This is a genomic window from Collimonas antrihumi, from assembly GCF_018304965.1.
Classification (GTDB): Bacteria; Pseudomonadota; Gammaproteobacteria; order Burkholderiales; family Burkholderiaceae_D; genus Collimonas; species Collimonas antrihumi.
The window spans coordinates 1-56255 of the sequence record NZ_JAGQED010000010.1 but is presented as its reverse complement, the minus strand read 5'-3'; the positions used below and the strand labels follow the sequence as shown (position 1 = coordinate 56255).

General features: G+C 56.9%; 53 protein-coding genes, 3 tRNA genes and 1 riboswitch (1 of these 57 running past the window's edge). Of the genes, 28 read left to right on the top strand and 28 right to left on the bottom strand.

The features are described from left to right. The 4 genes from KHU29_RS11050 to gcl all read right to left on the bottom strand — a co-directional run. On the bottom strand, positions 1-1082 hold the 5' portion of the coding sequence (locus KHU29_RS11050; RefSeq protein ID WP_211452858.1) for a glycerate kinase type-2 family protein. The gene continues 205 nt to the left of window position 1, outside the view; only the first 1082 of its 1287 coding nucleotides appear in the window; it begins with the start codon at positions 1080-1082; the stop codon falls past the left edge of the window. Between the two features lie 206 nt (positions 1083-1288). Next, positions 1289-2176: a 2-hydroxy-3-oxopropionate reductase gene (locus tag KHU29_RS11045; RefSeq protein ID WP_211452857.1), complete on the bottom strand. Its 888-nt coding sequence runs from the start codon at positions 2174-2176 to the stop codon at positions 1289-1291. A gap of 37 nt (positions 2177-2213) precedes the next feature. After that, complete coding sequence (hyi, locus tag KHU29_RS11040) at positions 2214-2993, bottom strand: hydroxypyruvate isomerase (RefSeq protein ID WP_211452856.1); 780 nt, start codon at positions 2991-2993, stop codon at positions 2214-2216. Positions 2994-3011: 18 nt separating this feature from the next. Further along, positions 3012-4787: a glyoxylate carboligase gene (gene gcl / locus KHU29_RS11035; RefSeq protein WP_211452855.1), complete on the bottom strand. Its 1776-nt coding sequence runs from the start codon at positions 4785-4787 to the stop codon at positions 3012-3014. Positions 4788-5072: 285 nt separating this feature from the next. Between gcl and KHU29_RS11030 the strand changes: the two genes are divergently transcribed. The 3 genes from KHU29_RS11030 (at position 5073) to KHU29_RS11020 (ending at position 7178) form a co-directional block, all read left to right on the top strand. Then, on the top strand, positions 5073-5981 hold the full coding sequence (locus KHU29_RS11030; protein ID WP_211452854.1) for a LysR family transcriptional regulator: 909 nt from the start codon (positions 5073-5075) through the stop codon (positions 5979-5981). Between the two features lie 208 nt (positions 5982-6189). Beyond that, complete coding sequence (locus KHU29_RS11025) at positions 6190-6726, top strand: glycine zipper 2TM domain-containing protein (protein WP_211452853.1); 537 nt, start codon at positions 6190-6192, stop codon at positions 6724-6726. Between the two features lie 143 nt (positions 6727-6869). Further along, the gene (locus KHU29_RS11020; RefSeq protein ID WP_211452852.1) at positions 6870-7178 is read left to right on the top strand and encodes a hypothetical protein; all 309 of its coding nucleotides are present in this window, start codon (positions 6870-6872) and stop codon (positions 7176-7178) included. A gap of 197 nt (positions 7179-7375) precedes the next feature. Here KHU29_RS11020 and KHU29_RS11015 read toward each other — a convergent pair. The 4 genes from KHU29_RS11015 to gltX form a co-directional block, all read right to left on the bottom strand. Continuing rightward, positions 7376-7451 (bottom strand) — tRNA-Glu (locus KHU29_RS11015). Between the two features lie 166 nt (positions 7452-7617). After that, positions 7618-7693 (bottom strand) — tRNA-Glu (locus KHU29_RS11010). 52 nt (positions 7694-7745) lie between these two features. After that, positions 7746-7821: transfer RNA gene (locus KHU29_RS11005), tRNA-Ala, on the bottom strand. A 71-nt stretch (positions 7822-7892) separates the two neighbouring features. Beyond that, positions 7893-9347 carry a glutamate--tRNA ligase gene (gene gltX, locus KHU29_RS11000; protein WP_211452851.1) on the bottom strand — a complete coding sequence of 485 codons (1455 nt, stop codon included), beginning with the start codon at positions 9345-9347 and terminating at the stop codon, positions 7893-7895. Between the two features lie 185 nt (positions 9348-9532). Here gltX and KHU29_RS10995 point away from each other — a divergent pair, with 185 nt between their 5' ends. Next, positions 9533-9871: a cupin domain-containing protein gene (locus KHU29_RS10995; RefSeq protein ID WP_211452850.1), complete on the top strand. Its 339-nt coding sequence runs from the start codon at positions 9533-9535 to the stop codon at positions 9869-9871. Positions 9872-9885: 14 nt separating this feature from the next. Here the strand turns inward: KHU29_RS10995 and apbC are convergent, their stop codons facing one another. After that, positions 9886-10974, bottom strand: coding sequence for an iron-sulfur cluster carrier protein ApbC (gene apbC, locus KHU29_RS10990; RefSeq protein WP_211452849.1), 1089 nt, complete (start codon positions 10972-10974; stop codon positions 9886-9888). Between the two features lie 262 nt (positions 10975-11236). Between apbC and metG the strand changes: the two genes are divergently transcribed. Together metG and KHU29_RS10980 are read left to right on the top strand one after the other, a co-directional pair. Then, positions 11237-13342: a methionine--tRNA ligase gene (metG, locus tag KHU29_RS10985; protein ID WP_211452848.1), complete on the top strand. Its 2106-nt coding sequence runs from the start codon at positions 11237-11239 to the stop codon at positions 13340-13342. Positions 13343-13360: 18 nt separating this feature from the next. Further along, complete coding sequence (locus KHU29_RS10980) at positions 13361-13840, top strand: GNAT family N-acetyltransferase (RefSeq protein WP_211452847.1); 480 nt, start codon at positions 13361-13363, stop codon at positions 13838-13840. Between the two features lie 7 nt (positions 13841-13847). Here KHU29_RS10980 and bamE read toward each other — a convergent pair whose 3' ends face one another. Beyond that, the gene (gene bamE, locus KHU29_RS10975; protein ID WP_211452846.1) at positions 13848-14366 is read right to left on the bottom strand and encodes an outer membrane protein assembly factor BamE domain-containing protein; all 519 of its coding nucleotides are present in this window, start codon (positions 14364-14366) and stop codon (positions 13848-13850) included. A gap of 153 nt (positions 14367-14519) precedes the next feature. Here bamE and KHU29_RS10970 point away from each other — a divergent pair, with 153 nt between their 5' ends. The 4 genes from KHU29_RS10970 to KHU29_RS10955 all read left to right on the top strand — a co-directional run bounded on the left by KHU29_RS10970 (position 14520) and on the right by KHU29_RS10955 (position 17522). Continuing rightward, complete coding sequence (locus KHU29_RS10970) at positions 14520-14729, top strand: DUF3460 family protein (protein WP_211452845.1); 210 nt, start codon at positions 14520-14522, stop codon at positions 14727-14729. Between the two features lie 33 nt (positions 14730-14762). Further along, on the top strand, positions 14763-15626 hold the full coding sequence (locus tag KHU29_RS10965; protein WP_211452844.1) for a segregation and condensation protein A: 864 nt from the start codon (positions 14763-14765) through the stop codon (positions 15624-15626). A gap of 124 nt (positions 15627-15750) precedes the next feature. Next, positions 15751-16590 carry a pantoate--beta-alanine ligase gene (panC, locus tag KHU29_RS10960; RefSeq protein WP_211452843.1) on the top strand — a complete coding sequence of 280 codons (840 nt, stop codon included), beginning with the start codon at positions 15751-15753 and terminating at the stop codon, positions 16588-16590. Between the two features lie 77 nt (positions 16591-16667). Beyond that, positions 16668-17522, top strand: coding sequence for a cobalamin-binding protein (locus KHU29_RS10955; RefSeq protein ID WP_211452932.1), 855 nt, complete (start codon positions 16668-16670; stop codon positions 17520-17522). Between the two features lie 33 nt (positions 17523-17555). On the opposite strand, the gene KHU29_RS10950 is transcribed toward KHU29_RS10955, so the two are convergent. The 5 genes from KHU29_RS10950 to KHU29_RS10930 form a co-directional block, all read right to left on the bottom strand. Then, entirely contained in the window at positions 17556-18341 is a 786-nt protein-coding gene (locus KHU29_RS10950; protein WP_211452842.1) for an ABC transporter ATP-binding protein, read from the bottom strand. Positions 18342-18351: 10 nt separating this feature from the next. Further along, positions 18352-19338: a FecCD family ABC transporter permease gene (locus KHU29_RS10945; RefSeq protein WP_246541847.1), complete on the bottom strand. Its 987-nt coding sequence runs from the start codon at positions 19336-19338 to the stop codon at positions 18352-18354. A gap of 152 nt (positions 19339-19490) precedes the next feature. Beyond that, positions 19491-21380 carry a TonB-dependent receptor plug domain-containing protein gene (locus KHU29_RS10940; RefSeq protein WP_211452841.1) on the bottom strand — a complete coding sequence of 630 codons (1890 nt, stop codon included), beginning with the start codon at positions 21378-21380 and terminating at the stop codon, positions 19491-19493. Between the two features lie 85 nt (positions 21381-21465). Beyond that, a riboswitch (cobalamin riboswitch) is annotated at positions 21466-21751 on the bottom strand. Positions 21752-21794: 43 nt separating this feature from the next. Continuing rightward, positions 21795-23003, bottom strand: a complete 1209-nt coding sequence (locus tag KHU29_RS10935; RefSeq protein ID WP_246541845.1) for an HPP family protein — start codon at positions 23001-23003, stop codon at positions 21795-21797. A gap of 1 nt (position 23004) precedes the next feature. Continuing rightward, the gene (locus KHU29_RS10930) at positions 23005-24174 is read right to left on the bottom strand and encodes an ABC transporter substrate-binding protein (RefSeq protein WP_425514469.1); all 1170 of its coding nucleotides are present in this window, start codon (positions 24172-24174) and stop codon (positions 23005-23007) included. A 338-nt stretch (positions 24175-24512) separates the two neighbouring features. On the opposite strand from KHU29_RS10930, the gene KHU29_RS10925 reads away from it, so the two are divergent. The 8 genes from KHU29_RS10925 (at position 24513) to KHU29_RS10890 (ending at position 33855) form a co-directional block, all read left to right on the top strand. Next, positions 24513-25265, top strand: coding sequence for a FadR/GntR family transcriptional regulator (locus KHU29_RS10925; protein WP_211452840.1), 753 nt, complete (start codon positions 24513-24515; stop codon positions 25263-25265). 13 nt (positions 25266-25278) lie between these two features. After that, on the top strand, positions 25279-26196 hold the full coding sequence (gene ltnD, locus KHU29_RS10920) for an L-threonate dehydrogenase (RefSeq protein WP_211452839.1): 918 nt from the start codon (positions 25279-25281) through the stop codon (positions 26194-26196). Between the two features lie 3 nt (positions 26197-26199). Next, positions 26200-27531 carry a 3-oxo-tetronate kinase gene (gene otnK, locus KHU29_RS10915; RefSeq protein ID WP_211452838.1) on the top strand — a complete coding sequence of 444 codons (1332 nt, stop codon included), beginning with the start codon at positions 26200-26202 and terminating at the stop codon, positions 27529-27531. Continuing rightward, positions 27528-28211 carry a 3-oxo-tetronate 4-phosphate decarboxylase gene (gene otnC, locus KHU29_RS10910; RefSeq protein WP_211452837.1) on the top strand — a complete coding sequence of 228 codons (684 nt, stop codon included), beginning with the start codon at positions 27528-27530 and terminating at the stop codon, positions 28209-28211. The genes otnK and otnC overlap by 4 nt, the downstream gene beginning before the upstream one ends. Positions 28212-28263: 52 nt before the next feature. Beyond that, positions 28264-29598, top strand: coding sequence for an MFS transporter (locus tag KHU29_RS10905; protein ID WP_246541843.1), 1335 nt, complete (start codon positions 28264-28266; stop codon positions 29596-29598). Positions 29599-29663: 65 nt separating this feature from the next. After that, positions 29664-30452, top strand: a complete 789-nt coding sequence (otnI, locus tag KHU29_RS10900) for a 2-oxo-tetronate isomerase (RefSeq protein WP_211452836.1) — start codon at positions 29664-29666, stop codon at positions 30450-30452. A 35-nt stretch (positions 30453-30487) separates the two neighbouring features. Further along, complete coding sequence (gene denD / locus KHU29_RS10895; RefSeq protein WP_211452835.1) at positions 30488-31465, top strand: D-erythronate dehydrogenase; 978 nt, start codon at positions 30488-30490, stop codon at positions 31463-31465. Between the two features lie 143 nt (positions 31466-31608). After that, a complete protein-coding gene (locus KHU29_RS10890) occupies positions 31609-33855 on the top strand; it encodes a mechanosensitive ion channel family protein (RefSeq protein WP_211452834.1) in 2247 nt (748 codons plus the stop codon). Between the two features lie 125 nt (positions 33856-33980). On the opposite strand, the gene KHU29_RS10885 is transcribed toward KHU29_RS10890, so the two are convergent. The 3 genes from KHU29_RS10885 to KHU29_RS10875 form a co-directional block, all read right to left on the bottom strand. Then, positions 33981-34628, bottom strand: coding sequence for a class I SAM-dependent methyltransferase (locus KHU29_RS10885; protein ID WP_211452833.1), 648 nt, complete (start codon positions 34626-34628; stop codon positions 33981-33983). A 16-nt stretch (positions 34629-34644) separates the two neighbouring features. Continuing rightward, a complete protein-coding gene (locus KHU29_RS10880) occupies positions 34645-36021 on the bottom strand; it encodes a chloride channel protein (protein ID WP_211452832.1) in 1377 nt (458 codons plus the stop codon). A 117-nt stretch (positions 36022-36138) separates the two neighbouring features. Continuing rightward, the gene (locus KHU29_RS10875; RefSeq protein WP_211452831.1) at positions 36139-37140 is read right to left on the bottom strand and encodes a J domain-containing protein; all 1002 of its coding nucleotides are present in this window, start codon (positions 37138-37140) and stop codon (positions 36139-36141) included. A gap of 170 nt (positions 37141-37310) precedes the next feature. Here KHU29_RS10875 and KHU29_RS10870 point away from each other — a divergent pair, with 170 nt between their 5' ends. Further along, entirely contained in the window at positions 37311-38906 is a 1596-nt protein-coding gene (locus KHU29_RS10870) for an MDR family MFS transporter (RefSeq protein ID WP_211452830.1), read from the top strand. Positions 38907-39266: 360 nt separating this feature from the next. On the opposite strand, the gene KHU29_RS10865 is transcribed toward KHU29_RS10870, so the two are convergent. Next, positions 39267-40208, bottom strand: a complete 942-nt coding sequence (locus KHU29_RS10865) for a CysB family HTH-type transcriptional regulator (RefSeq protein WP_092353805.1) — start codon at positions 40206-40208, stop codon at positions 39267-39269. A gap of 254 nt (positions 40209-40462) precedes the next feature. Here KHU29_RS10865 and KHU29_RS10860 point away from each other — a divergent pair, with 254 nt between their 5' ends. The 7 genes from KHU29_RS10860 (at position 40463) to cobA (ending at position 47484) form a co-directional block, all read left to right on the top strand. Continuing rightward, positions 40463-41236 carry a sulfite exporter TauE/SafE family protein gene (locus tag KHU29_RS10860; protein ID WP_211452829.1) on the top strand — a complete coding sequence of 258 codons (774 nt, stop codon included), beginning with the start codon at positions 40463-40465 and terminating at the stop codon, positions 41234-41236. 101 nt (positions 41237-41337) lie between these two features. Continuing rightward, the gene (locus tag KHU29_RS10855; protein ID WP_211452828.1) at positions 41338-43035 is read left to right on the top strand and encodes a nitrite/sulfite reductase; all 1698 of its coding nucleotides are present in this window, start codon (positions 41338-41340) and stop codon (positions 43033-43035) included. After that, positions 43019-43552: a DUF934 domain-containing protein gene (locus KHU29_RS10850; protein ID WP_211452827.1), complete on the top strand. Its 534-nt coding sequence runs from the start codon at positions 43019-43021 to the stop codon at positions 43550-43552. The genes KHU29_RS10855 and KHU29_RS10850 overlap by 17 nt, the downstream gene beginning before the upstream one ends. 2 nt (positions 43553-43554) lie before the next feature. After that, entirely contained in the window at positions 43555-44307 is a 753-nt protein-coding gene (locus KHU29_RS10845) for a phosphoadenylyl-sulfate reductase (RefSeq protein ID WP_211452826.1), read from the top strand. A gap of 60 nt (positions 44308-44367) precedes the next feature. Further along, positions 44368-45303, top strand: coding sequence for a sulfate adenylyltransferase subunit CysD (cysD, locus tag KHU29_RS10840; protein WP_092416019.1), 936 nt, complete (start codon positions 44368-44370; stop codon positions 45301-45303). Continuing rightward, positions 45303-46649 carry a sulfate adenylyltransferase subunit 1 gene (locus KHU29_RS10835; RefSeq protein ID WP_211452825.1) on the top strand — a complete coding sequence of 449 codons (1347 nt, stop codon included), beginning with the start codon at positions 45303-45305 and terminating at the stop codon, positions 46647-46649. The genes cysD and KHU29_RS10835 overlap by 1 nt, the downstream gene beginning before the upstream one ends. Before the next feature lie 40 nt (positions 46650-46689). Beyond that, positions 46690-47484: a uroporphyrinogen-III C-methyltransferase gene (gene cobA / locus KHU29_RS10830; RefSeq protein ID WP_211452824.1), complete on the top strand. Its 795-nt coding sequence runs from the start codon at positions 46690-46692 to the stop codon at positions 47482-47484. 21 nt (positions 47485-47505) lie between these two features. On the opposite strand, the gene KHU29_RS10825 is transcribed toward cobA, so the two are convergent. The 4 genes from KHU29_RS10825 to KHU29_RS10810 form a co-directional block, all read right to left on the bottom strand. Further along, positions 47506-47682 (bottom strand): hypothetical protein, encoded by a 177-nt coding sequence (locus KHU29_RS10825; protein WP_211452823.1) that lies wholly within the window; start codon positions 47680-47682, stop codon positions 47506-47508. Positions 47683-47885: 203 nt separating this feature from the next. After that, the gene (locus tag KHU29_RS10820; RefSeq protein WP_211452822.1) at positions 47886-48083 is read right to left on the bottom strand and encodes a hypothetical protein; all 198 of its coding nucleotides are present in this window, start codon (positions 48081-48083) and stop codon (positions 47886-47888) included. A 260-nt stretch (positions 48084-48343) separates the two neighbouring features. Continuing rightward, on the bottom strand, positions 48344-48928 hold the full coding sequence (locus KHU29_RS10815; RefSeq protein WP_211452821.1) for a hypothetical protein: 585 nt from the start codon (positions 48926-48928) through the stop codon (positions 48344-48346). Between the two features lie 338 nt (positions 48929-49266). Beyond that, the gene (locus KHU29_RS10810; protein ID WP_211452820.1) at positions 49267-49494 is read right to left on the bottom strand and encodes a DUF3563 family protein; all 228 of its coding nucleotides are present in this window, start codon (positions 49492-49494) and stop codon (positions 49267-49269) included. A 131-nt stretch (positions 49495-49625) separates the two neighbouring features. Here KHU29_RS10810 and KHU29_RS10805 point away from each other — a divergent pair, with 131 nt between their 5' ends. Then, positions 49626-50537, top strand: a complete 912-nt coding sequence (locus tag KHU29_RS10805) for a LysR substrate-binding domain-containing protein (protein ID WP_211452819.1) — start codon at positions 49626-49628, stop codon at positions 50535-50537. On the opposite strand, the gene KHU29_RS10800 is transcribed toward KHU29_RS10805, so the two are convergent. The 3 genes from KHU29_RS10800 to lptF form a co-directional block, all read right to left on the bottom strand. Then, positions 50518-50955, bottom strand: coding sequence for a sirohydrochlorin chelatase (locus tag KHU29_RS10800; protein WP_246541840.1), 438 nt, complete (start codon positions 50953-50955; stop codon positions 50518-50520). The two genes, KHU29_RS10805 and KHU29_RS10800, sit on opposite strands and share 20 nt — an antisense overlap. A gap of 76 nt (positions 50956-51031) precedes the next feature. Further along, positions 51032-52165 carry an LPS export ABC transporter permease LptG gene (gene lptG, locus KHU29_RS10795; RefSeq protein WP_211452818.1) on the bottom strand — a complete coding sequence of 378 codons (1134 nt, stop codon included), beginning with the start codon at positions 52163-52165 and terminating at the stop codon, positions 51032-51034. Further along, the gene (gene lptF / locus KHU29_RS10790) at positions 52162-53325 is read right to left on the bottom strand and encodes an LPS export ABC transporter permease LptF (protein ID WP_211452817.1); all 1164 of its coding nucleotides are present in this window, start codon (positions 53323-53325) and stop codon (positions 52162-52164) included. The genes lptG and lptF overlap by 4 nt, the downstream gene beginning before the upstream one ends. A 37-nt stretch (positions 53326-53362) precedes the next feature. Between lptF and KHU29_RS10785 the strand changes: the two genes are divergently transcribed. Beyond that, positions 53363-54874 carry a leucyl aminopeptidase gene (locus tag KHU29_RS10785; RefSeq protein WP_211452816.1) on the top strand — a complete coding sequence of 504 codons (1512 nt, stop codon included), beginning with the start codon at positions 53363-53365 and terminating at the stop codon, positions 54872-54874. Positions 54875-55160: 286 nt separating this feature from the next. On the opposite strand, the gene KHU29_RS10780 is transcribed toward KHU29_RS10785, so the two are convergent. Continuing rightward, positions 55161-55814: a hypothetical protein gene (locus KHU29_RS10780; RefSeq protein ID WP_211452815.1), complete on the bottom strand. Its 654-nt coding sequence runs from the start codon at positions 55812-55814 to the stop codon at positions 55161-55163. A 16-nt stretch (positions 55815-55830) separates the two neighbouring features. Further along, the gene (locus tag KHU29_RS10775; protein ID WP_211452814.1) at positions 55831-56109 is read right to left on the bottom strand and encodes a PAAR domain-containing protein; all 279 of its coding nucleotides are present in this window, start codon (positions 56107-56109) and stop codon (positions 55831-55833) included. Positions 56110-56255: the final 146 nt, after the last annotated feature.

Below are 56255 nucleotides of genomic sequence, written 5' to 3'. Positions count from 1 at the left end.
GTATCGCAGGCAATCGCGTGGATATCGGGGAAGCCGTCCAGGGCGTTCGCCAGGCTCAGCAGGAATTCTGCATTGCGGCCGCCGCGCCCTTTGCCGCGCACGGTGACCGTGGTTTCACCGCCGGAAATGACGACGCATGGTTTGCTGAATGGCTGTCCGCGGCGTGCGATCTGCCGCGCCAGCGCCGCATGCGCCAGGCCGATATCGCGTGCTTCGCCTTCCATTTCGTCGGACAGGATATACGGTGTCAAGCCGGCAGCGACAGCGGTGGCGGCAGCGGCTTCCAAAGCGTCTTGCGCGGTGGCGATCACATAGTGCTGGTTACGTTCCAGGCGCGGATCGCCAGGCTTGGGAGTTTCGCCTGCGCCGGATTCGAGATGCTTGCGAATTGCCTCAGGTGTGTCGATATTGTATTTGCGTAGCACTGCAAGGGCTTCGGCACATGTAGTTGCATCAGGCAAGGTTGGGCCGCTGGCGATGATGCCGGGGTCGTCGCCCGGGATATCGGAAATCATCAGCGTTACGACCCGCGCCGGGGCGCAGGCCAGCGCCAGCCGGCCGCCCTTGATGGCGGACAGATGCTTGCGCACGCAGTTCATTTCAAAAATATTGGCGCCGCTTTTCAGCAAGGCTTTGTTGATGGCTTGTTTCTGTTCGAGGGTAATACCTTCAGCCGGCAATGCCAGCAAGGCCGATCCGCCGCCGGAAATCAGGCACAGCACCAGATCGTCTGCGGTCACGCCTTGAACCAGTTCCAACATGCGTGCCGCCGCCTTGCGCCCGGCTTCGTCCGGCACCGGATGGGAAGCCTCCACGACTTCGATCCGTTTACAGTCGGCGCCGTGAGCGTAACGCGTCACTACCAAACCTGAGATTTCGCCTTGCCAATGATCCTCTACCGCCTTGGCCATCGCCGCGGCGCCTTTACCGGCGCCGATCACCAGGGTGCGTCCCTTGCCTGACGGCGCCGGGATCTTGGCTAGATATTCTGGCAGGCATTTGGCGGCGCTGACGGCGTCGACCGCGGCCTGGTACATGTCGAGGAGAAGCTGGCGGGGTTTTATGCTGTTGGCGGTAGTCATGCCGTATACCTTGAAAAATGCGCTTGATATTTGCGCTTGATATATGAAGCGGAGTGTCTCTAAAAATTTTTACTTATTTTGATGTCGCAGCTGCAGTCGTAGGGTGGGCAGGTTGTTTTGCCCACGCGGTGCCGAATAAGCATGCAGGCGCAGAGAATTCACGCGTGGGCACAAGGTGCCCACCCTATGGCGACATCTTACACCTCTTACACCTTCGCGATTTCGTGGTTCGACATGATTTCAATCGCACGGCACAGCGCCGAGTGATCGAGGCCGCTCAAGCCATTGGCCGCGCAGGAATTCATCAGTTCTTGCGCTACCGCGGTGTTCGGCAACGATACGCCCAACGCCTTGGCACCTTGCAAGGCCAGGTTCAAATCCTTCTGATGCAGTTCGATGCGGAAGCCTGGATTGAAAGTCCGTTTTACCATGCGTTCACCATGCACTTCCAGAATCCGCGATGCCGCAAAGCCGCCCATCAAAGCCTGGCGTACACGCGCTGGATCGGCGCCTGCCTTGGAGGCAAACAGCAACGCTTCAGCTACCGCCTGGATGTTCAGCGCAACGATGATCTGGTTCGCCACTTTGGTGGTTTGACCGTCGCCATTGCCGCCCACCAGGGTAATGTTCTTACCCATCAGTTCGAACAAAGCCTTGGCATCGTTGAATGCGCCTTCGGAACCGCCAACCATGATAGTCAGCGATGCTGCCTTGGCGCCGACTTCGCCACCGGAGACCGGCGCGTCCAGGTATTCGCAACCCAGGGCGTTGATCTTCTTGGCGAAACCTTTGGTCGCGATCGGCGAGATCGAGCTCATGTCGATCACGATCTTGCCGGCCGTCAGGCCTTCGGCAACGCCCTTTTCAGCGAACAGCACTGCTTCAACGTGCGGGGTGTCCGGCACCATGATGATGATGATGTCAGCGCGCTTGGCCACTTCAGCACCGGAAGTACAGACGGTTGCACCGCCGTCGATCAGCGCTGCAGGTGGATTCTTCTGGTCATGCAGATACAGTTTGTGGCCGCCGCGCTGCAGGTTTTCCGCCATTGGCGCGCCCATGATGCCGAGTCCGATAAAGCCAACTTTTGCCATGATTATTTCTCCGTAATTTTAAAAATGTCTAAATCTGTCAAACGCCATGTGCAGCGCGCCAGCCCAAACCTTCGACGGTGCCGGCCTTCGGCTTGTATTCGCAGCCGATCCAGCCGTCGTAGCCGATTTCGTCGAGGAACTTGAACAGATAGTGATAATTGATTTCACCTGTGCCCGGTTCAAAACGCCCCGGATTGTCCGCCAGCTGCACATGCTTGATCTGCGACAGGTTGGCCTTGATAGTGTTAGCCAGTTCGCCTTCCATGCGCTGCATGTGATAGATGTCGTATTGCACAAACAGGTTGCTGGAACCTGTGGCCTTGATCAACTCCAGCGCCTGATGCGTCCCGGTCAGGAAGAAACCTGGAATATCGAAGCTGTTGATCGGTTCGATCAGCAAGCGGATGCCTGCAGCCTGCAGCTTGTCGGCAGCAAATTTCAGATTACCGACCACGGTGGCACGCGCCAGCTCGGCGCTGACGCCGGCAGGGACGATGCCGACCAGGCAGTTCAGCTGCTTGACGTTCAACACCTTGGCGTAACGGATCGCATCGTCGACGCCTTGCTGGAATTCACTGACGCGATCCGGGTGGCAAGCGATACCGCGCTCGCCGGCTTCCCAGTTACCCGCAGGCAGATTGTGCAAGACCAGCTCAAGGCCGTTAGTGCTCAATTTGTCGGCCAGTTGCTCGGCCCGGAACGCATACGGGAACAGGAATTCGACTCCCTTGAACCCGGCCTTGGCTGCAGCATCGAAGCGGTCCAGGAACGGCAGCTCGGTGAACAGCATGGTCAGGTTAGCGGCTAGTTTTGTCATGTCGTCTCTCCTGAAAAATCAGTCCAGCAAGGATACGGCGGTCGGCGCGTGGCTGCGTTCTGTTGCCAGCTCTTCGAACTCGTTGATGTTGTCGATCTCGGTGCCCATGGAAACGTTGGTGACACGCTCCAGGATGATTTCCACCACCACCGGCACGCGGAATTCCTTCATCCAGCGCTTGGCTTGTGCGAATGCATCCTGGATACCGTTTGGATCTGTCACGCGGATTGCCTTGCAACCCAAACCTTCAACCACAGCGATGTGGTCGACGCCGTAGCCATTGAGTTCCGGCGCATTGATGTTTTCAAATGCCAGCTGAACGCAATAGTCCATCTCGAAACCGCGTTGCGCCTGACGGATCAGGCCGAGGTAGGAGTTGTTCACCACAACGTGCACGTAAGGCAGGTTGAACTGCGCGCCTACTGCCAATTCTTCGATCATGAACTGGAAGTCGTAATCGCCGGAAATCGCCACCACTTCGCGCTTCGGATCAGCGACGCAAACACCCAGCGCTGCCGGAATAGTCCAGCCCAAAGGACCGGCCTGGCCGCAGTTGATCCAGTGACGAGCGTGGTACACGTGCAAGAACTGCGCAGCGGCGATTTGCGACAAGCCGATGGTGCTGACGTAGCAAGTATCGCGGCCGAAAGCTTTGTTCATTTCTTCGTAGACGCGTTGCGGCTTGACCGGCACGTTCTCGAAATGGGTGCGACGCTGCATGGTGCGCTTGCGCTCCTGGCACTCGCCCAACCAGGCCGAACGGTCTGGCAACTTGCCGGCGGCTTTCAATTCTTTCGCGATTTCGACGAACAAGGTCAATGCTGCCTTGGCGTCCGACACGATGCCGTAGTCCGGACCGAACACACGGCCGATCTGGGTCGGTTCGATATCGACGTGGACGAACTTGCGGCCCTTGGTAAATACTTCCACCGAACCGGTGTGGCGGTTAGCCCAACGATTGCCAATACCGAGCACGAAGTCGGATGCCAGCATGGTGGCGTTGCCGTAACGGTGGCTGGTTTGCAAACCGACCATGCCGGCCATTTGCGGGTGATCGTCAGGGATTGCGCCCCAGGCCATCAAAGTCGGGATCACCGGTACGCCGGTCAACTCCGCGAATTCTACGGCCAGATCAGCAGCGTCAGCATTGATCACGCCGCCGCCGATAGTCAGCAATGGACGCTCTGCTTCATTCAGCATGGTCAAGGCTTTTTCGATCTGTGCGCGCGATGCCGTCGGCTTATAGACGGACAAAGGCTCGTAAGTGTCCGGATCGAATTCGATTTCAGCCATTTGCACGTCGAAAGGCATGTCGATCAAGACCGGGCCTGGACGGCCGGAACGCATGATGTGGAAAGCTTGCTGGAATACGCGTGGCAACAAGGCCGGCTCACGTACCGTGACAGCCCATTTGGTGACTGGCTTGGCGATGGATTCGATATCGACCGCCTGGAAGTCTTCCTTGTACAGACGAGCGCGCGGCGCCTGGCCGGTAATGCACAAGATCGGGATCGAATCAGCCTGCGCCGAGTACAGGCCGGTGATCATGTCGGTGCCGGCCGGGCCGGAAGTACCGATACAGATACCGATATTGCCTGGATTAGCGCGAGTGTAGCCTTCAGCCATGTGCGATGCGCCTTCAACGTGGCGCGCCAGCACGTGCTTGATCCCGCCATGCCGTTTCATTGCAGAGTAGAACGGGTTAATTGCGGCACCCGGCACGCCAAAGGCTTGCACACAGCCCTCTTTTGCCAATACGTGCATTACTGCGTCAACTGCCTTCATCTTTGCCATGTTGCCTCCGAGTTACTAAATGTGAATTATTGCCAATACGTCATTGCCACTGCCTGCGGCCGCCCTCGCCGGCTCTTGTCTTTCCTTTTCGCTTGTTACGCTACGGATCAAGAGATAGCCCGAGACTGCCGAGTGGATGAAGCACATGCTATAACCAAACATATTGTTTGATAAGAACACAAACAATCGCTTTATTCGATACGTCAAGTATGGAATACTATAAAAGTGGCATAATGCAAATAACCAAGACGCGCCATTCAGTTGAATAAATAAGCAGGAAGAGACATGGACAAACTCAAACAGATCGAAGCATTCGTCAGCGTGGTCGAGAAAGGCAGCCTGGCGGGCGCGGCGCTGGAGCAAAACATCACGCCCGTGATGCTGGGACGGCGTATCGACGCGTTGGAAAAACGGCTGGGCACCAAGCTTATGCACCGCACCACCCGCCACCTGACACTGACTGAGCAAGGCACGGTATTCCTCGACCATTGCCGCAAACTGTTAACCGAACTGGATATCGCCGAGAAGATCATCTCGGAAGGCCGGCACAAGGCCACCGGCCATCTGGTGGTATCGGCGCCGGCGGCATTCGGCCGCAAACACGTGGCGCCGCATGCCCCCGCCTTCATCGCCACCAATCCTGAAGTACAGATTTCATTCAACCTGACCGACCGCGTGGTCGACCTGGTGCGCGAGGGCTATGACATCAGTATCCGTATCGGCGGCTCCATCGATCCGAATTTCGTTGCGGTCAAGCTGGCCAGCAACCGCCGCGTGGTGTGCGGCACGCCGGAATACTTTCATCGCAACGGCATTCCCAAAACACTGGAAGACATCGCCAGCCACAATTGCCTGTCCTTCAACCTGCAAGGCGGCCAGCAACGCGGCTGGTATTTCCAGCAAGGCGGCAAACCGGTGATCATAAAGACTGCCGGCAACCTGGATTGCAACGATGGGGAATTGCTGCATCGCTGGGTCAGTGAAGGCTTGGGGCTGGGATGGCGCTCGACCTGGGAGATCGAATCGCAACTGGCATCGGGTGAATTGCTGACAGTGCTGGACGAGTTTGCTCTGCCGCACTACGACATCATGGCGGTCTATCCGCAACAGCGCCATTTGCCGGCCAAAGTGCGCTTCTTTATCGATCGCTTGAAATCGATCTATGCGCAACCGGATTATTGGAGCAAGGGCTGAAAAATTCAGGTCGACGGGTAAAAATTTGATTTCCTTGATGCAATCCGGAAACCGATTTCCCCCTGAACTGTCCAATCTGGTCAACCGAGCCAGTCTCGACATCGTTTTAGTGTGGTGCAACGCACATACGTGAGACTACGAAGTACTACACTGAATACTCCAACTCAGATTCACTCAGATTCACTCATCTTCATATAACGAGGCAGTTATGATCATCCGCAGAACATCCAAACAAGCCATGCTGGCTGCAGTCATCGGCGGCGCGCTGCTGCTCGGCGGCTGCGCTGCGCCGTATGGCGCGCAGGGCTATGGCAACCAGGGATATGGCAATCAAGGCTACGCTAATCAGGGTTATGTCAATCCCCCGCAACAGACTTACCCGGCCTACCAACAAGGCTACCAACAACAAAATAACAGCAACTACGGCGTGGTCGACGCCATTGACGTAGTCAACACACCGAGCCAAGGCATAGGCGGCGCGGTCGTCGGCGGCGTACTGGGCGGCGTAGTCGGCCATCAGGTCGGTCACGGCAGCGGCAATACCCTGGCCACTATCGCCGGTGTCGTCGGCGGTGCGGTAGTTGGTAATCAGCTTGAGGCCCGCAACAGTCCCGGCTCCACTTCGTACAATGTGCGCGTGCGCATGAATAACAACGCCTACCAGACCATCAGCGTCAGCAATCCGGGCGATCTGCGGGTTGGCGACCGGGTACGGGTTGATAACGGCCAGATTTCACGCTACTGATAAAGCGGCGCAAATGGTAACTGAAGCGTAATTGAAGCCTGGCGGCCGCTGGGTTCTTGCCGATCAGAATGGGCGAAGCTGTGTACTTGATTAGTCCGTATGCATCCGGCATCTTGCCGGATGCAATAAAACAAGGAGGCATCATGAAAATGCAACTGAAACCGCTATGGCTGGCACTCTTTATCGCAGCTAACGCTTTTGCGCTACATGTCAACGCTGCTGAAGAAAACGTAGAACACAGGGACCCGCCGCGCTGGAAGGTTGAAGACCGGACACCGCAAGCGCGTTTCCAGACCATGAAGAAAGAAAATACCAATGCCTATGCGCAGGCATTGAATGATTGCCGTGCAATGCGCGGGCATGAAGCCAGCGACTGCAAGAAGGAAGCCCGCATGAATTTTGACAGAGACATGCAAAGCGCACGCGAAATGACGTCGCGCGGCCACAAATAAGAATCAGGATTCGCAAAATAAAAAAAGCCCGCTTGCGCGGGCTTTCTTTTTTGGCGTCCCCAGGGGGATTCGCCTACATGCCGCAGGCCGCTGAATCGCTTGCACGCGATTCCCTTCTCATCCCCCGCGTAAGCCGCGCAGGCGGCTTACTTGTGGCCACCAAAACAAAAAGCCCGCTTGCGCGGGCTTTTCTTTTTTGGCGTCCCCAGGGGGATTCGAACCCCCGTACTCACCGTGAAAGGGTGATGTCCTAGGCCTCTAGACGATGGGGACAGTGATCTGTCCGTACTGCTGACCTTTTACTACCTTACCTACTCTTACTACTTACAGAAACAATAAAGGCCGCAATAGGCGGCCTTATTGATTGTATCGAATCTGCCTGATATCGAAAATCTGCGATCGATTTTTGATCACTTACCTGTCGATACCAAGATAATTCTGGCGTCCCCAGGGGGATTCGAACCCCCGTACTCACCGTGAAAGGGTGATGTCCTAGGCCTCTAGACGATGGGGACAATAATCTGTCCGTACTACGCTTTCTACCTGCTACTGCTTCCAACTATTCGCTGGTGGAGGTAAGCGGGATCGAACCGCTGACCTCTTGCATGCCATGCAAGCGCTCTCCCAGCTGAGCTATACCCCCGTTTGCAGAAGCGAGATTATAGCAAGCTTATTTAGAGCTTGTAAATCCCGATTTGCAGATTTATTGCAAAATCACATCAGATAGGGCTGCAAACGTGCGATCACTGTGTCCCGGCCCAACAATTCGAGCACAGCATCGATTGCCGGCGTCTGCAATTGCCCTGTCAGCATCAAACGCAATGGCATCGCGATCTGCGGCATCTTCAGCGTGTGCGCAGCCAATACTTCCTTGATCATCGGCGCCAGGCTTTCCTTGTTCCACCCGACCGTTGCGCAACGTGCGGCGAAATCGGCCAATGCCGGCTTGACCGCATCGGTAAAGTGTTGCGTCAACAGAGCAGCATCCGGCACCGGCTTGCGATAGAACAGCATCGCCGCCACCCCGATTTCATTGACGGTATTGGCACGTTCTTTCAACAGGCCGATCACCTTTGGCAAATCAGGCGCATTGTTGAAATCGGCGCCGTCCTGTTCCATCAGTGGCTTGACCATCGTCGCCAGACGCGCATTGTCGGCCAGCTTGATGTAATGATTGTTGATCCACGCCAATTTCTCCGGATTGAATTGCGCCGGCGATTTCGACAGGTGATCGAGATCGAACCACGCGCAAAACTGTTCCATGCTGAAAATCTCGTCGTCGCCATGGCTCCAGCCGAGGCGCGCCAGGTAGTTCAGCATCGCTTCCGGCAAATAACCTTGCGCCGGATAATCCATCACGCTGACCGCGCCGTGGCGCTTCGACAGTTTTTCGCCGTCGGCGCCCAGGATCATTGGCACGTGCCCATACAACGGCAAGGTCGCCCCCAAAGCCGTCAGGATATTGATCTGGCGCGGTGTGTTGTTGACATGATCGTCGCCGCGGATGACGTGGGTGATTTCCATATCCCAGTCATCCACCACCACACAGAAATTGTAGGTTGGCGTACCGTCCGGACGAGCGATCACCAGATCGTCCATTTCGCGATTCGAGATGGTGATGTTGCCCTTGACTACGTCATCCCAGCTAACGTCGCCATCCAGCGGATTCTTGAAACGTACGACCGGCTTGCGATCGGCCGGCACCGGCGGCAAAGTCTTGCCAGGTTCCGGGCGCCAGGTACCGTCGTAACGCGGCTTTTCGCCGGCAGCGCGCATGCGCTCGCGCATCGCTTCGACTTCTTCCGACGACGAGTAGCAGTGGTAGGCAGTGCCCTCTTGCAGCATTTGCGCGATCACTTCGCGATAGCGGTCCATGCGCCGCATCTGATAAAACGGACCTTCATCGTGCTGCAAGCCGAGCCACTGCATGCCGTCGATGATCGCCTGCACGGCTTCCGGCGTCGAGCGTTCCAGATCGGTATCTTCGATGCGTAATACGAAAGTGCCGCCGAAATGGCGTGCATAGGCCCATGAAAACAGTGCGGTACGCGCGCCGCCCAGGTGCAAATAGCCGGTCGGGCTAGGGGCAAAACGGGTACGGACCGGCTTGGAGGAAGCAGCTGAAGTTGAAACCACGGTTGAAGCTGAGGCTGGAGTGCTGACAGTCATGATAAATAAAAACGGCCTTGGATTGCCAAAGCCGCTATCAAGGAAAACCCCATTTTACCGCGTTGCACCAGCGGATGGAACCGCTAGCCGGTAATGGTTCAGGCGAACCGCTATTTGACCGTGATGTTGATGGTTTTACTCAGCTCCGGACCATATGCAATAATCAGTAACGTGAGGGAACCACTATGTTAGTTGCCCATGGCAATTTATTAACCAAGCTGCCGCCTGATGGTTCGGCCGAAGTATTCGAACTCCTGCACCAGCACGCCGGCCTGAAAATCGAACGCATCATTTCCAATGGCCAGGCCAGCCCGCCCGGCTTCTGGTACGACAATCCACAGGATGAGTGGGTGCTGCTACTCAGCGGCAAGGCCGGCTTGACGCTGGAAGGCGCGGCTGACGAACATGTCATGCAACCGGGCGCCTGGCTCCACATTCCTTCGCATTGCCGCCATCGGATTGAATGGACCGATGCCGCGCAGCCAACAATCTGGCTGGCGATACATCATGAAGTTGCCAACTAATCGCACTAATCAAACTAATCGTTCTTGATGACGATAGTAGGAAACTTGCTGCTCATGTCCTTGGCTTTTTCCGCGACCTTGATCGCCACCTTGCGCGCGATCTCTTTATAGATGTGCGCTACCGGGCCGTCAGGTTCCACCACCACGGTTGGCGTGCCGGAATCGGTCTGCTGGCGGATCGACATGGTCAGTGGCAAGGCGCCGAGGAATTCAACGCCGTATTCGCCGCACATCCTGGCACCGCCGCCTTCACCGAAGATAGCCTCGGCGTGGCCGCAATTCGAGCATATATGGGTACTCATGTTCTCGACGATGCCCAGGATCGGAATCCCGACCTTCTCGAACATTTTCAAACCCTTGCGCGCGTCCAGCAAGGCGATGTCCTGCGGCGTGGTGACGATCACGGCGCCGGTGACCGGCACTTTTTGCGACAAGGTCAGCTGGATATCGCCGGTGCCCGGCGGCATGTCGACGATAAGGTAATCCAGATCGCGCCAGTTGGTCTGGTCCAGCAACTGTTGCAAAGCCTGGGTGACGATCGGCCCGCGCCACACCATCGGCTCGTCCGGATCGACCATGAAACCAATGCTGGAGACTTGCAAGCCGTGGTTTTCCAGCGGCTCCATGGTTTTGCCATCCTTGGTTTCGGGACGGCCGCTGATACCCATCATCATCGGTTGTGACGGGCCGTAGATATCGGCGTCGAGAATCCCGACCTGCGCACCTTCCGCCGCCAGCGCCAGCGCCAGGTTGACGGCGGTGGTCGATTTACCTACGCCACCCTTGCCGGACGCCACCGCAATGATGTTCTTGACGTTAGACATCAGCTTGACGCCGCGCTGCACCGCGTGCGATTGTATTTTTGAATAGACATGGGGGCTGACCTTGCCAACACCCGCCAGCGCCCCGACCGCAGCCGCGGCGTCGCCGCCGATCAAGGCGAACTGGCTCTTGGCCGGATAGTCCAGCTCGACGTCGAACAACACATCAGCGCCTTCCAGGCGGATATTCCTGGCCGACTTGCTGCTGATCAGATCCTTGCCGGTATTCGGGTCGATCACACTGGACAACGCTGCCTTGACCGCTTCAATCGTGACGCTCATTACTTTTCCTCTATGCATTTCTAATAAGATGCGCCAAGTCTAAACCAAATCACCGTCATTCCGCTGACGCCGATGTAGGGTGGGCACCCGTGCCCACGCGTGACCTCTCTCTCATCACCATGCTTTTTCCGGGCGCACGTGGGCAAAAAAGCTTGCCCACCCTACTCACTTGAGCTCGCTATCCCGCAATTGTCGTCGTTGGCTGCTAAAATCACTCTTTTATTCCAACCCGCAGCGCTTGTCGTTGCAAATTCATTGCCAAATGAGCATCACTTTGACTTCAACTCCTCGCCAATTATTCGTCACTACCGCCCTGCCTTACGCCAACGCAGCGTTTCACATCGGTCACATCATGGAATATATCCAGGCCGACATCTGGGTGCGGTTCCAGCGAATGCAGGGCCACGAGGTCAATTTTGTGGGTGCTGACGATGCCCACGGCGCGCCGATCATGATCGCCGCCGAAAAAGCCGGCATCACGCCGCAGGAATTCGTGGCGCAGATCGCTGCCGGCCGCAAGCAATACCTGGACGGCTTCCATATCGGCTTCGATAACTGGCACTCGACCGACGGCCCGGAAAACCACGAACTGTCGCGCGACATCTATCGCAAGCTGAAAGCGGCCGGCTTCATCTCGACCAAGACCATCGAGCAATTCTTCGATCCGGTCAAGAACATGTTCCTGCCGGACCGTTACATCAAGGGCGAGTGCCCGAAATGCGGCGCCAAAGACCAGTACGGCGATTCCTGCGAAGTCTGCAGCTCCGTATATGCGCCGACCGACCTGAAGAATCCCTACTCGACGCTGACCGGCGCGACGCCGGTGATGAAATCGTCGGAACACTTTTTCTTCAGGTTGTCCGATCCGCAATGCGTGGAATTCCTGCGCGGCTGGGCTTTGGGTAACGCTGACGGTAAACCTCGCCTGCAATCCGAAGTTGCCAACAAGGCCAAGGAATGGCTGGAAAGCGACGGCGGCATGGGCGACTGGGATATCAGCCGCGATGCGCCGTATTTCGGGATCGAGATTCCGGATGAGCCGGGCAAGTATTTCTACGTCTGGCTGGATGCGCCGGTCGGCTACCTGGCTTCGCTGAAAAATTATTTCGGCAAGATCGGGCGCGACTACGACGCCTTCATGGCCGATCCGAAGACCGAGCAGTATCACTTCATCGGCAAGGACATCACTTATTTCCATACGCTGTTCTGGCCGGCGATGCTGCACTTCTCCGGTTTGAAAGTGCCGAACAATGTGTTCGTGCATGGCTTCCTGACAGTCTCCGGCGAAAAAATGTCGAAATCGCGCGGCACCGGCATTTCACCGCTGCGCTATCTCGAACTCGGCATGAATCCGGAGTGGATGCGCTATTACATCGCGGCCAAGTTGAGCGCCAAGGTGGAAGATATCGATTTCAATCCGGAAGATTTTGTCGCCCGCGTGAACTCCGACTTGATCGGCAAGTACATCAACATCGCCAGCCGCGCTGCCGGTTTCATCGCCAAGAAATTCGACGGCAAGCTGAGCACAGCCTGGGCCACCGACAACGATCCGTTCCTGGCCAGGCTGCGTGCGGTTGCAAACGATATCCAGGCGCTGTACGACGGCCGCGAATATGGCAAAGCCCTACGCGCAGTGATGGAGCAAGCCGACCTCATCAACGCTTACGTCGACGCCAACAAGCCATGGGAACTGGCCAAGGATCCAAGCAAGGAAGCAGCGCTGCATGAAGTCTGCAGCCGCTTGCTGGAAGCGTTCCGGATCCTTACTATTTACCTGAAACCGGTATTGCCGGCACTGGCAGCGCAGGTTGAAGATTTCCTGCAAATCCAGCCGCTGGTGTGGTCCGATGTGACCCGGCCTTTGGCCGATGGTCATCGCATCAATGCCTACTCGCACCTGATGACACGGGTCGAGCCGAAGATGCTGGATGCCTTGTTCGATGCGCCCGCACCGGCTACAACACCAACTGCGACGGAAGTTGCGGGCACAGAAGACAGCAGCGCCAGCACAATTGAACCGCTGGCCGCTGAAATCAAGATCGACGATTTCGTGAAGGTCGATTTGCGCATCGCCAAAATCGTCAATTGCGAGCATGTAGACGGTTCCGACAAATTGCTGCGGCTGACGCTTGATGTCGGCGAAGGTCGCTTGCGCAACGTATTCTCCGGCATCAAGTCTTCCTACCAGCCGGAAGAACTGATCGGCAAACTGACGGTGATGGTGGCTAACCTGGCGCCGCGCAAGATGAAGTTCGGCATCTCGGAAGGCATGGTGCTGGCTGCTTCGGCCGCCGACGAGAAAACCAATCCCGGCATCTATGTGCTCAATCCGTGGCCAGGCGCAGAACCTGGCATGCGGGTCAGCTAATCCACTAAGCAACCCACGATGAATCTGCAGGTTCGTGAAGCCAGCGCCGACGATGCCGTACTGATCGCCGAGCTGACTCGCGCCTGCTGGGCCGAACGTGTTATCGCCAGCTCCAGCGGCCATCACGAACACACGGAACGGGTGCAACAAGACCTGCAACGCGGCGGCGGCTTCTTGCTGTCGCTGGATGACCAGCCGATCGGTTCGGTGCGCTGGCTGCCGTCAGACACCGAAACCGAGGTCTGGGAAATCCTGCGTATGGGGGTGTTGCCGGCCTATCGCGGCCAGAGCTTATCGCAGCATTTGATGGAAGCGGTAATCCACCGCGCCCGCAGCGCCGACATCCAGGAACTGCGGCTGGCGGTACGCGCCGGTCAAATCAGGGTGGTCGATTTGTATGCTGTGTTTGAATTCGAACTGGCGCCGGAACTTGAATATACCCGCGCCAATCCGTTGGAAGAATCGCCGCTGGTGATGCGGCGCTGGCTCAGGCGTTAATATCGGGTTAGTGCCCGGACAATTGCGATACCGAAGTACCGGTCACCAGCCCGCCGGTGATATCCATGTGCACATTAAAGAAAGCCTGGCTGGCATCGCTCTGGGTATAGCGCCAGTCCCACACTTCCTCGTTCTTCCGCGTGAACTGCACCACAGTGCGTGGCTTGCCTAGCATCTGGCGCACCTCTTCCTTGCGCATGCCGACCTTGATCCTGGCGAAATTCTCTTCGGTCAGCACCTGCTTGTAATCACTCAGCTTGCCATCCTTGCCGATATAGAACATCCAGGTGCGCGCGCCGGCTGGTCCTTTGGGATACTCCAGCGTACGCTCGCCGTTTTCTTTTTCCCACACCGTATCCGGCTGGCCCATGGCGTTGCGGACATCGGCTTCTGACGATACCCCGCGGTTCAGTTTTTCCAATCCGGCCTCCTGTACGAAATTACCGTTCTGGTCGCAAGCGGCAATGAGAAATGGCGCAACAAATGGGACAACTACGGTCAAAATCCTGCGTACCCATGGGTTCATGCTGCCTCCTCTATCCGATAATTGTCCCAGTATATCTTCATTTTGTTGCTACTTGGATATGTAGCAAACCCACCACCACCGACGACAAACCGTTCGGGCAACCCGAAATAGCATAAAATAGCGCCTGATCCCAGCCTATTATTCAAAGCACCCATGAAATTTTCCAAACAAATTTACGGTTACCAATCCGACATCACCAAATTCGTTGAAGAACTCAAGGAAAAGAATCCAAAGCTGGAAGAACAGCAACTCGCCGGCCGCGCCCTGCTGTGGGACAAGACCCCGATCGACCTGGACAGCCAGCTGCGCACCCAGGAATCGCGCGTCGATCAACAGCCCTATGTGTATCAAAACAATCACTAATTCACAATTCATTCGAGATCAGGTAACGATCAGATGAGCCAGAATTTGTCGGATGCTGCCGAACTGACACTAGAAGGTCAACCCGATTCGACACCGAATGTGATCGACGGCGTGGCTTTTGCGCGCCTGTACGGCGAGCCGCTGTTCCGCATGCCGACCGATCTCTACATTCCGCCGGATGCGCTGGAAGTCTTCCTGGAAGCATTCGAAGGCCCGCTCGATCTGCTGCTGTACCTGATCCGCAAGCAGAATTTCAATATCCTCGACATCCCGATGGCGCAAGTCACCTTGCAATATCTGGAATACGTCGACCAGATCCGCATTACCAACCTGGAACTGGCTGCAGAATATCTGCTGATGGCAGCCATGCTGATCGAAATCAAATCGCGCATGCTGCTGCCGGTTCGTAAAACCGACAGCGAAGAAGCCGAAGATCCGCGCGCGGAACTGGTGCGGCGCCTGCTTGAATACGAACAGATGAAACTGGCGGCGCGCGAGATCGACGCCCTGCCGCAACTCGGACGCGATTATGTCCGCACCCAGATCTACATCGAACAAAGCATCGTCACGCGCTGGCCGGAAGTCAACCTGGACGATCTGCAAGCTGCCTGGGCCGATGTCATCAAGCGTGCCAAGCTGACGGCCCACCACACCATCAGCCGCGAAGAACTGTCGGTACGGGAGCACATGACCGGGATTTTGCGGCGCCTGCAATCGTCGCGCTTTGTCGAGTTCGCCGAATTGTTCGATCCGTCGCGCGGGGTGCCTGTGCTGGTGGTGAATTTCATCGCCATGCTCGAGCTGGCGAAAGAAACGCTGATTGAAATCACCCAGGCCGAACCGTTCGCGCCTATCTATGTACGACTGGCCTACTCGCCCACTTACGCCGTTGCATAAATTTTTTAATTTGACCGTTTTCCCTAATCAGTTGAGGACAGAGTCGCACGGATAGTGTAATTCGCCACGCTACGGTGGCTCTTAAACCCTTCCCGGGCAGCTCTGTCCCGCAATTATTACAATTATGAAAATCATTTCCTCGATTGAAGAGCTACGCGATCAACTGCGCGGCCAACTGCGTACCGCATTCGTCCCGACCATGGGTAATCTGCATGAGGGCCACCTGTCGCTGATGCGGCTGGCGAAGAAACATGGCGATCCTATCGTCGCCTCGATCTTCGTCAATCGCCTGCAGTTCGGCCCCAACGAAGATTTCGACAAATATCCGCGCACCTTTGCCGCCGACGTCGCCAAGCTGGAAAAAGAAGGCGTCTACGTCCTGTTCGCCCCCACCGAGAAAGACTTGTATCCGGAGCCGCAGGAATTCCGCGTGCGCCCGCCCGACGATCTTGGCAATACGCTGGAAGGTGAATTCCGCCCGGGATTCTTTACCGGCGTCACCACGGTTGTCCTCAAGCTGTTTTCCTGCGTCCAGCCAAGAGTCGCCGTGTTCGGCAAGAAGGATTACCAACAGCTGATGATCGTGCGCAATATGGCGAAGCAATTTGCCCTGCCGACTGAAATCATCGCCGCCGAAACCTGGCGCGCCGACGATGGCCTGGCGCTCTCCTCGCGCAATATGTATCTGTCTGAAGACGAACGCGCGGAGGCGCCGAGCCTGTTCAAGACGCTCAACCAGGTGGCCGAAGAAGTGCGCGCCGGCCATCTCGATATTTTCGAACTGGAAAAGCAGGCGATGGCGCAACTCGGCAGCCGCGGCTGGAAACCGGATTACATCTCGATCCGCAAACGCAGCGACCTGCAAGCGCCCGCAGCGGGCGATCTGGCGCAAGGCGAAAAGCTGGTGGTGCTGGCCGCCGCCAAGCTGGGCACTACGCGCCTGATCGACAATCTGGAAATCTGAGCCTGGATGCTACCGTGCAACGGCCGCAACAGTACCACCACAACGGACTAACTCGCGCCTTGCTAGCTACGGCTGGAATGGCTGTGGTGGCTTCGTTCGCCGCTGCCGCAAACACCCAAGGCATCACGGTGCGCGACGATGCCCAGCATAATGTGGTGCTAGCGCAGCCCGCACATCGCATCGTCAGCCTGGCGCCGCACGCGACCGAGCTGTTGTTTGCTGTCGGCGCCGGTGCTTACGTAGTCGGCGTCAGCGACTATAGCGACTACCCTCCCGCAGCCAAACAGATACCTTCCGTCGGCAGCAGCAGCGCATTGGACATCGAACGCATTATTTCTCTCAAGCCGGATTTGGTCGTGGCCTGGAGCAGCGGTAATTCAGCCACCCAGATTGCCAGGTTGCGCGCCATCGGCATCCCGGTTTTTGAAAGCGAACCGCGACAGCTGGACGTCGTCGCTTCGTCCCTGCTACGCCTAGCGCAACTGGCCGGCACCGAAGATGCCGGCACGGCGGCAGCCACCGCTTTCAAGGCTCGCCTGGCACAGCTTGATGCGACCTATCGGCAACGACCGACTGTGCGCGTGTTTTATCAGATATGGAAAAAGCCGCTGATGACGCTCAATGACAGCCATATGGTGACTAGCGTGATCCGTTTGTGCGGTGGTGAAAACGTGTTCGGCAAGCTGCCGCAACTGGCGCCGACCGTCAGCACGGAAGCGGTGTTGCAAGCCAATCCGGAAGTAATCTTTGCAGCGGATGGCGGCAGCTCACCCAGCACCAGCTGGCAACGCTTTCCCCAGCTCGCTGCGGTGGCTGGCAACAATCTGTTTACCCTCACTCCAAACTGGATGAGCCGCCCCGGGCCGCGCATCCTGGATGGCGCAGCCGAGCTATGCGAGAAGCTGGATCTGGCGCGTAGCCGGCGCCGGTAGTTTTTTGACGGCCTCTTTGAATAAAGAAAATCTTTAGGGCACGCCGGCAACCGGCATGAACAAACGCCGCGAGCCGTTTTCCACCACTTCAAACGGACAGGAAAATGCCGCCTGCAGAATCTCAGGTTGCAGCACGCTGTCCGTACTGCCCTGCCACACCTGGCCATCCCCCAACAGCAGCACGTGGCTAGCATAACGCGCCACCAGATTGATATCGTGACAAGCCGCGATCACTGCTTTTTGCGGCGCGAGGCGGCGCAATAATTCCATCACGACGATTTGCGCCGCGGCATCCTGATGGGCGGTAGGTTCATCCAGCATGAACAGCAACGGGTCTTGCGTCAGCAAAGTAGCCAACGCCACCCGCTGCCTCTCACCACCCGACAAGTGCATCACATCGTGGGCGCTGAAAGCAGCCATCCTGACCTGCTCCAACGCTTGCATTGCCAGCGCCCGGTCCTCTTCCATATCCCAACCGAAACCGAACTGATAGGGATGACGGCCGGCGATCACCGCCGCCAGCACGCTGCTGGAAAATGCATCGGCCTGCTGCTGCGCCAGCAATCCACGCAAGCGCGCCAGTTGCTGTGCCGGAGTAGACTGGATATCCTCACCCTGGATCTTCACACGGCCGCCAGCCGGGCGATGCAGCCCAGCCAGCGTATGCAATAAAGTAGTCTTGCCGATGCCGTTACGGCCGAGCACGCACCAGAACTGGCCCGGCGCAATCTGCCAGTCAAGCCCGCTGCACAAGACTCTGCGGCCGGCACTGACGCTCAGTTGTTCGGTGCTCAATAATGGAATAGCGACTTCGCTCATGGCCGGCTCCTCATGCCTTGCTGCGCGATAGCAGCCACAAGAATACCGGCACACCGACCAGAGCTGTAATCACTCCAACCGGCAACTGGGTAGGCGCTACCACTGTGCGCGCCGCCAGATCCGCCAGCACCAGCGCAGCGCCGCCGACCAGCGCACTGGCGGGCAACAAGATCCGCTGGTCATTACCGACCAGCAGGCGTATCGCATGCGGCACCACCAGGCCGATAAAACCAATTGTGCCGGCCACCGTAACCGCTGCCGCAGTGGCCAATGAAGCCGCACATAATGTAAGCAACCGCAAACGCAGCACCGGCACTCCAAGCAACTGCGCAAAACCTTCGCCGCGCGCCAACAGATTCAACTGCCGCGCATTCAACACGCTCCATACAAGAATCAACAACAGCAGCACAGCCGCCGGCAATAACAGGCGCGCATCTTCCAGATCGCCCATCAACCAGAACAGCATGCCGCGCAACTGGCCGTCAGGCGCCAGCGTCAGCACCAGCGTCACGATCGCGCCGAAGCCGGCGGCGATCATCACACCAGTCAGTATCAGACGATGACCGCTGTGTTGGGCAACACCGGGCAGGCGCCGCAGCGCTTGCTGCGCCAGCCCGAACAATAGCAAAACCGCCAGCCCGGCGCCGAGGGCCGCGCCCGATGCAGCGGCAACGTCGCCCATGAAACCGAAGTGGCTAGCGATTAATAACGCGGATAAAGCCCCGGCAGCGGAACCGCCGGACAAGCCCAGCACATATGGATCGGCCAGGGGATTGCGCAGCAATACCTGCATCAACGCCCCCGCCAGCGCCAGCAAGCCGCCAACCACGAACGCGGTCAGCGCACGCGGCAAACGCAAGGGCAGATAGATTTGATCGGCCGCCAAACCGCAACCACTGCTGCCACAAGAAACCGCGAGCACCAGCGCCAATGCTGCAAATAACGCTAAGCAGCACAAGATGGCGATGGCACGGCGCAGGGTAGTAAGGCCAGTCAATGGTGTGGGCGATTCGTTGGTTGGTTAGAGAGAGTTGCAGTAGCTCTACAGGCCGTAGCGAGCGGCTCAAGGTCTGGTCGAGAAGCGGAGCTGTATTCTAGTACAGCGAGCATCGCAGACCAGAGATTGAGTCGCGCAGTAGGCATGTAGTGCTACTGCTGCCAATTTACACCAACAAACAGTCCGCGTGATGGCTGGTTATAGCCATAGGCGGTTTGATAATCGCGATTGAACAGATTATCAATACGGCCGAACAACGATATTTCCTTGTTCAACTGATAGCGCGCATTGGCGTTGGTCAGCCAATAGGGAGCCAGTGTTGGATTGCCGGGAATATCGGTACGGCTGTTAGTGTATTGAACATCGGTGCCGATGCGCCAGGCGCCGAAGCTTTTGGCGGCGCCCAGCGAACCCAAGGTCTTGGCGCGACGTACCAAGGTTTTGCCAGTCGATTCGTTCTTTGGATCCTGCAGAGTCAAACTGGCGCGCCAGTCGATTGCTAGCAACGTAGTGCTGGCGCTCAACTCCAGGCCCTGGTTCTTGGCGCGCGCAATATTGATGGTTCGAAAGGTAACAGGATCGTAGCCGAACTGGTCGCGCGTGCGGGTGTCGAACAGCGTGGCGCGCAACAAAGTAGCGCCGGCTGCGTACTGCACGCCCAGCTCGTAGGATTTCGAACGCTCCGCCTTCAGATTGATATTGCCATACAGCGGGTCGAACAATTGTACTGGCGTTGGCGCATTGAATGCAGTCGACGCATTGGCTATCAGCTTGACGCTATCGGTCAACGCATAGCCATAACCGAGGTAACCGGTATTGTCCGAACCTGAGCCGCCGACATCGTCATGCCGCACATTCAATTGCAACTGGTGCGCGCCGATCTTGCCGTTTACGCCAGCGTACACGCTGGAAGTCGAACGCGAGAAGCTATTGCTGCTATTGCCAAAGCTGCTGTTGGAATTGACCTCTGCCTTTTCACGGCCGGCGTCGACACCTGCATTGGCTACCCACAGCGGCGACAAGCGCAACTCATTGGCCCATTGCAGCAGGTTTTGCGTGCTCTTGTAGCCGTTGCTGCTGTTACCGAAGCTGCTCAGGTCTTCCAGGTTGTCGCGGTTGACGTTTTGCGACACGGTCAGGGTTGAGGTCCAGTCCTGGGTAAAGCTGTTTTTCGAGAATACCGCGATCGACTGGCTCTTCGAATGGCCGTTGTTCCGGTCAGTCGGCGTGCCAAAAGCATCGTCGAAAGTGTACTTGGAATCGTTGGCGTACACGCGAGCGCCAACCTCATTGCCCTTGCGCCATTCCTGCGATACCGAACCCGAGACGCTGGTATTGCCGTCGCCATTGCGGTCCGGATTGACGTTCGGGTTTTGCAAAGGATTCTGCGCCGAGAATCCATCTGTCTTGAAGCGTGTCAACGACAGCGCATAACGGGTATCGCCGCTCTTGCCGTTGACGCCGACATTACCTTGGTAAGTGCCACGCGAGCCGGCTTCAACCGAAGCGTTGAACGCCGGTGCGCCATTGCCGCGTTTGGTGAAGATCTGCACTACGCCGCCGATTGCGCCGGAACCGTAGATGGCCGAGACGTTGCCGCGCACGATTTCGATGTGATCGATCTGGTCCGGCAAGATATTCTCAAGCGCCGGCAAGCCAAACGATGCCTGGCGCCGGATCGGTACGCCATCGATCATGATCAGGGTTTCCGAGGAATTCGCGCCGCGCATGAACAAGGAAGCCTGTTGGCCAGGGCCGCCGACGCGGGTGATCTGGATGCCGGCTTCGCGTTCCAGCAATGCCGGCAGATCCGGCGCTTGCGAATTGCGGATGTCTTCGGCGCTGATCACAGTAGTGTGCGGTAACGCATCGGTTTGCGGTTGCTCGATGCGGGCAGCGGTGACTACCACTGGCACCAGAGCCTGGTCTTGCGTGGTTTGCGCCGATACAGGAGTCGCTGAGAGCGCAGTGGAGAGGATGGCTGAAGCAAGCGCGAGCGGCTTCAAGGTCGCGCCGCAGCGGCGTGATAAAGATAATGTCATTTTTAGATACGATAAAAGTCCCCGGCCTGCTTCCCCGCAAGCCCGGTTGCAACAGTAGTAGCGAACAAACGCATAGCACTTGTTCCTTACTCCCCCTGATCTGGCCGGTATCCGGGCTAACAAGTCGGAGCGTATAACCTTCCCATGCCAAGCTCACGCATAAACTCATGCCTCAGCTCAAACACAGTGGTAGAAGATACGCCCTGTCACCATGTCAAAATCAAAGAATGAATTCAACCGGCGACGCTTGTTTTACCGTTGCGGGGGCAGCACACGTTGGCCGGCGCTCTTGTCGAGCCGCCTGGCGCCGTGTTTCCCGTTTAACTGCGGACATGGACATGTCCGCGTGCACCAAAACCCCGTCATTGTAAGGCCGACGCCGGTTTGCAGCAATTGCCGCGTGCGTTCGCAACGCTACACTGTGGTTAAATTCGCATTCCCGCGGTACAAAGCCGCCACCATGTCGGACTGCGTCACCATGCCGACCAGGCGCCGCTGGTCATCGACAATCGGGATGTGATGGATGCCGGAATCGGACAAAGGCTGCACCAGTTCCACAATATGCGCATCCTCCAACGCGCTCTCCACCTTGGCCGTCATGATCTGGCCGACCACTTCCGGCTTGTCGGAATGCGTATTGGTAGTACGTCGGATGAACTGCTTGAGTTTATGGTCGAAACCGGTGTACACCTGCAAATTCACCTGACGCATGAAGTCGGTCTGGGTGATGATGCCGATCAGGCGCCGCGCCGAATTAATCACCGGCAGCGCCTTGATGCGATGTTTCAATAACAAGGCCCATGCATCCTCCAGCGAAGTCCCATATTCGACGCTGATGACATCGCGCGACATGATGTCAGCGCAGGTAATCGCACCGAAACGGCGTCGGTAGGCATGCAACTCCGTTTGCAGGATCAAATCTTCCAGGTCATCCCGGCTGACATCCAGCACCTGATTGTATTGGTGCAATACATAATCCAGGTCTTCCTGCGTAAAACCGATGCGCCGGCCGCTGGGCTGGTCTTTGGTCTGATGCAATTTGCTGAGGTCGGCATGGGCGACATGCGGGTAGCGGCGGCGGGTAGCGTTGTTGAACAACAGCGCTACCGCTAGCAGCAAAAAGGAATTCAGCAGCACCGGCGTCAGCACGAAATGAAAACCCTGGCTGGTGACCGCCGGGCCGCCCAGCACCGCGGTCAGCGCCACCGCACCGCTAGGCGGATGCAGGCAACGCAAGGCGAACATGGCGCCGATTGCAGCGGAAACCGCGATAGCCGGCGCAAACACGGGATCGGGAATCCAGCGCGCGCAACTGACGCCAATCACGGCCGCCACCAGGTTGCCGCCGATAATCGACCATGGCTGCGCCAACGGACTGGCCGGTACGCCGAACAACAACACGGCAGAAGCGCCCATCGGGGCGATCAGCAAAGGCAACGGCGCGCTCGCGCCCAGCGCCCAGTGGCTCACCAGTCCCGTCAACAAGATCCCCAACAAGGCGCCACAGCAGGCGCGCATGCGCTCGGTGGCATTGACCATCACAGGCCCGGGGATAAAACCGCGTAACCACAACCAGAACAATTCCATCTTCTTTACTTTCAAGTTTGTTGCTGTCAAAGACATGTCAGCCGCCATAAGCATAGGTAAATTTATTATTCACGATCCGCCCCATCACGCGTGAGCGCTGGTCCAGACCGACGTGATCTTTGGGATTCATGTTGACCACTCCTTGCGGTATGGTCAGGTCATGCGTGTTTTCCAGTGCATTCCGTAGCGCCATGCGGAACTGCTTGCTGCCGGGTTGGGCGGATTTGAGCGCTTGCGGCACCGCATTGGCGATCAGCATGTAAGCGCCCCAGGCATCGGCGGCAAATTGGGTCACCGTGTCAGCGCCGTAGGCGGCTTCGTAGCGGCTGGTGAACGCCAGCGCGGTTTTCCTGACCGGATTCGATAACGGCAATTGCTTGGCCACCACCGCCGGCCCGGTCGGAAAGAAGGTACCTTCGACATCCTTGCCGCCGACTTTCAGAAAATCCGCCGTGGCGATACCGTGCGTCTGATAAATGCGGCCCTTGTAGCCACGCTCAGCCAGCGTCTTTTGCGGCAATACCGCCGGCGTCGCCGAAGCGGCGATCAGTACCGCGTCCGGCTGCGCCGACATGATCTTGAGAATCTGCCCGGTGACGCTGGTGTCGTTGCGGTTGTAACGTTCGCCGGCGACCACCTTGATCTTCCTGAGTTCGGCCAGCCGTGAAAACTCGCGCCACCAGCTGTCGCCGTAAGCATCCGCAAAGCCGATAAACGCTACCGTCTTGATGCCGTTGTCCGCCATGTGCTGGGTCAGGATGGTTGCCATGTGCGAATCGTTTTGCGGCAACTTGAAGACCCAGGCGCGCCTGGCATCTTGCGGCTCGACGATAGAGGCCGATGCCGCCAGCGCCAGCAGCGGCGTTTCTGCCTCGGACACCACATCCAGCAATGCCAGTGCGGCAGGCGTTGTATTCGGCCCCACGATCAGGTCGACTTTCTCTTCATTGATCAGTTTGCGCGCATTGCGCACCGCGTTGGTCGGATCGGAAGCATCGTCCAGGATGATGTACTCGACCTTCTGCCCGGCGATCTCTTTCGGCCATAGCAGGATGGCATTTTTTGTTGACGCGCCAATCGCCGCGGCAGGTCCGGTGACAGCGATATCGACGCCTATCCGGATTTGCGCCAGGGCCGAGCCGCCCCACATGGAGAGAGCAACAGTAACAGCGGATGGCAGCAGATAACAACGTGTGAATTTGTTCATCGAATATCAATCCTGTTGGCGTGACATGTTTTTTTCCACAAGGACAGGATTCTACTGGAATGTAACAAGCAATATGCGTCAACAAGCAACTACACGACCGCGACGCTACATCACCGGCATTACGGTCACCATGCGATCTTAACCAGCAAGACCAGGCTGTTCATTGACCCAGAGCAAGAACTGCCTTTTTCACGTTGCCGGCAATAAAACTAATGATAAAAGTCGCGGAAGAACCTGGCTGTCTTTGAAACAAATCTTGATTTTTTCAATAATTCATATGATGATATGGTCACATTACGATAAAAATGCACCATTAGAAAAGCGCCGGAAGAGACAAAATGTTCAATAAACTGAATGCCAATCGGACTTCCTTGAGCGATACCGTCGCCCAGGAATTGTTGAAAAAGATAGAAACCGGCGAATTCGGCCCGGGCGCAAAACTGCCCACAGAACCGGCCTTGTCCGAGCAATTCGGCGTCAGCCGCACGGTGGTGCGTGAAGCGATTTCCCGTTTGAAGAATGAAGGCGCGGTCGAACCGCGCCAGGGCAGCGGCGTCTACGTCAGCCAGCAAGGCCATCTGCGGCCATTGCGGATCCAGTTCGACCAAGCTTCGTCGGCCGATGCCGTATTGCAGATTGTCGAACTGCGGCGCGCCATCGACGCTGAAGTGGCGGCGCTGGCCGCTACCCGCCGCACTCCGCGCCAACTCAAAGCCATCGAAAGCGCCTTGAAAGGCATCGCCGCCGATGTCAACGCCGGTGGCGATGGCGTGCTGGCCGATGTCATGTTCCATCGCAGCATCGCCGAGGCCACCGGCAATCCTTTCCTGCTGCAGACGTTGGCGTTCCTCAGCCAGTACCTGGAAGCCGCCACCGCCGTCACCCGCAGCAACGAAGCCAGGCGCGACGATTTCATGCGCCAGGTCTATGAGGAACACGCGGCCATCGCTGCCGCGATCGCCGCCGGCGACGCACTGGCTGCGCGCAATGCGGCACAAAACCATATGTTCAATGCGGCGCGACGCTTGTCGCAAGGCGCTGTCGTCGCCGAAACCCCGCAAAAAACCAAGAGCACTGCAAAAGCTCGCTAATCAGGATCAAACAATGACTATCAATGTAGGTGTAATCGGCCTTGGCGCCATGGGCTTGGGCGTTGCCCGTTCTTTGCTGCGGGCCGGCTTGCGCACGCATGCATGCGACGTCCGTCCGGAAGTTTTACAACAGTTTGCCAGCGAAGGCGGCATCGTCTGCAACACACCAGCCGAACTCGGCGCGCAATGTGAAGTAGTGATTACGGTGGTCGTCAACGCCGCGCAAACCGAGCACGTGCTGTTCGGCGAACAAGGCGCTGCGGCTGCCATGCGTCCCGGCAGCCTGGTAATCGCCAGCGCTACCGTGGCGCCGGAATATGCGGTCAAGCTCGGTGAACGACTGGCGGCACAACAGTTGCTGTTCCTCGATGCGCCGCTGTCCGGCGGCGCGGTGCGCGCGGCGGCCGGCGAAATGACCATGATGACTTCCGGCCCGGCCGCCGCATACGCCAAGGGCGAAGCGGTGCTGGCGGCGATCGCCGGCAAGGTTTACCGGCTGGGAGAAGCGCACGGCATCGGTTCCAAGGTAAAAATCATCAACCAGTTGCTGGCCGGCGTGCATATCGCGGCCGCCGCGGAAGCAATGGCATTGGGATTGCGCGAAGGCGTCGATGCAGATTCGCTGTATGAAGTAATCACCAACAGCGCCGGCAATTCGTGGATGTTTGAAAATCGCGTGCCGCATATCCTGAAGGCTGACTACACGCCGCTGTCGGCAGTCGATATTTTTGTCAAGGATTTGGGCCTGGTGCTGGATACAGCACGCGCCAGCAAATTTCCGCTGCCGCTATCGGCCGCTGCGCACCAGATGTTCATGATGGCATCCACTGCCGGCCATGGCGGCGAGGATGATTCCGCGGTGATCAAGATTTTCCCTGGCGTTAATTTACCAACTAAGTTGCCAACTAAGTTGCCGGCAGCGCAGGAGTAAGCGATGTCAGCACAACAGAATGCCGCAACACGTCCCCTGCTCGGCTGCATCGCCGATGATTTTACCGGCGCGACCGACCTCGCCAACATGCTGGTGCGCGAAGGCATGCGTACAGTGCAAACCATCGGCGTGCCGGACAGCGCACCGCAAGAAGTGGACGCCATCGTGGTAGCGCTAAAATCGCGCACGATTCCTGCCGCGGAAGCCGTCGCCGATTCTCTGGCTGCACTGAGCTGGCTGCAACAGCAAGGTTGCCGTCAGTTCTTTTTCAAATACTGCTCTACCTTCGACTCTACCGCGCAAGGCAATATCGGCCCGGTCGCTGATGCGCTGCTGCAGGCCTTGGGCAGCGATTTCACGATAGCCTGCCCGGTGTTCCCGGAAACCGGACGCACCCTGTATCGCGGCCATCTGTTTATCCAGGACCAGCTGCTCAATGAATCGGGGATGCAAAACCATCCGTTGACGCCGATGACCGATCCGAACCTGGTGCGCGTGCTGCAACAGCAGACCGAGTCCAAGGTCGGATTGATCGGTTATCCGACGGTTTCCCAAGGCGCTGACCAGATCCGCGCCAGGATTGACATGCTGCGTCAGCAAGGCGTGCGGATGGCGATTGTCGATGCACTGGAAAACCAGGACCTGTACGCCATCGGTGCCGCCTGCGCCGATTTGCCGCTGGTCACCGGCGGCTCCGGTATTGCGCTCGGCCTGCCCGGTAATTTCGTCCGCGCAGGTTTGCTCAATCCGCAGCAAGGCGCCAAGGCCAGTGAGCTCCCTGTGGTCGACGGCTTGTCGGTGGTTCTGGCCGGCAGCGCGTCAAAAGCCACCAACGCGCAGGTAAGCGCGTGGATCGAATCAAATCGCCCGGCGTTCCGTATCGATCCGCTGATGCTGGCCGCGGGCGAACCCGTGGTAGCGCAAGCATTGGCCTTCGCCAAACAACATCTGAATCAGCAACCGGCGTTGATCTACGCCACCACCACGCCGGAACAAGTGAAACAGGTACAAGCCAAACTGGGCGTCGAGCGCGCCGGTTTGCTAATCGAGCAAGCACTGGCCGATATCGCGGCGGCGTTGCTGGCCAGCGGTGTGCGGCGCTTTGTGATTGCCGGTGGCGAAACTTCAGGCGCCGTGGTCAAGGCGCTGGGCGTGCATGCCTTGCGCATTGGTGCTCAAATCGATCCTGGTGTGCCGGCGACGGCGTCGATCGGTGCGGTGGGTGTAGCGCCGTTAGCAATGGCGCTGAAATCCGGCAATTTCGGCAGTGTCGATTTTTTTGAAAAAGCGTTGCGGCAGCTTGGAGAGACCAAACTTGGCGAGGCTCGTCTATGACCGGTACAAAAAATCAACCCGGCAGCACCACGCTCAAGGAGCAGGCGCTGCGGGAAGAAATCTGCGAGATCGGCGCCAGCCTGTATCAGCGTAACTACACGGTCGGTGCGGCAGGCAACATCAGCGCCCGTCTGGATGACGGCTGGCTGATCACACCTACCGATGCCTGTCTCGGCAGGCTGACGCCGGCGCAGATCGCCAAGGTCGACCTGAGCGGCAAGTGGATCAGCGGCGACAAGCCGTCGAAGACGCTGACCTTGCATCGCGCGGTCTACGACAACAACCCGTTGATGCAGGCAGTCGTGCATACCCATTCGACCAATCTGGTCGCGCTCACGCTATCCGGCGTCTGGCATGACAACGCTGTACTGCCGCCGATCACGCCGTATCAGGTGATGAAGGTTGGCCGCATTCCGCTGATTCCTTATTGCCGTCCCGGCGATCCACGGGTAGCGGAGCAGGTCAAATTGCTGGCAACCAGCGTGCGCGGAGTTTTGCTGGAACGGCTGGGGCCGGTGGTGTGGCATGAAAGTATTTCGCAAGCGGCGTTCGCGCTGGAAGAGCTGGAAGAAACGGCACGCCTGTGGCTGATGTCGAGAGTTAAGTTGGAACTGCAACCCGAGCCGCTGAATGCAGAGGCTCTGGATGAGTTGTATCGGGTATTTGGAGCGCGCTGGTAAGTTTCAACAAATAGAAACATCCAGACTTAAAAATCAAACTGGTGGAGATAAGATGTCTGCAATAATCGAAAATAAAGGCGCAAAAAAAGGCACCCAGGCTAGTGCCAGCCTGCCGGCTGAACAAGCCGAAAATCTGTACAAGAAAGTATTCTGGCGCTTTGTGCCATTCATCATGCTGTGTTACGTGGTGGCTTACCTGGACCGCGTCAACGTCGGCTTTGCCAAGCTGCAGATGTTGCAGGACCTGGGCTTCAGCGAAACCGTTTTCGGCCTCGGCGCCGGCATATTCTTCCTCGGGTACTTCCTGTTTGAATTGCCCAGCAACCTGCTCATGAACAAGGTCGGCGCCAAGCTGTGGATCGCCCGGATCATGATTACCTGGGGCATCCTGTCGGCTTGCTTTGCATGGGTCCAGACGCCGACCCAGTTCTACGTCCTGCGTTTCTTGCTGGGCTTGGCTGAAGCCGGCTTTTATCCCGGCATCATTCTCTACCTGACCTACTGGTTCCCGTCGCACCGACGGGCCAAGGTGGTTGCTACCTTCATGGCGGCGATCCCGATCGCCGGCATTTTCGGCAACCCCTTGTCGGGCTGGATCATGCAAGCCTTCCACGGTTCCAGCGGCTGGCATGGCTGGCAATGGATGTTCATGATTGAAGCAATCCCGGCGATACTGGTCGGCATCGCGGTATTTTTCGTGATGGACAACAGTATTCGCAAGGCAAAGTGGCTGACTGAAGCGGAGAAGGATTTCCTGGAAGCGGAAATCCGCGCCGACCAGAAAGACATGCATAGCCCGAAAACTACTGCAGCCGTATTCAAGGATATCCGCATCTGGCACATGTGCCTGATCTACTTCTGTATCGTCATGGGCCAGTACGGCCTGACGTTCTGGCTGCCGACTCTGGTCAAGGCGTCCGGTGTGGTCGGCGACTTGAGGATCGGCCTGATCAGCGCGATTCCATTCCTGTGCGCGGTGTTCGCCATGATCCTGATCGGCCGTCGCTCCGACCGCATGCGTGAACGGCGCTGGCATCTGATCGTACCGGCGTTGCTGGGCGCGGTAGGTTTCGTAGTCTCCGCTATCGCTGCCGACAATACCGTGATTGCCATCGCCTTCCTGTCGCTCGCGGCGATGGGCGTATTGACCTGTTCGCCGCTGTTCTGGTCGTTGCCGACTGCCTTCCTGTCCGGCACCGGCGCCGCTGCCGGCATCGCGGTGATCAACTCGGTTGGTAACCTGGCCGGCTTCGTCAGCCCGTTCATGGTCGGCTGGCTGAAAGATACTACGCATAACAACCAAACCGGCATGTTCATGCTGGCTGGCATGTTGGTGATAGGCGCGATTGCGATTTTGAAAACGCCGCCCAAGATGGTTAATCGCTAAGATGCTATTCACCGTAGTGTGGGCATGTAATGCCCGCACTACGAATTATTTTCAGGAGTTTTGAAATGCCACGTTTTGCCGCCAATCTGACCATGATGTACAACGAGCACGCCTTTCTCGACCGTTTTTCGGCTGCGGCCAAAGATGGTTTCAAGGGTGTGGAATTTCTGTTTCCGTATGAGTATGCTGCCGCCGAGTTGCAGAAAAGATTGCTGGACAACGGCTTGACGCAAGCGCTGTTCAACGCTCCGCCGGGCGACTGGGCTGCCGGCGAACGCGGCATCGCCTCCTTGCCGGGACGTGAAGATGAATTCAAGCGCAGCATCGCCACCGGCCTGGAATATGCGCAGGTACTCGGTAATAATAAATTGCATGTGATGGCCGGATTGATCCAGCCGCAGCAGGATCGCGCCTGCCATCGTGCCGTATATCTGGAAAACCTGGCCTATGCCGCCGCTGAAGCAGCCGTACATGGCGTCACGATCGTGATCGAACCGATCAATACGCGCGACATCCCAGGCTTCTTCCTGAATCGCCAGGACGATGCGCAGGCAATCTGCGCCGAGGTCGGCGCCCGCAACCTGCAGGTGCAGTTCGACCTGTATCACTGCCAGATCGTCGAGGGCGACCTGGCCTTCAAGCTCAAGCGTGACATGGTGCGGCCGCAGGCCGGCATCGGCCATATCCAGATTGCCGGCGTGCCCGAGCGGCATGAACCGGATATCGGCGAAATCAATTACCCGTATCTGTTCGAACTGATCGATGCGCTCGGTTACCAAGGCTGGGTCGGCTGCGAATACCGGCCGCGCGGCGTCACTTCGGACGGTCTCGGCTGGCTCAAGCCGTGGCTGTAACCGTCGCTGTAAACCATATTCAATAAGGAATTCTCATGCAAGTAGTCATCACCGGCGGCGCCGGATTCTTAGGGCAACGCCTGGCCCGCAGCCTGCTCAAGCAAGGCAGCTTGCCGGACCGCAGCGGCCAACTGCAAACCATCAGCAAGATCACCCTGGTCGACGTGGTCGACGCTACCGGTTTCGACGACGCGCGGATTGAACAGGTCACCGGCGACATCACCGACAGCGCTTTGCTGGAGCGGGTGATCACGCCGCAGACGGCTGCCATCTTTCACCTGGCGGCAATTGTCAGCGGCCAGGCGGAAGCGGATTTCGATCTCGGCATGCGTATCAACCTGGATGCTTCGCGCTTGTTGCTGGAACGCTGCCACGCCTGCGCCCATGTGCCGCGGGTGATTTTCACCAGTTCGGTGGCGGTATTCGGCGGTGTATTGCCGGCCGTGGTGCAAGACCACACGGCACTCAATCCGCAATCTTCCTACGGAACGCAAAAGGCGATTGCCGAATTGCTGCTCAACGACTTCAGCCGCAAGGGTTTTGTCGACGGCCGGGTATTGCGCCTGCCGACCATCAGCGTGCGTCCCGGCAAGCCCAACCAGGCTGCCTCGTCTTTCGCCAGCGGCATCATCCGCGAACCGCTCAACGGCCAGCCCGCCATTTGCCCGGTAGCGCCGGATACGCGTTTGTGGCTGCTGTCGCCGCGCAAGGTGATCGCCAGCCTGATCCATGGTTATACGCTGTCGGCCGAGGCATTGGGCAAGAGCCGCACCATCAACCTGCCAGGGATCTCGGTCACCGTTGCCGAAATGGCCGCTGCGCTGGAGCGGGTCGCCGGCAAACAGGTTGCAGAAAGAATTGAATGGGCTCACGATCCGGTGATCGACCGCATCATCTCAAGCTGGCCGGGCGCCTGGGACGCCAGCCGTGCTGCGGCGCTGGGTTTCGTCGGCGATGCCGATTTCGATGACATCGTCCGCGCCTATATCGAGGATGATTTACCCGCTGTTTAAGCATTGCAGGCATATCGCAACTGGTTGCAGTGCCTCGGCAAACTTGCACATGTTTTTTTAACATGTGCAAGTTAACCCGATCTTGTGAGCCATGCGGCGGCGGTACGGTAAGATTGTCACTTTATGACTTTTGCCTAGCCGACATGAAGACCAGCTTTTTTCAGCCCATGACGCGCTTGCTTTTAAGCTTATGTATGGGCTTGCTGTTTTGCCTGCTCCCGGCCAGCGGCGCTTATGCGGCTGCGGCCGCCGGCACCAGCGCCAGCAATAACGCCAACAATAACGCAAGTACGCCACCAGCCGCAGCACCAGCGCCCTCTACGCTGGACTCTCTGTCAAAGGTATTGCAAAGCAATCCCGCCACCGGCAGCCTGGTGGCCACCCTGATCCAGGCAGAACAGCAAAACAGCAAGGCTTCGCCATCACAAAAGGGCTTCATCGGACTGATTTCGAATAGCCTCGACATTTTCCAGAGCCATTTACATCAGGTAGTCACGCCGGGGAAATACTGGACCCAGCAATTTTCCCTGGCCTGGCAAGACCTGTCGACCATACTTGACCGCCAGGATTCCGAAACCGGGCTGCAAGTGCTGGCCAATTTCCTCGAAATGATGGCCTTGTTCGGCGTAGTCGCTCTCGCCATACAATACATCGGCAAGCGGGTTCACCGCCACTTCAAGGTCGACACAAAACTGCCGCCGGATCCCAGCCTCAAGGAATTGCTGCTGTTTATCCTGCGCCACATAGCACCGATACTGCTGGCGCTGGTGGTGGAAATCTCGGTGGTAGTCAGCCTGGAGTCTTCGCAAGGACCGTCGCTAGGACGGACGCTGGCCACCGTGCTGCTGTACACCCTGATTGGCGCGCGTCTGTTTCAGGTGATATGCGCCATCATTTTTTCGCTGTCGCATGGCGGCCACCGCAGGGTCGCCGTGCATATCATCTACCAGCGAGCCTGGAGTTTGCTGTATGTGATCGGCTGCGCCGGCTGGCTCGGCGATGCACTGGACAATCCGCAGGTGAACCAGATCATCGGCGTCCATCTGTCCAGCGTGGTGGCGACCTGGTCGAGCGTGGTTGCGGCGCTGCTAGGCGGCTGGTTCGCCTTGCGATTCAGGCGCCCGGTGGCGCATATCATCCGCAACCGGCCGCTGGCGGTGCGCCGCGCCCATCCGGCGCGGATGGAAACCCTGGAAGTGGTCGCGGCCTTCTGGTATGTGCCGATACTGCTGCTAAGCATCACCGTCAGCGTTGCCACCATCCTTGATTTATCGAGCAACAATTCAGCGCTCAATCACGCATTGGGAAGCGCGGCACTGCTGATCGCCATGTTCCTTATCAGCGCGCTGCTGCGGCGCATACGCAACCGCAAGACGACTTCAGTGGCGGTCCGCCGTCAGTCTCCTTACATCCTGCGTCTAAGCAACGTCGGCTTCAGCTTGCTGCAGCTGGCGCTGTGGATCGGATTTTTTGAACTGCTGACCAGGATCTGGGAACACTCGCTGGTGGATTTTGCCAATGCGACCCTGATCGGCCAGATGATCGTCTCCGCCCTCGGCAAGATCGGTCTTACGCTGGTAGTTGCCTGGCTGGTCTGGATCATGCTCGACACATTCATCCAGGAAGCGATCAACCCGACCCGCAACAGCCGTTACTCTCGCAAGAATCCGAGCACGCGCATGCGCACCATCCTGCCCTTGCTGCGCAACGCGTTGATGCTGCTGATCCTGACCGTCACCGTCATCACCACGCTCGCCAACCTCGGCATCAATGTCACGCCCTTGCTAGCCTCGGCCGGCGTGGTCGGCCTGGCATTCGGCTTCGGCTCGCAATCGCTGGTGAAGGATTTGATCACCGGAGTCTTCATCATCATGGAAGATTCGATGTCGGTCGGCGACTGGGTCGACGTCGGCAACGGCCACGCCGGCACGGTGGAAAACCTGACCATCCGCACCGTGCGTTTGCGCGACAGCAATGGCTCGGTGCACAGCGTGCCGTTTTCGCAAATCACGGCCATCAAGAACGATTCGCGCGAATATACCTATGCATCGCTCAAGCTGAGCATCACTCACGATTCGGACGTCGACCAGGCCCTGCGCCTGATGCGCGAGACCGGCGCCGAGATGCTGGAAGACCGCCGGTTGCGGCGGCTGCTGCTGCAGCCTATCGAGATATACGGGGTCAATGGTTTCGACTTGAACGGCGTGGCGCTGCTGGCCGGCATCCGCACCAAGCCGCAAACCCAGAATGAGGTCACGCGCGGCTTCAACCTGCGCATCAAGAAGAAAGTAGATGATGATCCGACGGTACACTTTTCCACCGAATGGGCGAATTTTCCATTGGCTGCGGCGGCTGCACCACTGGAGCCGCCCTCGGGCAATACCGCGTAGGGTGGGCACGCTTTTGTGCCCACGCGTGAACTCACGCCACGTACACGCCTATTGAGGCACCGCATGGGCTCGCTCTCCGGATATCACGGTAACGCGTGGGCACAGGTGCCCACCCTACGCCGGCCTTATTTGATGCGGCAGCTTAGCAACCAGTAATACTCCAGCCGCAAGATGCGCAACTCGCGCGTGATGGGCGCCAGTTTCTTGCGCAGGCCGCTGTCGGTCGGGAAATTCTTCATGACTTCGTAGCGCTCGCCGTTGGGCAAGGTACGGAACTGGTAGGTATTGCCTTCGGCATCGGTACGCGCAATCGGCGTGCTTTGTTCTTCGACGTAGCCGTTGTCGATCATCGCCAGCAAAATATCCTTGCCCAGTTTTTCGCGCAGCTGAGCGATGAAACGCACCTGGTCCTGACGCGCTACGTGCGACCACCAGAATCCCAGGAAACAGGCGGTGAACGGCCGGTCCGGCTGGAAGGTGTTGATGTCTGCCAGCGCAAAGGTCGCTTTGCCGGCCGGCAGTTTCTTGGCGTTTGCCAGCGCGATCATTTCCGGATTGATGTCGGTTGCGTACACTGATTTTGCCGAGGCGGCGATTTGCTCGGTCCAGAATCCGGTGCCGCAGGCCAGCTCCAGCACGTCGTGGCCTTCCATCAATTCCTGCACCCGCACCTGCAGCGTCAGCAATTCATCCTGGCGCTCCGGGCGTTGGTAAATCTCTTCGTAGGTCGAAGCGCGTTTGGCGTAGTAAGCCACCATATCTGTATTAATCATTTTTCCGACTCATTTTCTACTCACTTCCTGATTTCTTAATTTCTGCTTTTTCTAAATTCGTAAGCGCCGCACCAGCAGCTACCCGATAACGCTCCGACAGCGCGTCATATAGCGGCGGCGCAAAAAACCGTGATACCCGGCTGGCAATCAAGGCCGTCGCCATCAAAGAGATAACCAGCGCATGGCCGTTGATCATTTCCATCACGATCACGAACGCGGTAATCGGCGATTGCGTGACAGCGGCCAGGTAACCCACCATCGCCAGCGCGATCAGCATCGGCAATGAGGTGTGACTGAACACCTGGTGCAGCAAATTGCCGAAGCCGGCGCCGATCGACAGCGATGGTGCAAAAATCCCGCCGGGAATGCCAGGCAGGTACGACGACACCATCGACGCCATTTTCATGAACGGGTAAAACACCGACAAGTGCTGCTGCCCTTCCAGCACGCCCTTGGCTTCGACATAACCGCTGCCGAAAGTGGCGCCGCCGGCGATCACGCCGATTACCGCCACCAGCAAGCCGCACAACGCGCCGAACGCGATCGGCCGGGTGCTGCGCAAATGCTGGACCCGGGCCGGGATCCAGCGTTTGGTATTCAATAGCAGCCAGCCGAACATGCCGCCGGCCACGCCTGTCAGGATACCGGTAACCAGTACCGCCAACGCCAACATGTTGGTCAGTGCGCTATCGATCTGTATGGTGCCGAAATAGGTATAGTTACCGTTCAAGCCCAGTGCCACCGCACCGGCAAAAATAATCACGGTAATCACGACACCGCTGGCCCGATGCTCGAAGCTGCGCGTCAGTTCCTCAATCGCAAACACGATCCCGGCCAGCGGCGTATTGAACGCAGCCGACAAACCGGCCGCCGCTCCCGCCAGAATCAAACGCCGCTCCAAAGCCGCACTGGCGCGCGGGTATAAACGCCGCAAGTTGAACATCAAGGCCGCGCCGACCTGCACCGTAGGACCTTCGCGCCCGATGGTAAAACCGCCGAGAATGCCGACAAAGGAAATGCCGATCTTGCCGGCCAATATTTTCAACGACAGCAGCGACTGGCCGCGCTTGCTGGTGTCTTCTTCCAGCGTCGCGATCACTTGCGGAATACCGCTACCTTCAGAACCGGGAAAATAGCGCCGCGTGGCCCACACGCACAAAGCGCCGATCGCCGGCGTAATGAACAGCGGCAGCCAGAAATGCGACTGCTGCATGGAGCGGAACATGCTGAAACCGACATCCATCAGCCAGGCATAAAGCACTGCGATCAAACCAACCAGTACCGCACCAAGCCACAGAATCCCGTATTTTCGCCACGCACGCCGCACTTGGCGCAGTGTCTGATCGGAAAAACTGGGGGGCAGCGGATTCATCGGATTTGGGCGCAAAGACATGATTATAAATTATCCCTGCGCAATTCCCCTCAAATAGACCATCGGCATGGCAATCCAGGCGGCGCAGAGATAGCAAAATACCCTGCAGAAAAATTACCTATCGACAATTAGCCACCCCTAGATATGATAGCTTTTCAGCCAGGCTTTGATATTTTTGACATCTTCAAACGCCAGCAGATCGTTTTTGAGTGCATTGATATTCTGTTGCATGCCCTTGATGCTGTTTTTCAGGTGGCGCATCGCCAATGCGGGGGACATGGCCTCTTGCGGCCCGAAATGAAAACGCATCCGGAAATCCGCCTCAAGCCCGGCAATCTCGTCCCGCAGTTCTGCAGACTGTTCCGCCAGAACCTTGCTGTAATGCTTGAGGTGCTGTTCCGACAAAGAATTGATCCGGCTCTGGTCGATCTGTTCGATTTCCAGCTGCAGCTCCAGTAAGCCGAGCAGATCTTTCTTGTCGTAGGCGATATTCACCCTTTGCATCAGCATCGTCTTGCGTGCACGCTCCGAGGAATCCTGCTCGCGGTCAGGATGCAAGGCGCTGGCCAGTTTTCTATAGACTTCGCGTACCGACTGGCTGGCGTTTTGCAATTCTTCTTGTTGCCGGGCTTCCTTCGCTGCTGCCTTGGCAGATTTTTTTCGCTTGCCGGGGCGTTCGGCGCCATGTGCATCCTGCGCGTTGCGGTCGACATCTGCCTCCTGCACGGATTCTTCTGCATCATGCCGCTGTGCGTCTGTATCGAAATCGCCGCCGCCATGCATGCGATAGATCCGCTTCAAATCCGCGGCGTCGCTGTCGCCGATGATGGCGGCGCTGACTGAACAGATGATGTGGCTGATTTTTTCCTGGTCGTGCCTGCTCAAACCCTTTGCCGACCAGGCACTGTCCAGCAAATGCACCAGCTTCGCTACCAACTGGTGATAGTTGCGTATCAGGGGCTGGTATTGGCTGACATAAAGCTGCTGGTTTAGCGGGATCATTTCCTGCCATGCCGCCAGCAACTGGCGCTCGGTCTCAAGTTTCCTGAGCAGCGCATTGAATATTTTCTGTTCCGGGGACAAGCTGGCTTGCCCGTATTGCTCGACGACGTTGAGCGCTTTGGTTTCTGACTTTTTCATCGGTTTGGATACTGCGTATTGGCGTGATTATAAGTGGCCGCTGGCGGTGCGCAGCAGGAAGCCGCCAAGGAGCGTATCATCTTGTCTCTGCAATAATCTCCTGCTGGGGAGGTTTTTTGCATTCAGTGCCCTGTTCCCCAAACCGGCGAATCCGCCGACAAACAACAAATATGGCTATCCATTCCGCCTCTGCGCATTCGAGCGACCAGGTTTTACCTTTCCGTGAATCTTTACTTGCCATGCTCGGCATCGCCTTTGTCGTGATGCTGGTGGCGCTGGATTCAACCGTGGTCGGCACGGCATTACCGACGATCGTTGCCGAATTAAAAGGTTTTGAATTGTACGCCTGGGTTGCGACTTCCTATTTGCTAACCTCGGTGATCACCGTCCCAATCTTCGGACGGCTGGGCGATTACTATGGCCGCAAACCCTTCGTGCTGGTCTCCATCCTCCTGTTCACCACCGCCTCCATCTTATGCGGCATGGCCAACAGCATGCTGTGGCTGGTGATTGCCCGCGGCTTGCAAGGAATTGGCGGCGGCATGCTGGTAGGCACCGCATTTGCCTGCATCCCCGATCTGTTTCCTGGCGCTCACGTGCGCCTGCGCTGGCAAGTCATGATGAGTACGGCATTCGGCATCGCCACCGCAGTGGGACCGTCGCTAGGCGGCTTCCTGACGCAATATTGGGGCTGGCGCTGGGTGTTTTTTGTGAATCTGCCAGTCGGCGTACTGTCGCTGTTCTTCGTCTATAAATATCTGCCGCATTTGCGCCACACCCACCCGGACGCCAAGATCCGCCTCGACTGGCCCGGCGCCTTGCTGATCACATCCTCGCTGGGATGTTTGCAGCTGTTCGTCGAAATGTTGCCTAAGCACGGCCTGTCGTTAGGCATGCTGGGCCTGCTGGTTGCCAGTATCGTGTCTTTCGTTGCGCTCTGGAAATGGGAGCATCACACGCCGCAACCTATCCTGCCGTTTGATTTGCTGTTCGATCGCAAATTATCGACCCTGTTCCTGCTATCGGTATTAAGCGGCTTTTCCATGTTCTCGCTGATGTTTTACGCGCCTTTGTTGTATCAAGGCGGTTTCGGCTTGTCACCGCAAGAAGCCGGCTTGCTGATCACGCCACTGGTGGCCTTCATCATGGTTGGCAGCATTTCCAACGGCCGCATCATCACCAAGATCAAAAATCCGAACGTGATGCTCTACATCGGCTTCACTTTACTGGCGCTGTCTTGTCTCGGCGTCGTCATATCGAACCGCTGGACCTCGCATGGCGTCATCGCCACTTTCATGCTGACAGGCGGGCTTGGCCTCGGCTTTATTTTGCCAAACCTGACCATCTTCATCCAACAGGAAGCCGGCCGCGAACATCTGGGCATCGCCACTGCGCTGATGCAATCCTTGCGCATGATCGGCAGCATGCTGGGCACGGCGATCATCGGTACGCTGATTAATCATATGTACGCAGGCAGCGTGCGCCAGGCGCTGGCCTCGGATAAGGCGGAGAACTGGTTCAGCAGTTTCTCCGACCCGCAAATCCTGATCAGCCATGAGACCCAAACCACCGTGCTGGCGCAATTAGCGAAAGCCGGCCATCAAGGCCAGTTGCTGCTGGAAGCGGCGCGCGAGGCGCTGATCGGATCGATTCACATGGGAGTCGGACTGGCAGTCGTGGTTACCGTGATTGCGTTGTGGCTGGTCGGCAAAGTACCGCCGATCACTTTGCACATTAAACCCGAAGCAGGTGTTGTCTCTGAGTAGGTGAGAATAACTTTAACCATAGCAAGTGATTAAGACGAGCCTAACAAACTCTTACAACTCACACTTTCTGGAAGCACCTGTATCACTCTCTCAATGGCATTCTGACCTCGTGATAATTCAAACAGGAAAGAAGGCCAAAATGAAAAAACTCATCGGACTTGTGGTAATTGGCATCACTTTATGTACTGCAGTCACTGGTTGTGTGATTGTGCCGGCGCGTGGGTATTATGCTCCGCATCCTTATTACTATCGTTGATGCGTTACCGAATGCTGGCGTGTCTACTCCGTGCCCCGTTAAATAGGCTCAGCGTCAAGTCTCGCGATAAAGCCTGCGAAAGTTGAGGCTGAGCCTGATTAACTCTACAGCTCGTACATGTCCTTCTCGCCATTCATCACTTGTTCAATCAGCTTGCGATTCATGGTTGGCGCCAGCAACTCGATGAAGGTATAAACGTAGCTACGCAGATAAGCACCCTGCTTGACCGCCGCCCGTGAGATATTGGTCCCGAACAGATGCCCGACCGGAATCGAACGCAAACCGACATCCCGCTCCGCATCAAATGCCATCCCGGCAATAATCCCGACCCCCATCCCCAACTCGACATAAGTCTTGATAACATCGGCGTCGATCGCCTCCAGCAGCACATCCGGTTTCAAGTTACGCAAAGAAAACGCATGATCGATCTTGGTCCGGCCGGTAAATGCGCTATCGTAGGTAATCAACGGAAAAGCAGCAATTTCTTCCAGTGTAATCGCCTTGGACTGCAACAGCGGATGATCAGGCGGCACCACCACCACATGCTCCCACTGGTAACAAGGCAAGGTCACCAGCCCATCGGCATTAACAATAGCCTCAGTCGCCAGCGCCAGATCGGCCTGGTCATTACGCACCATATCTGCAACCTGCCTCGGATTACCTTGCAATAAAGACAAGCGCACCTTAGGAAACTTCAACGTAAATGCCTGCACCACTTTAGGCAGCGCATAACGCGCCTGCGTGTGCGTGGTGGCGATCGTGAAGCTGCCGCTATCGTGGGCAGCGTATTCGTTACCGATACGCTTCAGGCCGTCGATTTCCTGCATGATCAGTTCGACCGATTTCAACACCGCCCGCCCCGGTTCCGTCAGCCCGCGGATACGTTTGCCATGGCGTGTAAAAATATCAACACCCAGTTCTTCCTCCAGCTCGATAATCGCCTTGGAGACGCCCGGCTGTGACGTATATAACGCCTTGGCCGCCTCGGTCAGGTTGTAATTCTGGCGCACCGCCTCACGGACAAAACGGAACTGATGGAGATTCATGGATTTTCCTTAGTTTTTCTTTAAATAAGAATCTGTTCAGCACGACCGGAGAATTAATAAAAAGATCACTCCGGCATATTACTAAAAAACAACGACATGGTGCAGCTTTGCTTCCGCCGTCAAGCAGCTCCGGCCTAAGCAAACGTATTTGCCGTATTTACATATATCAAATACGCATATAAGCAAATAAATAGTCTGTAGTTGGAGATATATGTGAAGTTTATTACGATTCGAGGTGTTTCGTACGAGGTGATATGACTGTTTCTTATGTAGTGAGCGGTTTTGCCGTCGGATTATTGGTGGGATTGACTGGTGTCGGCGGCGGCTCGCTGATGACGCCTTTGCTGACCCTGATGTTCGGCATCCATCCCAGCGTTGCTGTTGGCACCGACCTCGCGTTTGCGTCGGTGACCAAGGTCGCCGGTACTGTCGCTCACCGCTCGCGCGGCACCGTGCGTTGGGACATCGTCAAATTACTGTCGCTGGGCGCCTTGCCGGCAGCCGTCGCCACCGCGCTGATACTCAAATACCTGGGCGGCATCAGCGCCGAAATCGGCCAGGTCATCCGTTATTCGATCGCCGTATCGGTACTGCTGACGGTGGTCGCACTGCTATTTAAAGGTAAACTCCAGCATTGGTTGAATGCCCATCCGGAAAAACATCTGCATGGCAGGAAGTTGGCCGTAGCGACCGTCGTCGCGGGGCTGATCCTTGGTACGCTGGTTACCATATCGTCGATCGGCGCCGGCGCGGTTGGCGCCACCATTCTGGTACTGCTGTATCCTCGCCTGTCGCCGGCAGAAGTTGCCGGCACCGACATTGCCTACGCCGTGCCGCTGACGGCGATTGCCGCCCTCGGCCATTGGTGGCTGGGATCGATAGACTGGAATTTGCTGGGCGCGCTGCTGCTCGGCTCGGTACCCGGCATCACTGTCGGTTCGCTGGCGGCACGGGCCGTTCCCGAAAAATTTCTGCGTGCGTTGCTGGCCTTGACCTTGACCAGCGTTGCCGTAAAGTTGATTTATTAAGATTGATGACAGGGCTGGTTGCAAAGGCCCAATACCTGTTTCGAAGCAAGGCGTGGCAAGTTAAGTGACACCGCTGGCCACAACCCATAAGGAAGACGAAGATGTATCGCTACGATCAATACGATCACCTGATAGTCAAAGAACGGGTCGCCCAATACCGCGACCAGGTACGCCGCCGTTTGTCGGATGAACTGACTGAAGAAGAATTCCTGCCGCTGCGCCTGCAAAACGGCCTGTACATGCAGCGTCACGCTTACATGCTGCGCATCGCTGTGCCTTACGGCATGCTGTCCACGCCGCAAGTGCGCATGTTCGCGCATATCGCCCGCACCTACGATCGCGGCTACGGTCACTTCACGACCCGCCAGAACATCCAGTTCAACTGGATCAACCTGGAACAGTCGCCGGACATCCTGGCAGAACTGGCGACGGTTGAAATGCACGCGATCCAGACTTCCGGCAACTGCATCCGCAACACCACTTCGGATGAACTGGCCGGCGTCGCAGCGGACGAGATTATCGATCCGCGCCCTTACGCTGAAATCATCCGTGAATGGAGCACTTTCCATCCTGAATTCGCCTTCCTGCCGCGCAAATTCAAGATCGCCATCAGCGGTTCAGAACAAGACCGCGCCGCAACTGCCGTGCATGACATCGGCCTGCACGTTGTCAAGAACCCGGAAGGCGAAGTCGGCTTCCGCTTCCTGGTTGGCGGCGGCATGGGCCGTACGCCTATCATCGGCAGCGTGATCCGCGAATTCCTGCCGTGGCAGCACGCGTTGACGTATCTGGAAGCGATCCTGCGCGTCTACAACCAGCACGGCCGCCGCGACAACAAGTACAAAGCACGTATCAAGATCCTGGTGAAAGCACTTGGCGCGGAAGAATTCGCGCGCCAGGTCGAAGCCGAATGGGCTGATATCAAGGATGGCCCTGCAACACTGACAGTAGAAGAATTGCAGCGGATCGCCCAGTATTTCGTGCCGCCGCCGTACGAAACCCTGCCGGCTAGCGATGCCGGGTTCGAGGCACACAAGGCGGAAAACAAGGCTTTTTCCAACTGGCTGCTGCGCAACGTCAAGGCGCACAAAGTAAGCGGCTATGCTGCCGTGATCCTGTCGGTCAAGAAAACCGGCGTACCGCCGGGCGACATCACCGCCGCCCAGCTGGATTTTGTCGCCGACCTGGCCGACCAGTACAGCTTCGGCGAAGTACGCATCACGCATGAGCAAAACCTGGTGCTGGCCGACGTCAAGCTAAGCGACTTGTTCACGGTATGGCAGGAAGTCAAGGCGCATGGCCTGGCCACACCTAACATCGGCCTCCTGACCGACATCATCTGCTGTCCTGGCGGCGATTTCTGCTCGCTGGCGAATGCCAAGTCGATCCCGATTGCGCAAGCCATCGCTGAAAAATTCGATAACCTCGATTTCCAGCATGACATCGGCGAGATCGAACTGAACATCTCGGGCTGCATCAACGCCTGCGGCCATCATCACGTCGGCAATATCGGCATTCTTGGCGTCGATAAAGACGGCTCCGAGTGGTATCAGGTTTCCATCGGCGGTGCACAAGGCAACAACACCAGCATCGGCAAGATCATCGGGCCGTCGTTCTCGTCGCAGCAGATGCCTGTCGTGATCGAACGCCTGTTGAATGTCTATGTGCAGCAGCGCCACGAGGACGAACTGTTCATCGATACCGTACAACGTCTGGGCGTTGCGCCGTTCAAGGAATTTGTCTACGCCAGCCCGATCCCGACGGGTTACACCCATGGAGAGGATGCCTGTGTCTATTAATATCATCAAGAATCGCGAGGTCGTTGCCGACGAATGGAGCGTACTGCGCCTGAACGAAGGCGAAAGCGCCGACAGCGTCAGCATCCCTGCCGGCAAGGTGATTGTGCCGTTCAGCGTCTGGCAAGCCCAGCGCGCGCAATTGCAGGATCGTGCAGAAGTCGGCGTATGGCTCAGCAGCGACTCGCCAGCGGATGTAGTGAAAGACGATCTGGCGCATTTCGCGGTGATCGCAGTAGATTTTCCTAAATTCACCGATGGCCGCGGTTATTCGATCGCCTACAACCTGCGTACCCGTCTGGGCTACAACGGCGAATTGCGCGCCATCGGCGACGTCTTGCGCGATCAGTTGTTTTACATGCAACGCGTGGGCTTCGATGCCTTTGCCGTGCGTGCGGACAAAGATATCAACGATGCGCTCAAAGGCCTGACCGATTTCTCGGAAAAATACCAGACTTCGTGGGACGAGAAGACGCCACTGTTCCGCCGCGTGCAACGTCAAGCAGTCAGCCAGGATTAATCATGAGCAGCCCAACCACATCACTGCCTGATCTGATCGCCGCCACCAAGGCCACCTTGGAAAAAATCGCCGCCGAATATACGCCGGCGGTATTTGCTTCCAGCCTGGCGGCCGAAGACATGGTGCTGACCGATCTGATCCTGCGCGGCCAGCTGCAAGACCGGATTTCCATCTTCACGCTGGAAACCGGACGCTTGCATGCCGAAACGCTGAGCATGCTGGACCGTATCAAGGAAACCTACGATTACGACGTCACGCCGTATAGGCCGCAGCCTGAAGCAGTGGCTGCCTATGTTGAACAAAACGGCTTGAACGCGTTTTACGACAGCATCGAGATGCGCAAGGAATGCTGCCGGATCCGCAAGATCGAGCCGCTGAACCGCGCCCTCGCCGGTAACAAGGCATGGATCACGGGCCAGCGCCGCGCACAGTCGCAGACCCGCGCTGAACTGCATGTGCAGGAACAGGATGAAGCGCACGGCATGGCTAAATTCAATCCGCTGGCTGACTGGTCGGAGGACGATGTCTGGCAATACATCCGCAGCAATAATGTGCCGTACAACCCGCTGCACGACAAAGGTTATCCGTCGATCGGCTGCGAACCGTGCACCCGCGCCATCCAGCCAGGCGAAGACGTGCGCGCCGGCCGCTGGTGGTGGGAAAATCCGGATTCGAAAGAATGCGGCCTGCATGTGGTGGACGGCAAATTGATTCGCATCAAATCGGTCGCAGCAGAACCCCAGCAAAGCGCCTGAAGCACCGCAGGTGTATCGTTAAAGAATCGTTGCATAAACCAGACCCGGACAAGACTCGATATGAACACAGTTGTTGAAAATTTTTTCCTGGATAAAGCCGCCAACCGTCATCTGGACTGGCTGGAATCGGAAGCGATCCACATCATGCGCGAAGTGGCGGCCGAATGCAGTAATCCTGCGCTGCTGTTTTCAGGCGGCAAGGACTCTGTTGTCCTGTTGCGAATTGCAGAAAAGGCTTTCCGCCCGGGCAAATTCCCGTTCCCGCTGGTGCATATCGACACCGGCCACAACTTTGCAGAAGTGATCACCTTCCGCGACAAGCGCGTGGCTGAACTGGGTGAGCGCCTGATCGTCGGTTCAGTGGAAGATTCGATCAAGCGCGGCACAGTGCGCCTGCGTAATCCGCAAACCGATTCACGCAATGCCGCGCAAGCAGTGACTCTGCTGGAAACGATTGCCGAGCACAAGTTCGATGCTTGCATCGGCGGCGCCCGGCGCGACGAAGAAAAGGCGCGCGCCAAGGAACGCATTTTTTCGTTCCGCGACGAATTCGGCCAATGGAACCCGAAAGCACAGCGCCCAGAACTCTGGGACTTGTATAACACCCGCGTTCATCCGGGCGAAAACATGCGGGTATTCCCGATTTCGAACTGGACCGAACTCGATATCTGGCAATACATCGCCCGCGAAAAACTGGAACTGCCGCCGATCTATTTTGCCCATCAACGCCAGGTAATCCCGCGCAATGGCTTGCTGGTGCCGCTGACCGACCTGACGCCGGCAAGAGAAGGCGAAGTGGTGGAAATGCGCGAAGTGCGCTTCCGTACTGTCGGCGATATTTCCTGCACCTGCCCGGTAGCATCCGATGCGGCGACTGTAGAAGCCATCATCGCTGAAACCGCAGTGACCCAGATCACCGAACGCGGCGCTACCCGGATGGACGATCAGACCTCCGAAGCTTCGATGGAAAAACGCAAAAAAGAAGGATATTTCTGATGAACGCCGTTGTAACCAATACTGCTGAAGCTAATGTATCCACCAGCACAGACGCTAACAATGCACCGCTGGAACGCGGCCTGCTGCGTTTCATTACCGCCGGCTCGGTGGATGACGGCAAAAGCACGTTGATCGGCCGCCTGCTGTTTGACAGCAAGGGCATTTTTGCCGACCAGCTGGATGCCATGTCGCGCGCCAAACACAAACGTACAGTGGGCGACACCATCGATCTGTCGCTGCTGACCGACGGCCTGGAAGCCGAACGCGAACAGGGCATCACGATTGACGTCGCCTATCGCTATTTCGCCACGCCGAAGCGTAAATTCATCATCGCCGACACCCCGGGCCACGAGCAATACACCCGCAACATGGTGACCGGCGCCTCGACCGCGGATGCCGTCATCATCCTGATCGACGTCTCCAAAGTGAAGCTGGGCGATGACGGCAGCGTCGAACTGCTGACCCAGACCAAACGCCATTCAACGATTGCCCACCTGCTGCAAATCGAGCATGTGATCGTCGCCGTCAACAAGATGGATCTGGTGAATTACGACCAGACTGTCTATGACCGCATCGTCGCCGCTTATCAGGAGTTTGCCCAGCAACTCGGCTTGCGCGACGTGCGCCCTATCCCGCTGTCGGCACTGGCTGGCGACAACGTGGTGGTGCCAGGCGATAACATGCCTTGGAACCAGGGACCAACCCTGATCGAGCTGCTGGAATCGCTCAGCGTGTACGACGAATCGCATGACGAACCGTTCCGCTTCCCGGTGCAACTGGTGGCGCGTCACAACGGCCACGAAGCGAATGATTTCCGCGGCTACATGGGCCGCATCGAAGCCGGCAAAGTCCACAAGGGCGACAAGCTGGTGGTGCAACCTAGCGGCCAGAGCGCTACCGTCAAGGACATCCTGGTGCTTGAAGGTTCGCTGGAATCGGCCGTGGTCGGACAATCGGTTACCTTGCTGCTGGACGAATACCTGGACATCTCGCGCGGCGACATGCTGACTTCAGTCGACCGTGCGCCGGCATTGCTGAAAACCCTCAGCGCCGATATTTGCTGGCTGTCGGAAGACACGCTCGACCTGCGCCGCAAATACTGGATGAAGCACAGCACCAAACAAGTCGCGGCGCGCATCACCAACATCGATACGCTGCTCGATATCAATACCCAGGAACGACGTCCGGCTGAATCGCTCAAGTTGAACGACATCGCCCGCGTATCGCTCAATCTGCAGCAAGCCATCGCTGCCGATTCCTACGATGCGATCCGTGCTACCGGCGCCTTCATCCTGATTGACGAAGTAACGCACCAGACGGTCGCCGCCGGTATGATTCGGCTATAACCCGGCCTCAACTCACAGCGACAGATTGGACAGGCAAGCCATGCATGCTACTCACTCCTCCAGCAACCAGACCGGCGCCGGCACCTATGGCAAGGTCTACCTGATCGGCGCCGGTCCAGGCGCGGCCGACCTGATTACCGTGCGCGGCGCGAAATTGCTGGCGCAGGCCGATGTAGTCTTGCATGACGCCCTGGTCACTGAAGATATGCTCGCATTGTGCCCGCAAGCCTTGAAAATCGCCGTAGGGAAGCGTTGCGGAAAGCTCTCCACCGCACAGCAGTTCATCAACAAGCAACTGGTCGACAATGCCCGTAAATACGCCCTGGTTGTGCGTCTGAAGGGCGGCGACCCGATGCTGTTCGGCCGTGCCGATGAAGAATTGCGGGCGCTGGAAAAACATGGCATCGCGGTAGAAGTGGTGCCGGGCATCAGCGCCGCACTGGCTGCGGCTGCGACTTCCCGGCAACCGCTGACCAAACGCGGCGTTGCGCGCAGCGTTGCCTTCTTTACCTCAAGCACTGCTCCCGGCGAATCGAATCAGGTCAATATCCCCTCTTGCGACACACTGGTGCAATACATGGGCGGCCGTGAAGCAGCGGCTACTGCGCAACGCTTGCTGGCGCAAGGCCGAGCCGCTTCAACGCCGGTGGTGGTGGTGGAAAACTGCAGCCGCGACAACCAGCGCATCCTGCGCTTGCGTCTTGATGAGCTTGAATCGGGTTTGCAGCAATGCGAAGGTCCGGTGCTGGTAATGATAGGTGAGGCATTGGCCAGTCGTGCGCAACAGCCGATTGAAATCGACCGACAACAGCAAGACAGCCAAAACGCGGCCTGACTCTGGCCGGCGTTAAGGCGCTTAGCGCACGATCGACTTGGCGGGTGCGTGCGACGCCAGCGCTTTCTGCAGGACCTGGCCGGAATCATCCGGACGGACTTCGGGTGACAGAACATTGATCCAGCTGACCAGGCCGACGGCAACCACGGTCAATACAAAAAATACTGCAACTCTCTTATTCAAAAATTCCCATTTCATTTTCAATTTCATTATTTACCCCTTACCTGCGACATCAGCTCCACCGCACATCTTCTGAAAATCGTCGATGCCGTAAAAAAGCCGCGAAACTATCGCACTCATATCTGATTCAAATAACAGGCCTCGCGCCGCCATTGCAAACGGCGGCGCGGATAACCTCTACACCATGATGACCGGATCGCGTTCAGCGTCCGCAGCGGCTACTACCTGCTACGTATAGCCAGGACACCATACACACCGACCTGGCGATTGCCCTGAGCGGATTCACGCTTAACATTGTTTGATTTCGCATTGCCGGAAAGCGCCGATGCCTGGCTTGGCGTCCAGCCAAAAGTCCAGTTACCGGTGTTGCCGGTGCGGTTGCCGGGTGCAATACCCAATAGTTTTTTGATAGTCATCATTTCACCTCTTCATGCGATGTTTCCTTTGCGGGAAACAATGTCAACATGTAAAGCGGTGGCGCGGACGACTGTGGCGAAGACATTCCACCAGTCGATTGCAAGCTGTCCAGCCTGGCCAATCGACACGGGAAAAGTGAGGATAGCTAGACGGGGTCAGACAACTGCAGGCACACAACTGCTTTACTATTTTTTGCTGCTGATTTATTGGTCCGACATATCGATATCGGACAACTGGAACAGTCCATTTCACTAACTCCTGGTTATGCCGGCAGCGCGGTAGTGTGCGCGGTGCCGGACGCAGATGCAGACCGGGCCAGGGCGGAACGTGCCGAACGCTGGGGAATGCTTTCCCAACGCACGCTACGGACGCTGGTTTCCCGCGCCACACGTGTGACCAACTGCACCAGTCCGCCACGTTCACGAACCGAGCACATCACTTCAACCGTGATGCTGGTCAGATGCGCCTGTACTGCGGGCTCGCTGCCTTGATAAGTGACGTCATAGGCAGGCAGCAGCTGACGCATCAGCTCTTCGAGTTTCGCCACTTCCGAAGTACGGCAGGTGGTCACGATACGATACGGCAAAGCTGTCTCGTGACTATCTTTGGTTGCGGCGAAACGATACTTGTTAAAAAAGGCACGCACTTTATTGAATGGCATGGCGATTTCCTTCCCACTTCCAATTTCCGTTATCCGTGATTGCCAGGCGGCTTGCCACAGCGGACAACCGGCCCATGCAATGCCAGAGGCAAACACATAGCCGGAATGACGCAGCCGTACGAACCCGCCGAATGGCAGCACGAAAACGGTCTTGCAGAAAAACGGATGGGAGTATCGCTGCGGCATTTATCTGCTTCGATATTTGCCAAGATAATTTTGCCGCGATGACTTTGTCGCGCCGATGTTGCCGCGACGATCTTACCGAGATACTACAGCTCGCATATAAGCACAAGCTGTAGCGGAGGGAGGTCTGCTAAAGATTATGCGCTATGTGCCGGGCTGAGGACCCATCCACGTGTACTACTAGAACAACCGTCCAAAATATGGACCTCCAAGTGATGCAATGTCAGTGATTATATTTCTAGCTAGCTATTCTGTCAAGTAAAAAACCTTTACTTTCAAGACAAAACATGCATCGCCGACCTGCATAACGGTCGCTGCCGGCGCAAATAAAACGGCATCAATCAGTAAGAACCGATCTTCATTACGCGTAATGTATGCAGCACCGACCCGTGTCGGCAATCCAACAGCCGCAAACGCCGCTCCAGATCCTGATGATCCAGGGCTGCGGCAAGATAAGCCTGCTCCGCATCAGGCGCCTCGGTTCGGCTACGCGCCATCATCCGTTGCTGCCAGGCCGAGCGTAGAAAAGCGCGTACATTGATATTAGAAAATTTATTGGAAAACGCCATATCAAACCCCAATTCATGAGTGGATAAATTAGCTTCACTGGCTACCGATCTCTTTGCCACGACTGTAGAATAGACGCAGCGAGGCTTTTCCTGAAACGACATTATCTATTTGAAATATAAGTTTTTTTAACATGAAAACACGTTTGCCACCCCTCAAGCCGCTACGCGTATTCGAAGCCGTGGTGCGTACCGGCAGCTTGACGCTGGCTGCGGCGGAGCTGCACCTGACACATAGCGCGGTAAGCCAGCAAATCAAATTGCTGGAGCAGCATTTCGACCAGACTTTGTTTGTCAGAGGGCAGCGCGGGGTCGAGCCGACTGCGGCAGCGCGCGTGTTTTTTGCCGACGTCAAAGCCGGCCTCGATCGCATCTCCCTGGCCGCCGAACAGCTGCTCAATACCGGCAAGGTGCGCATTATCCGGGTCAGCTGCACGCCGTCGATGGCGATGCGCTGGCTGATTCCGCGGCTGTCGTCGTTCCAGATAGAAAATCCGCGGGTCGAGATTCGCGTCACGACGTCGACCGTTGCGGTGGACGCTCTCAAGGAGCCGTTCGATGTGCTGATACGGCGCAGCCCGATGCATCGCGCCGAGTATGAGTGCGTACGGTTCCTGGATGATGTGCTGACGCCGGTGGCGTCGCCGCGTTACCTGCAGCAACACCCATGCGTAACCCCGGCCGATTTGCTGCAAGCTTCCTTGCTGCATCTATCGACCCGCTCGGAAAGCTGGACGCGTTGGTTTAGTGAAGCCGGCGTACCGGTCAAAGGCCAGCTATCCGGCCAGATCTATGAACATTTTTTCTTAAGTCTACAAGCAGCACTCACCGATCTCGGGGTGGCATTGGGATCGCTGGCCATGATCGAGGAAGATCTCGCGCATGGCAGCTTGTTGCCGCTGTTTCCAGACTTGCTGTTGCGAGACAAAGGATTTCATTTGCTGTACCGCCCGAGTCACCAGGATCCGCAACTGGCAAACTTTATCGCGTGGCTGCAGTTGAAAGGAAAGCAGACTTCTACCAGTATTATCGCGGCGGCAAAGTAGAAATACAGTAGTCGGCGATGGCATTCTGCACGTCCGGCTGTTCGCCGACTGCCTGCGCCACCGTGATTGCCAGTTGCGGATATTGCTGCTGAGCCTGCGTTATCAAGGCCGGCAGATCACGCCGCACATGTCCGCCCTGCCCCAGAAACACCGGCACCACACTAACTTCGCTGACACCGGCGGCAACCAGTTGCTGCAACAATTGCGGCAAATCCGGCTGCATCAATTCAAGGAAAGCCAGCCTGACCAGCAGCTGCGGACGCTGCTGCTGAATCAACTGCTGCAAGGACACGAACGGCGCCGCCCAGTTCGGATCGCGGGCGCCGTGAGCGAACAGGACCAGGGCCTGATGCGGGGCCTGGTGCGGGGCCTGATGCAGGGCTTGCTGTGACACAAGCTGTGATTCTGACTGAGACATGGACTGCCCGATCTTCAAACAAAACGTACTATGCGTAGTGCTACTACCTGGTGCTACCGCCTGTAGCGCTACCTGGCTAATGCCGCTCAATCTTCCACAAAGCGCCGATGGCAATCAACAGGAAGATAGTACTCGGCAAGGCTGCCGTGAAAAAAGGCGGCCAGGTATTGAGTAAGCCGAGATGCGAAAACAGCGTGTTGACCAATTGGAAGCTGACACCGATCATGATACCGGTAAATATCTTCAGGCTCACGCCGCCGGTACGGAAATGCAGATAGGCAAACGGCAACGCCAGCGCCATCATCACAAGCACCGACAAGGGATACACCAGCTTTTTCCAGAACGCGATATCGTAGCGCTCGGTGTGCTGGTTATTCTCCGCCAGATGCTGGGAATAAGCCCACAAATTGTATGCCGACATATGATCCGGATCGGCAAACAGTACTGACAGGATCTCCGGCGTAATTTCCGAAACCAGGTTTTTGGTCGGGAATTTCTTGATGGCGATCGAATCGGTAATGTCTGCTGTCGAGGTACCGTTGACGAAATCGGTTTGCACCACATCATCCATGCGCCAGATATGCTGGCCCTGATATTCGGCCTTGGCGGCCTGAATCTGCGCGGTCATGTGCAGGTTGCGGTCGAACTCGTACAGTTTGACGCCGACCAGTTGGCCATCCGGGCGGATTTCGCCGATATTGATAAACCGCGAGCCGACGATATCGCCGCTGGCGCCATCGGCCCGTATCACGTCCTTGCTCCACAAGCCGGTCTTGAATTTCTGTGAAATCGAAGACCCCTTGGCCTGCAGCTTTATCTTCTCGGCAAACTCCGCGCTTTTGGGTGAAACAAACTCGCCGATCAATACCGTCGCCACCACAAACAGCAGGCCGATCTTGAGCAGGATCTTGGCGGTCATCATGGTCGACATGCTGGAGACGCGCATGATCGTGAATTCGGACCGCGCAGCAAATTGCGACAAGGTGTAGATCGTGCCGATCAGAGCCGCAATCGGCATCAGTTCGTAGGCGTAGCTCGGCATGCCCAGCAAAACGAAAAAGAAAGCATGCTGCAATTTATAGCCGCCTCGGCCAACCGACGGCAATTCATTCATCAAGTCAAAGAATGCGAACAGCGCCAGAAACGCTGCCAGCGTGAACAAGACGGAACGAACAATCTCGGAAGTAAAGTAACGCTGCAGGACCTTCATGTTGCCGCCGTTTTTTTGTTCGTTGCTTTGTTCGCTTTTTTGTTTTTAATCAGGCGCGCATGCTTGACAGCAGACCACATCACCAGAGGATGGCAGCGGCTATTGACGTTCAGGCGCCACAGGAACAGCAAGCAGATGATGATCAGCGCCACCAGATGCATCGGCCACCAGGCAAACCCGAACGACATGCGGCTTTGCACTACCGCGGCCTGGAAGATATTGGTCACATTGCTATAGGTAATGAACAACAGCAGCGCAATCACCAAGCTGGCCGAACGTCCCACCCGGGGATTCACAAAGCTGAGCGGTATCGCCAGCAACATCAGGCACAGCGCCATGAACGGCAGCGACAAGCGCCACAGCAATTCACCCATATTGAAGCCGTTACGGTCTTTCAATAAATCTGAAGTCGGCAATGCGCGCGCCGATTTGTCGCCATTCACCGCTTGCGAATTACTGGCCACCAGCACGCCGTAACGCTCGAATTCCATGACCCGGAATTCGTTCTGGCTGGAGAGGACGTCATAGCGGCGCCCTTTCGACAAAATCAGGAATTTATCACCGTTTTTATCTAGCTCGATATTGCCTTCCTGGGCTACCACGATACTGTTCCTGCCGTCTTGCTGGGTATTCACGAAGACATTTTTCACCTTGCTGCTATCGCCGGAAAATCCTTCCACGAAGAAGACCCGGTTAGCGGCCGCCGACTCTTGGAACTTGCCGGGCGAAACCCTGGAGATGTCTTCACGCTTCTCGAAACGTTCGCGGTATTGCGCGCTCTGGCTGTTGGCCCACGGCGTCGCTACAAAACTCAGGATGGCGGTCAGGATAATGATCGGCAGGCCGAATGCCAGGACCGGCCGGACCCAGCGCACCAGGCTCAGGCCGGAAGCAAACCAGACCACCATTTCCGAGTCCTGATAGCTGCGCGTAACCACCAGCAGCACCGAGATATAGCCGGTCAGGATCAGCAGGATCGGCATGTAGTTCAAGGATTGGAAACCGATCAGCGCGACCACGTCCTGCGACGCAATCTGTCCTCCGGCTGCTTGTCCCAGAATCTTGATCAGCATCACCGTGATGATAATTGTGAAGAGCGTAGTAAAAACTGCACCGGCGGTGCTAATTAATTCGCGTCGGAGTGCGCGCTGAAAGATCATTGGGGAATATAATTGCGGATCAAAAAAGGAGTAAGTGATGGACTTTAGCATAAAAACCAATGACGCAAAAACCTCAATTGCCTCTCTGAAAGCTGGCTGTATCGCAGTCGGGATCTATGAAAACAAGAAACTTTCGCCACAAGCGCAAGCTCTTGACAAATCTGGTGAAATCACTGCTGCACTGAAGTCCGGCGATATTTCCGGTAAACCAGGCTCCACCCTGTTGCTGCGCAAGGTCGCAGGCGCCGCCGCTGAGCGCGTCCTGTTGATCGGTCTCGGCACTGACGGCGAGCTGAGCGACAAGGTCATGTCGATGGCAGCATTGTGCGTAGCACGTGTTCTGTCGACTCTGGGCGGCAACGATGCCCTGCTGGCATTGCCGTTTGACGCAATCAAAGAGCGTGACCTGGCGTGGGCCGTCCGTAGCAGCATCCTGGTGCTGCGCGAGAACAGCTACCGCTCGGATACCCTGAAAAGTAAGAAAGAAACAACATTATCCGGCGTCAAGAAAGTCGCCTTCCTGGTCGCTACCGCCCAAGCCGCGGTTGCCAAGGAAGCTGTAGCGCAAGGCCTGGCACTGGCCAACGGCATCGACCTGACCAAGGAACTGGGCAACCTGCCCGGTAACGTCTGCACCCCGACTTATCTGGCCAACACGGCCAAGAAGCTGGCCAAGGAATTCAAGCTGACGGTCGAAGTACTCGACCGCAAACAGCTTGAAGCCTTGAAGATGGGCAGTTTCCTGTCGGTTGCACGCGGCGGCGGCGAAGCGCCGAAATTCATCATCATCAAGCATCTGGGCGGCAAAGCCAAAGATGCGCCGACGGTATTGGTCGGCAAGGGCATCACCTTTGACACCGGCGGCATCTCGCTCAAGGGCGGTTCCGGCATGGATGAGATGAAATACGACATGTGCGGCGCCGGTTCGGTGCTGGGCACAATGCGCGCCATCGCTGAACTGAAACTGAAATTGAATGTGATCGGCGTCATTCCGGCCACCGAGAACATGCCATCCGGCACCGCCACCAAACCTGGCGACATCGTCACCTCCATGTCGGGCCTGACCATCGAGGTCCTGAACACCGATGCCGAAGGCCGCCTGGTGCTGTGCGATGCACTGACCTACGTGGAGCGCTTCAAACCGGCTGCCGTGGTCGATATCGCGACACTGACCGGTGCTTGCGTGACCTCGCTCGGCCACCACAACTCCGGACTGTTCACCCGCCACGACAGCGCGCATGATGCGCTGGCGAACGAGTTGCTCAGCGCCGGCAAGGCAACCGGCGATACCGCATGGCGCATGCCTATCGAAGATAGCTACCAAGAGCAGCTGAAGTCGAATTTTGCCGACATGGCGAATATCGGCGGCCCTGCCGGCGGCAGCATCACCGCAGCCTGTTTCCTGGAGCGTTACACCAAGAAATACACCTGGGCTCATCTGGACATCGCCGGTACGGCATGGAAGAGCGGCGCAGCCAAGGGTGCAACCGGACGGCCGGTGGCGTTGCTGACTACTTTCCTGATGAACCGCGCTGCTGCCGCCAAGTAATTGGTAGATAACAAAAAAAGGGCTGTTGGCGTTATATGCGCCAACAGCCTTTTTTCATGGACATGACAACAAATAAAGCCCCTCAACACATCTGACATCAAGGGATTGGGTAAATTAAAAATAGTACCTCGCTTCATAGAATTTGTGATTTACCGCACGGTTTACCTGCGGTTGCTTCAACTTGGCGGCTTGCGCAGAGATTCCTTAACAGACCCCGGGGCAAAACTGCTATGTGCCTTGGCCGCAAGACAGGCTCAAAGAGGAGTGTTCCAATCGAGCCCGCTCATCAACCAAGCTTGACATTTAACACCTGTTTTTTTGGTGTAGTCCGATTTCCATCGCGATCTCGGGGAGGCCAAGACGCCAATTTAACCGAGTTTTCAATCCATTCACCGTGATCGTTACAGGCAAACTGTTGGTTCCACCCGTTATAGTCCTGCAGAAAATGCGTTGTTACACCATCCGCTTTGGTAATCTGATGGTTAAAAATATTGCATACGTCAGAAATACCTGCCGGAATTGAAATCGGCAACGGCTCAATGCCTATCGAATTGGTGACGTTCATAACCGCACTGTCGTTGTCATATTTAAACCCGAGACTGAGACAAGCTACCCGTATGAACGGATTTCCTTTGACGACAGAACAGCTCAATACGCCCCCACCCCTGAACACTAGTATATGTTCCGTTTTGTCATCAACTTGCGTAATTGAATGGCGCGTCACTTCGACCAGGCTGGTAACAGCTACCTGAAACGTTTTTTGATAGATGGCACATGTCGGGCCGTTCGGTTGCATTAAAACGCTAGAACCATCACTCCGTATGATCAGTGCTCCTCGCTCTGTATGAATGAGTTGATCGCCATTATCCATTGCGTAGAGGGCCATCCCATTTTTGGGAGGCTTGGTAATGTCGATATTGAAATACTCGTCGTCTTCCATATACTCTTCTCCTGAGTTAGCCCACAGTGGCCGTCACGCTGCCAATCAATTGGCAGCCGCATTCTGTTCTGGAACCATCAATTGCCACCGGCTTGTTATCGACGCTATAGGTTGCATGGCCTTCAATAATTTTGTTGATGCCATGCGGCCGTCCATCAGGGTAATGCATGGGACAATCGACCAGATCATCGAGACGGGCGATCGCCCGGCCGTCGATCTGATGCGTGGGTGAACCGCTGATCACCTTGCCGCCGTGATCGGTGCTGTCACCTACAGTAATAATTCGGCGTGGCATGTTGTGTCCTTAAATCTTGGGAATCTCTGATTAAGTAAACGCCCGACCGCATTGAAGCGTTAGACGAGGTATTCGAAACAAATTTGGATGAAGCCCATGAAACAAACGACACTTGCCATTGCTGGATTTGACAAATACGCGAAGAC

Bases quoted from the DNA above. Each gene is read 5' to 3' on its own strand.
- KHU29_RS11045 (WP_211452857.1), bottom strand. From the start codon at position 2,176: ATGGCAAAAGTTGGCTTTATCGGACTCGGCATCATGGGCGCGCCAATG.
- hyi (WP_211452856.1), bottom strand. From the start codon at position 2,993: ATGACAAAACTAGCCGCTAACCTGACCATGCTGTTCACCGAGCTGCCG.
- gcl (WP_211452855.1), bottom strand. From the start codon at position 4,787: ATGGCAAAGATGAAGGCAGTTGACGCAGTAATGCACGTATTGGCAAAA.
- KHU29_RS11030 (WP_211452854.1), top strand. From the start codon at position 5,073: ATGGACAAACTCAAACAGATCGAAGCATTCGTCAGCGTGGTCGAGAAA.
- KHU29_RS11025 (WP_211452853.1), top strand. From the start codon at position 6,190: ATGATCATCCGCAGAACATCCAAACAAGCCATGCTGGCTGCAGTCATC.
- KHU29_RS11020 (WP_211452852.1), top strand. From the start codon at position 6,870: ATGAAAATGCAACTGAAACCGCTATGGCTGGCACTCTTTATCGCAGCT.
- gltX (WP_211452851.1), bottom strand. From the start codon at position 9,347: ATGACTGTCAGCACTCCAGCCTCAGCTTCAACCGTGGTTTCAACTTCA.
- KHU29_RS10995 (WP_211452850.1), top strand. From the start codon at position 9,533: ATGTTAGTTGCCCATGGCAATTTATTAACCAAGCTGCCGCCTGATGGT.
- apbC (WP_211452849.1), bottom strand. From the start codon at position 10,974: ATGAGCGTCACGATTGAAGCGGTCAAGGCAGCGTTGTCCAGTGTGATC.
- metG (WP_211452848.1), top strand. From the start codon at position 11,237: ATGAGCATCACTTTGACTTCAACTCCTCGCCAATTATTCGTCACTACC.
- KHU29_RS10980 (WP_211452847.1), top strand. From the start codon at position 13,361: ATGAATCTGCAGGTTCGTGAAGCCAGCGCCGACGATGCCGTACTGATC.
- bamE (WP_211452846.1), bottom strand. From the start codon at position 14,366: ATGAACCCATGGGTACGCAGGATTTTGACCGTAGTTGTCCCATTTGTT.
- KHU29_RS10970 (WP_211452845.1), top strand. From the start codon at position 14,520: ATGAAATTTTCCAAACAAATTTACGGTTACCAATCCGACATCACCAAA.
- KHU29_RS10965 (WP_211452844.1), top strand. From the start codon at position 14,763: ATGAGCCAGAATTTGTCGGATGCTGCCGAACTGACACTAGAAGGTCAA.
- panC (WP_211452843.1), top strand. From the start codon at position 15,751: ATGAAAATCATTTCCTCGATTGAAGAGCTACGCGATCAACTGCGCGGC.
- KHU29_RS10955 (WP_211452932.1), top strand. From the start codon at position 16,668: ATGGCTGTGGTGGCTTCGTTCGCCGCTGCCGCAAACACCCAAGGCATC.
- KHU29_RS10950 (WP_211452842.1), bottom strand. From the start codon at position 18,341: ATGAGCGAAGTCGCTATTCCATTATTGAGCACCGAACAACTGAGCGTC.
- KHU29_RS10940 (WP_211452841.1), bottom strand. From the start codon at position 21,380: ATGACATTATCTTTATCACGCCGCTGCGGCGCGACCTTGAAGCCGCTC.
- KHU29_RS10935 (WP_246541845.1), bottom strand. From the start codon at position 23,003: ATGTCTTTGACAGCAACAAACTTGAAAGTAAAGAAGATGGAATTGTTC.
- KHU29_RS10930 (WP_425514469.1), bottom strand. From the start codon at position 24,174: ATGAACAAATTCACACGTTGTTATCTGCTGCCATCCGCTGTTACTGTT.
- KHU29_RS10925 (WP_211452840.1), top strand. From the start codon at position 24,513: ATGTTCAATAAACTGAATGCCAATCGGACTTCCTTGAGCGATACCGTC.
- ltnD (WP_211452839.1), top strand. From the start codon at position 25,279: ATGACTATCAATGTAGGTGTAATCGGCCTTGGCGCCATGGGCTTGGGC.
- otnK (WP_211452838.1), top strand. From the start codon at position 26,200: ATGTCAGCACAACAGAATGCCGCAACACGTCCCCTGCTCGGCTGCATC.
- otnC (WP_211452837.1), top strand. From the start codon at position 27,528: ATGACCGGTACAAAAAATCAACCCGGCAGCACCACGCTCAAGGAGCAG.
- KHU29_RS10905 (WP_246541843.1), top strand. From the start codon at position 28,264: ATGTCTGCAATAATCGAAAATAAAGGCGCAAAAAAAGGCACCCAGGCT.
- otnI (WP_211452836.1), top strand. From the start codon at position 29,664: ATGCCACGTTTTGCCGCCAATCTGACCATGATGTACAACGAGCACGCC.
- denD (WP_211452835.1), top strand. From the start codon at position 30,488: ATGCAAGTAGTCATCACCGGCGGCGCCGGATTCTTAGGGCAACGCCTG.
- KHU29_RS10890 (WP_211452834.1), top strand. From the start codon at position 31,609: ATGAAGACCAGCTTTTTTCAGCCCATGACGCGCTTGCTTTTAAGCTTA.
- KHU29_RS10885 (WP_211452833.1), bottom strand. From the start codon at position 34,628: ATGATTAATACAGATATGGTGGCTTACTACGCCAAACGCGCTTCGACC.
- KHU29_RS10880 (WP_211452832.1), bottom strand. From the start codon at position 36,021: ATGTCTTTGCGCCCAAATCCGATGAATCCGCTGCCCCCCAGTTTTTCC.
- KHU29_RS10875 (WP_211452831.1), bottom strand. From the start codon at position 37,140: ATGAAAAAGTCAGAAACCAAAGCGCTCAACGTCGTCGAGCAATACGGG.
- KHU29_RS10870 (WP_211452830.1), top strand. From the start codon at position 37,311: ATGGCTATCCATTCCGCCTCTGCGCATTCGAGCGACCAGGTTTTACCT.
- KHU29_RS10865 (WP_092353805.1), bottom strand. From the start codon at position 40,208: ATGAATCTCCATCAGTTCCGTTTTGTCCGTGAGGCGGTGCGCCAGAAT.
- KHU29_RS10860 (WP_211452829.1), top strand. From the start codon at position 40,463: ATGACTGTTTCTTATGTAGTGAGCGGTTTTGCCGTCGGATTATTGGTG.
- KHU29_RS10855 (WP_211452828.1), top strand. From the start codon at position 41,338: ATGTATCGCTACGATCAATACGATCACCTGATAGTCAAAGAACGGGTC.
- KHU29_RS10850 (WP_211452827.1), top strand. From the start codon at position 43,019: ATGCCTGTGTCTATTAATATCATCAAGAATCGCGAGGTCGTTGCCGAC.
- KHU29_RS10845 (WP_211452826.1), top strand. From the start codon at position 43,555: ATGAGCAGCCCAACCACATCACTGCCTGATCTGATCGCCGCCACCAAG.
- cysD (WP_092416019.1), top strand. From the start codon at position 44,368: ATGAACACAGTTGTTGAAAATTTTTTCCTGGATAAAGCCGCCAACCGT.
- KHU29_RS10835 (WP_211452825.1), top strand. From the start codon at position 45,303: ATGAACGCCGTTGTAACCAATACTGCTGAAGCTAATGTATCCACCAGC.
- cobA (WP_211452824.1), top strand. From the start codon at position 46,690: ATGCATGCTACTCACTCCTCCAGCAACCAGACCGGCGCCGGCACCTAT.
- KHU29_RS10825 (WP_211452823.1), bottom strand. From the start codon at position 47,682: ATGAAATGGGAATTTTTGAATAAGAGAGTTGCAGTATTTTTTGTATTG.
- KHU29_RS10820 (WP_211452822.1), bottom strand. From the start codon at position 48,083: ATGATGACTATCAAAAAACTATTGGGTATTGCACCCGGCAACCGCACC.
- KHU29_RS10815 (WP_211452821.1), bottom strand. From the start codon at position 48,928: ATGCCGCAGCGATACTCCCATCCGTTTTTCTGCAAGACCGTTTTCGTG.
- KHU29_RS10810 (WP_211452820.1), bottom strand. From the start codon at position 49,494: ATGGCGTTTTCCAATAAATTTTCTAATATCAATGTACGCGCTTTTCTA.
- KHU29_RS10805 (WP_211452819.1), top strand. From the start codon at position 49,626: ATGAAAACACGTTTGCCACCCCTCAAGCCGCTACGCGTATTCGAAGCC.
- KHU29_RS10800 (WP_246541840.1), bottom strand. From the start codon at position 50,955: ATGTCTCAGTCAGAATCACAGCTTGTGTCACAGCAAGCCCTGCATCAG.
- lptG (WP_211452818.1), bottom strand. From the start codon at position 52,165: ATGAAGGTCCTGCAGCGTTACTTTACTTCCGAGATTGTTCGTTCCGTC.
- lptF (WP_211452817.1), bottom strand. From the start codon at position 53,325: ATGATCTTTCAGCGCGCACTCCGACGCGAATTAATTAGCACCGCCGGT.
- KHU29_RS10785 (WP_211452816.1), top strand. From the start codon at position 53,363: ATGGACTTTAGCATAAAAACCAATGACGCAAAAACCTCAATTGCCTCT.
- KHU29_RS10780 (WP_211452815.1), bottom strand. From the start codon at position 55,814: ATGGAAGACGACGAGTATTTCAATATCGACATTACCAAGCCTCCCAAA.
- KHU29_RS10775 (WP_211452814.1), bottom strand. From the start codon at position 56,109: ATGCCACGCCGAATTATTACTGTAGGTGACAGCACCGATCACGGCGGC.